Here is a 55,773-nt window from a genome sequence, read left to right as displayed (position 1 = left end):
CGGAACTCCCCGGCTTCCACCATCCCGGAAGGGATGTCGCCGCGCAGGGCGACAATATGGCGGATGCCGTGACTACGGTATTCCTCCAGGATGGCGCGGATGTTCTCGCGTGTGGAGCCGATGCACGACAGGTGGGGCGCTGCGGCGTGCCCTTCGGCACGGATCTCCAGCACGGTGGAGAGGGTACCATCGCGTGTGGTCCCGCCCGCACCAAAGGTGACGGAGAAGAACTGCGGGCGGAACTGGGCCAGCTGCTGGCGCGTGGTGCGCAGCTTGGCAATGCCTTCCGCCGTCTTGGGCGGGAAGAATTCGAAACTGAAGGTGCGTTTGTCGCTCATCCTGGGATCCCTTGCCTGCCCTGCCCGGGCAGTGCCTTTCTTGTTCGCGGGCCGCTTCGGCCAACCCTGTCCGGCTGGCGCAAAAAAACGGACAGAGCCATTCTACGTGCCCTGTCCGCTGCATGACGTCAACAAATATCAATAACGATAGTGTGCCGGCTTATAAGGCCCTTCTTTCGGCACGCTGATGTAGGCGGCCTGCTGATCGGACAGCTCGGTCAGGCGGGCGCCGATGCGCGCCAGGTGCAGACGGGCCACTTTTTCGTCCAGGTGCTTGGGCAGCACGTAGACCTTGTTCTCGTAGTGACTGCCGTTGGCAAAGATCTCGATCTGGGCCAGTACCTGGTTGGTGAAGGAGTTGGACATCACGAAGCTCGGATGGCCGGTGGCGCAGCCCAGGTTCACCAGGCGGCCCTCAGCCAGCAGGATGATGCGCTTGCCATCCGGGAAGATGATGTGGTCGACCTGCGGCTTGATATTCTCCCACTGGTACTGACGCAGGCTGGCGACCTCGATCTCGCTGTCGAAGTGGCCGATGTTGCAGACGATGGCATTGTTGCGCATCTTTTTCATGTGATCGTGCGTAATCACGCCCACGTTGCCGGTGGCGGTGACGAAGATGTCGGCCTGATCGGCCACCTCGTCCATGCGCACCACGCGGTAACCTTCCATTGCAGCCTGCAAGGCGCAGATCGGGTCGATCTCGGTCACCCACACGGTGGCACCGAGTCCACGCAGGCTCTGGGCGCAGCCCTTGCCCACATCGCCATAGCCCAGCACCACGGCCACCTTGCCGGCCACCATCACGTCGGTGGCACGCTTGATGCCGTCCACCAGCGACTCCCGGCAGCCGTAGAGGTTGTCAAACTTGGACTTGGTGACCGAATCGTTGACGTTGAACGCCGGGAACGGCAGCACCCCATCCTTTTCCATCTGGTAGAGACGGTGCACGCCGGTGGTGGTTTCCTCGGTCACGCCCTGGATGTGTACCAGGCGCTTGGAGTACCAGGCCGGATCGATGTCGAGGTGACGCTTGATCGAGGCGAAGAGGGCGGTTTCCTCTTCGTTGGTGGGATGGCCGATCACACCCAAGTCTTTTTCCGCCTTGCTGCCCAGCATCAGCAGCAGGGTAGCATCACCGCCATCGTCCAGGATCATGTTCGCCGGCTGGCCTTCAGGCCACTCGAAGATGCGGTGGCTGAACTCCCAGTACTCATCAAGGCTTTCGCCCTTGAAGGCAAAGACCGGAATGCCGGCAGCGGCAATCGCGGCGGCGGCATGGTCCTGAGTGGAAAAGATGTTGCACGAAGCCCAGCGCACCTCGGCACCCAGCGCCACCAGAGTCTCGATCAGCACACCGGTCTGGATGGTCATGTGCAGGCTGCCGGCAATGCGGGCACCGCGCAGCGGCTGGCTGTGGCGATACTCCTCGCGCAGGGCCATCAGGCCGGGCATCTCGGTTTCGGCAATCGCCAGCTCCTTGCGGCCCCAAGCGGCAAGGTTGATGTCGGCTACGTGGAAGTCGTTGGTGTCAGCCACAGCGTTCATTGAGAACTCCTAAGACGGTGTGGCCGGGAGGGGGGTGTGACAAGGCTCACCCGCCCCGTGCCCGGCACGGGTTGTTCAGGTGAGCGCGGTTGGAACTTGGGCCGAGCCTGGGGACGTATCCTCGCAGCGCTCCTCGGCATCGCAGGGCGCGATTATAACGCTAGTGTGCTGAATTTGCTCGATTTCCTCCACGCTAGCACGTGAGCATGCTAGGCTTTGGCCAACGACGCTACAACACGATCCGCCTGCACGCATAATCCATGTCTTTCCTCTTCACCCCGCTGGCTGCGCTGGCCGGCACCGCCGGTCTTCTGGCGGCCGGCACTTGCTTGCTCTCCCTGCACAACAGCCGGCAGCCAGGCAGCCGCTGGCTAACCTGGCTTATGGCGGCCGTGGCCCTGTGGGGCTTCGGTGCCGCGATGGAGCTTTCGGTTCAGGATGTGGCGGCAAAGGTGGCTTGGTCGAAGTTCGAGTATCTGGGCACGCTGACCACGCCGGTGCTTTTCATGCTGCTGGCCGCAGACTACAACCGGCTGGAGCGGCTTTTCCGTCGGCGCGCGCTGGCCCTGCTGTTTGCGCCCCCAACGGTGTGCTTCCTGCTGGCGCTGACCAACGCGTGGCACGGCCTGATCTAGACCAGTTTCACGCCCAGTCCGGCAGGGCACAACCTGCTGATCTACGGCCACGGCCCGGCATTCTGGCTTGGCGTAGTCGGCTACTCCCACCTTGCCTGCCTGGTGGCCGGGCTGTTCCTGCTGCGCGCCCTGCACATCTTCCCCCGTCAGTACCGGGGTCAGGCCTGGCTGCTTCTGGCTGCGGCGCTGCTGCCTTGGGCGGGCAACTTTTTGTACCTGTCCGGGCTCTCGCCGCTTGCCGGCCTGGACCTGACACCGTTGTGCTTTGCCCTCACCGGGGTAGTGCTGGCCCTCGACCTCTTCTATTTCAAGCTGCTGTGCCTGGTACCAATCGCACGGGCCAAGGCACTGGAAGCCATGGGTGACGGCGTGCTGGTTCTTGATCCGCAGGGCCTGGTGGTGGATGCCAACCCTGCCGCCGGCCAGTTGCTCGGCCAGCCCACCCTCTCGCTGATCGGTCAGCCCCTGCCCTGTCCGGCGCTGCAGGCGGCACTGGAGACCGCCGACGCGGCCCCCTGCGAAGTGGTTGTGTCGGGTACGCGCTTCACCGTGCTGGACGTGCGTCTCCATCGGCTGCACGAGGGCGACCTGACGTTGGGGCGGTTGATGGTGCTGCGCGACATCACCGAAAAGAGGTTGGCCGAAGCGGCCCTGTTCGAAGCCAACTGGGCACTCAAGGCCCGTGTAGAGGAGGTACAAGCGCTGCAGGCCGAGTTGCATGAGCAGGTGGTGCGCGACCCGCTCACCGGCGCCTTCAACCGACGCCATCTGGAAGAGACCGCCGCCACCCGCCTCGCTCAGGGCCGCATGTCGGCCGCCGCGCTGGTGCTGATCGACATCGACCGCTTCAAGGAAGTGAACGACCGCCACGGACACGCCACCGGCGACGCGGTGTTGCAATACCTGACCGCCCTGCTGCAGGACAGCACGCGCACCGACGACATCGTCTGTCGCATCGGAGGCGAGGAATTCGTGGTATTGCTGCCCGGCACACACGCCGAGGAGGCCGTCGAGGCGGTGGAGCGGTGGCGCCAGCGCTTCAGCCAGGTTCCGCCGGAAGCAGGGCTGCCCTTCGAGGCCCTGGGCTTTTCGGCAGGCATCACGCTCTTCCCCCTCCATGGCCAGCATTTGCAGACCCTGCTGGAAGCCGCTGATACTGCGCTTTACGCTGCCAAGCGCGGGGGGTGCAACCGCGTCTGCCTGGCCCCGCTGCCCAATCAGTCAGCCACTGTCCCCGCCCGCTGAAAAGAAAAACGGCCAGCTCGTGCTGGCCATTTTCGAGACACTGCCGGGCTTAGAGGCCGGCGTCGGCGCGCAGGGCTGCGGCCTTGTCGGTACGCTCCCAGCTGAATTCGGGCTCTTCGCGTCCGAAGTGGCCGTAGGCTGCTGTCTTGCCGTAGATCGGGTGTAGCAGGTCCAGCATCTGGATGATGCCCTTGGGCCGCAGGTCGAAATGCTTCTTCACCAATTCCACAATGCGTTCGTTGGGAATATGGTTGGTGCCGAAGGTATCGATCGAGATCGAGGTAGGCTGGGCGACACCGATGGCGTACGACACCTGGATTTGGCACTGCCGCGCCAGGCCTGCGGCCACAATATTCTTGGCCACGTAACGCCCGGCGTAGGCAGCCGAACGGTCCACCTTGGAAGGATCCTTGCCCGAGAAGGCACCCCCACCATGCGGCGCAGCACCGCCGTAGGTATCAACGATGATCTTGCGGCCGGTCAGGCCGCAGTCGCCCATCGGGCCGCCGATGACGAAGCGCCCGGTCGGGTTGATCAGGTATTTGGTTTCCGGAGTCAGCATCTCCAGCGGCAGCACCGGCTTGACGATGTCCTCGATCACCGCTTCGGTCAGGGTCTTGTGGTCGATTTCCGGGCTGTGCTGAGTGGAGAGCACCACGGTGTCGATGCGCTTGGGCATGCCGGTCTCGCTGTCGTACACGCAGGTGATCTGGCTCTTGGCATCCGGACGCAGCCACGGCAGGCGGCCATCCTTGCGCAGCTCCGCTTGGCGCTGTACCAGCCGGTGGGCATAGTAGATCGGGAACGGCATCAGCGTCGGCGTCTCGTCGCAGGCGTAGCCGAACATCAGTCCCTGGTCACCGGCGCCCTGCTCCAGATCGAGGCCCTCGCCTTCGTTCACCCCTTGCGCGATGTCAGGCGACTGGCGGTCGTAGCACACCATGACGGCGCAGCCGCGGTAGTCGAAGCCCAGGTCGGAGGTGTCATAACCGATGCGCTTGATCGTCTCGCGCGCGACCTTGATGTAGTCGACGTTGGCCGAAGTGGTGATCTCGCCGGCCAGCACGACCAGGCCCGTGTTGACCAGCGTTTCGGCGGCCACGCGCGCGTGACGGTCTTCGCGCAGGATCGCGTCAAGGATGGCATCCGATATCTGGTCGGCCACCTTGTCCGGATGACCTTCCGACACCGATTCGGAGGTGAACAGATATTCGCTCATTTGCTATGGATTCCCGAATGAAGACAGGTTCAGTAATGATAAAATAAGCCGCTTTTAACAAGACGGATTCGCTATGTCCGCGCTGGTGCACTGGCTGTTATCGCTTCTGGCGCGTCTGCCGCTCTCGTGGCTGCAGGCGCTGGGCGCACTCTTGGGCCGGCTCATTTATCGTGTCTCGCCGGGCTTTGCGGCAAGACTGCGTGAAAATCTGGCGTCAAGTCAAATTGCCGGAAATTATCAGGTTTACGAGAAGCTCGTCAAACAGGTTGCCGCCGAAACCGGCAAAGGCGCGCTGGAGCTGGCTATCGCATGGTGCGAGACACCCGAGCGTATCGCCCGGCTGGTGCGCCACTGCAGCGGCTGGGAGCATGTGGAAGCGGCGCTGGCCCGCGGTGACGGCATCGTGTTCGTCACACCCCATCTGGGCAGCTACGACATTGCCGGCCGCTACATCAGTCATCGGCTGCCCTTCCCGCTGACTGCGATGTACCGTCCACCCAAGCTGGCCTGGCTGGAGCCGGTGATGCAGGCTGGGCGCTCGCGTGACAAGGGCAAGACCGCCCCGGCCACCGCCGCCGGCGTACGCATCCTGATGAAAGCGCTCAAGGCCGGAGAAGCCACCATCATCCTTCCGGACCAAGTACCCGGGGGGGGCGAAGGCGTCTGGGCGCCCTTCTTCGGCCAACCGGCCTACACGATGACCCTGGTGCCCCGTCTGGCGCAGGTGTCAGGCATCACCACCCTCCTGTTCGTGGGGGAGCGCCTTTCCGGTGGGCGCGGGTTTGCTGTGCACATCCGCCCGTTGCCCGAGCCCTTCACTGGGGACAAGGCGGAGGATGCTGCGCGTCTAAACCGCGCAGTGGAAGGCCTGATCCGCACACTGCCAGCCCAGTATCTCTGGAGTTACAACCGTTACAAGCGTCCGGGCGGCGTACCGGCCCCGGATGCATCGCAAGGAACCGCATGAAACTGGCCTTTGCCCTTCTCTGGCTGATCCGCCTGCTCCCGATGCCCGTGATTGCCCGCCTGGGCGACCTGCTGGGCCTGCTGGCCTACCTCCTGGCGGGTGAACGCCGCCGCGTCGGCCTCATCAACCTGCGCCTGTGCTTTCCTGAATGGAGCGAGGCCAAGCGCCGCCGGGTGCTGCGCCACCATTTCGGCATGATGATGCGGCTGCTGCTCGAATACGGCATCGTCTGGTGGAGCAGCCCGGAGCGTCTACGAAGGCTGGTGCGGGTCAAGAACCTGCATTACCTGACCGAACTACGCGACCGCGGGGAGGACGTCATCCTGTTCTATCCGCATTTCACCGGCTTCGAACTCTGCGCTCTGCGCCTTAATCTAGAGGTACCGCTCGTCAGCGTTTACTCGCACCAGAAGAATCCGGCACTGGACCGGCAGATCTACCGGGGCCGCAACCGCTTCAACCGTGCCTTCATCGTCTCGCGCCAGGAAGGCCTGCGGCCGATTGTGAAAGCCATGCGGGCCGAGCATTCGCCCTTTCTCTACCTGCCAGATCAGGACTTCGGCCCGAGGGACTCACTGTTCGTGGACTTTTTCGGCGTGAAGGCCGCTACCGTTCCAGGACTCTCACGCATCAGTAAACTGGCACGCGCCAAGGTGGTACCCGCCATCGCGCGGCGTGTGGGCAGCACGCTGGAACTCGAGCTCTACCCGGCTTGGGACAACTTCCCCACCGACGACGCCGAAGCGGACACCCGGCGCATGAACGCGTTTCTCGAAGCACGCATCCTCGAAACGCCCGAGCAGTACTTCTGGCTGCACAAGCGCTTCAAGACCCGCCCCCAGAGCGAGGCGCGCTTCTACTAACGCCTGGCTCTTCCGGCTGGAGACCGGCTCTTCAAGGGTGGCCGCCACCGTTCCCAGCGCATCTTTGCCCACGCCAGTGCCTACGCAGCCAGCCCTGCCCACTGGCGTCCCCCAGCTTGGTTTCCCTAGTACCACTGCCCACCGCTGCCGCCAGCGTGCGTTAAGGGCACAGGCCGAGCGGCGGGCAGACGTGCCCGGCACGGCCACGAAGGCGTCGTTGGGCGAGCTTCGGTGTGCAGGCCACGCCCTATCCAGCCATGTCTACTTGTCGCCTCTGCCTTCTTCTCTGGCTTTCCCGGCCCGCACCGTACTGCCGTCAGCAGCAATAGCGCCCTCAAGGCCGGAATCGACCTGGCCCGGGGGCAGGCTTAGGGCTCACCGAAGACTTCGGCCAACCTTGAAGCTGCACGCGGCCACATCATGCGCCATTCAATAGTGCTCAAGTAGAGGGACGAGGCGAGGCTGTCCAGTACCCCCGCTTCCAGTCTCGCCTGGCAGCCATGAAAAAACCCGGCCGTGGCCGGGTCGTGCATCCCTATCGCGTGCGCTTACTACCGCCGCTTCCAGAAATACCGCCCCACGAAACCGGGAAAGGCAAACACCAGGAACAGCGAGAAGGTAGTGACATAAAACTGCCAGTTCTGGGGGTGCACAGGCGTATGGCGCCCTTCCAGGAAACGGGCCAGCAGGCCCACCAGACCAAACAGCACCACCAGCTCCAGCAGGTACCAGCCAAAATGTTTGGCACCGCGGTCAAACATGCCGGCCACGCGCGTGGTCAGGAAAGGCAGATTGGCGGCGATGAAGGCCACCACCAGCAGCAGGGCCACGCTATTGTTCATAACCGGACTCTCAGAGCGCAGCCAGCGAGGTGCGCATCGCTTCCAGGCACAGTTCCAGCAGTCCCTGCGGCAGCACCCCCAAGACCAGCAACGCCAGGCCCGACAGCGACAGTACCAGCTTGGCATCGCCACGCACGACGATCGGGGCAGTGTCCTGCACTTCGTCAAAGTACATGTGCTTGACGACACGCAGGTAGTAGAAGGCCCCGATCAGCGACATCAGTACCGCAAACACCGCCAGCCAGAACATGCCGATATCCACTACCGCCTGGATCACCACCAGCTTGGCATAAAACCCTACCAGCGGTGGAATGCCCGTCATCGAGAACATGGTCAGCAGCATCAGCAAGGCGTACCAGCTGTTGCGACCGTTCAGACCCTTCAGGTCTTCCAGCCGCTCACACTCGAACCCGGCACGCGACAGAGCCAGCAGGATGCCGAAGCCCACCACCGTCATCAGCACGTAGGAGAAAGCATAGAACAGCGCGGCCGAGTAGCCTTGAGCCGTGCCGGCCAGAAGGCCCAGCAGCATGTAACCCATGTGCGAAATGGTGGAGTACGCCAGCATGCGCTTGATGTTGGTCTGCGCAATGGCGGTGATGTTGCCGATGGCCATCGACAGGACTGCCACGATCACCAGCATTCCCTGCCAGTCACCCACCATCGGGCCCATGCCCTGCACCAAGATGCGGATCATGAACACCAGTGCAGCCAGTTTCGGCGCAGCACCTACCATCAGGGTAATGGCAGTCGGCGACCCCTGGTAGACGTCGGGCACCCACATGTGGAAAGGCACGGCACCCAGCTTGAAAGAAAGCCCCGCCACGATGAACACCAGACCGAACACCAGCAGCACGGTGTTGCCGGAGCCACCCTGGATGGCCTTGCCGATCTGGACGATATCCAGCGAGCCGGTGGCACCATACACCATCGACATGCCGTACAGCAGCAGGCCGGAAGACAGTGCGCCCAGCACGAAGAACTTCATCGCCGCCTCGGTGGACGAGGTAGAGTCACGGTTCAGCGCGATCAGGGCATACAGGGCCAGCGACAGCAGTTCCAGACCAATGTACAGGGTCAGGAAATGGCTGGCGGACACCATAACGTTCATCCCCAGCAGCGCGAACAGGCTGAGCGTGAAATATTCGCCCTTGAAGAGGCCGCGATCAGCCATGTACTGCCGGGTGAAGACCAGCACAATCGCAGTGAATCCGTACATGCCCACCTTGACGATGTCGGCCAGCGGGTCGTCCACGAACATGCCCGAGAACGTGGTGGTCACGTACGGGACGGAAGTGGCGATCTGGATCCCGGCACAGACGGCCAGGGTCAGCAGCGTCAGAAGATAGGTGATGCCACGCCGTGCGTCGGACACAAACAGGTCCAGCACGAGGATGACCGACAGTGCCGACAGCAGGAAAATCTCGGGCAGTGCCGGCATGAGGTGAAGATCAGCCCAGTTCATTCGTATATCCCTTGTGCCTTACAGCTTGCTCTGCGCAACGTGCGCGATCAGGTCATTGACCGACAGGTGCATTTTCTGGGTGAAAAGATCCGGCACCAGACCCATGCCCAGCACGGTGAACGCCAGCACGGCCAGGATCAGGAACTCGCGCTTGTTCACGTCGGACAGTTCGGCGACATGCGGGTTGGCGATATCGCCAAAGATCACGCGCTTGTACATCCACAGGGTATAGGCCGCTCCGAAGATCAGCGTGGTGGCGGCAAAGAAGGCTACCCAGAAATTGGTTTGCACAGCACCCATGATCACCATGAATTCACCCACGAAGCCGGAGGTACCTGGCAGACCCGAGTTGGCCATCGCAAACAGCATCATGAAGGCTGCGAAGATCGGCATGCGGTTGGCCACGCCACCGTAGTCAGCGATGTTGCGGCTGTGCAGGCGGTCGTACATCACGCCGATGCACATGAACATGGCGGCCGAGACGAAACCGTGCGATACCATCTGCACCAGCGCCCCCTCCACCGCCACCTGGTTCAGGTTATTGCCGGTGAAGAGGAACAGGCCCAGCGTGACGAAGCCCATGTGGGAAATCGAAGAATACGCTACCAGCTTCTTCATGTCCGACTGCACCAGCGCCACCAGACCAATGTAGACCACGGCCACAAGGGAGAGCACGATGATGGCTGGCGCCAAGTAACGGGCAGCATCCGGCAGGATGGGCAGGGCGAACCGCAGGAAGCCATAGGCCCCGATCTTCAGGGTGATCGCGGCGAGCACCATCGAGCCACCGGTCGGTGCCTCGACGTGGGCATCTGGCAGCCAAGTATGAACCGGCCACATCGGCACCTTCACCGCAAATGACAGGAAGAACGCGATGAACAGCAGGATCTGTACGTTGAGCGGGATCTTCGCCAACGCCTGGAATGCCTGGATATCAAAGGTACGGCCTGCCTGGAAGTACAGGTAGATGAACGCCACCAGCATCAACAGGGAGCCCAGCAGTGTGTACAGGAAGAACTTGATCGACGCGTAAACGCGGCGCGGCCCACCCCACACACCGATGATCAGGTACATCGGTATCAGCATGCCTTCGAAGAACATATAGAACAGGATGGCATCCAGCGCTGCGAAGGCGCCGTTGATCAGGCCGGACATGATCAGGAACGCGGCGAAGTACTGTGCGACACGCTTTTCGATCACCTGCCAACCTGCAATCACCACCATGAGGGTGACGAAGCTGTTCAGCACCACGAACAGCATCGAGATGCCATCCACACCCAGGTGATAGGTGATGCCCAAGGCCTCCACCCAGGGACGCTGTTCTACAAACTGCATGCCGCCGTGCAGCACGTCAAAACTGGTGAAGAGGGGCAGCGATACGACAAAGCCTGCCAAAGCACCCGCCAGCGCCAGCCAGCGGGCAAGCGGCGCGCGCTGGTCGCCGCCCGTCAGCAGCACGATCAGGCCGGCCACGATTGGCGTCCAGATCGCCAGACTCAACAGATTAGTGAACATGGTCTAAACCTACGTTGTTGTTTTCAGTCCCGGCACCCCGCCCTTCATCGGATGATGAGAGGAGCGAACCAGATCGTAACCAGCGCCAGTACACCGATGATCATGGTGGTGGCATAGCTGTAGATGAAGCCGGTCTGCAGCTTGCGGGTTACCCGGGAGAAGGCACCGACCAGCTTGGCCGAACCGTTCACGAACAGCCCGTCGATCAGCAGCATGTCACCGATCTTCCAGAAGAACGTCCCCAGCGCTCGCGAGCCCTTGGCAAACACCGCATAGTAGATCTCGTCGAGGTAGTACTTGTTTTCCAGCAGGCGGTTGACCGGTGCGAAGGTCTGCTTGATCTTCGCAGGGATGTGAGGTGCCTTCATGTAGAAGAACCAGGCCACGACGACACCGGCCAGTGCCAGCCAGAACGGGGCGGTGGTGAAGGCATGCATGCCCATGCCAGCGGCGCTGTGGAACTCGTGTGCCAGCTCTTCCATTACCGGATGGGCCTCGTGGTTCACGAAGATCACGTTCTTGAAGAAGTCGCCGTACAACATCGGCTCGATGGCCAAGTAACCGATCACCACGGACGGGATCGCCAGCAGGATCAGCGGCAAGGTCACGACCCAGGGCGACTCGTGCGGCTTGTCGTTGGGTCCGAGACCATGGTGATGGTCATGGTCGTCATGGCCGTGCGCATCGTGCCCATGCTTGGCTTCCATCCAGCGCTCCTTGCCGTGGAAGACCAGGAAGTACATCCGGAAGGAGTAGAAGGCCGTCACGAACACGCCCACGATCACGGCGAAGGAGGCAAAGCCTGATGCCGGCAGGTGAGAGGCTTGCACCGCCTCGATGATCGAGTCCTTCGAGTAGAAGCCGGAGAAGAACGGAGTGCCGATCAGGGCCAGCGAACCCAGCAGCGAGGTCAGCCAGGTGATCGGCATGTACTTGCGCAGACCGCCCATGTTGCGCATGTCCTGATCATGATGCATTCCCATGATCACAGAACCGGCCCCAAGGAACAGCAACGCCTTGAAGAAGGCGTGGGTCATCAAGTGGAACACGGCAACCGAGTAGGCGGACACGCCCAGAGCCACCGTCATGTAGCCGAGCTGGGACAGTGTGGAGTACGCCACCACACGCTTGATGTCGGTCTGGACGATGCCGAGAAAGCCCATGAACAGCGCAGTGATCGAACCAATCACCAGAATGAAGTTAAGCGCCACGTCGGACATTTCATACAACGGGCTCATGCGCGCCACCATGAAGATGCCAGCAGTCACCATCGTGGCGGCATGAATCAGCGCAGAGATCGGCGTCGGACCTTCCATCGAATCCGGCAGCCAGACGTGCAGCGGGAACTGGGCCGACTTACCCATGGCGCCCACGAACAGCAGCAGGCAGGTCACGGTGATCAGCGACCAGTCGACACCCGGAATGATCTGGATCGTCTTGCCAGCCAGGGCGGGGGCGGCGGCGAACACGGCCTGATAGTCGAGCGAGCCACCGAAGTAGGCCATGACCAGTCCGATGCCGAGCAGGAAGCCGAAGTCACCCACGCGGTTGACGAGAAAGGCCTTCAGGTTGGCGTAGATCGCCGTCGGCCGCTTGAACCAGAAGCCGATCAGCAGATAGGACACCAGACCCACCGCCTCCCAACCGAAGAAGAGCTGGATGAAGTTGTTGCTCATCACCAGCATCAGCATCGAGAAGGTGAACAGCGAAATGTAGCTGAAGAAGCGCTGGTAACCCGGGTCCTCATGCATATAGCCGATGGTGTAGATGTGCACCATCAGCGACACGCTGGTCACCACCACCAGCATCATCGCCGTCAGGCTGTCGACAAGGAAGCCGACTGAATAGTCGATTCCGCCTACGGTCAGCCAGGTATAGACCGGTTCATTGAACACCTCGGCCTGCCCGCTCATGAAGCCATACAGCACCCTGAACGAGAGAACGGCCGAGACAGCCACCCCGAGAATGGTGACGACGTGGGCGGCCCTGCGACCGATCGCCCATCCAAACAAGCCTGCAATGATCGACCCGGCCAAGGGCGCAAGGGCAATCAGCAGGTACAAGCTTTTCATATCCATGCTTATCGAGCTTCTAGTTTGTTGGTTACGGTTGCCTTAGCCTTTGAGGCTACCCAGGTCTTCCACATCAATCGTGTTCAGGTTGCGGAACAGCACGACCAGGATAGCCAAGCCGATGGCGGACTCCGCAGCTGCAACAGTCAGGATGAAGAACACGAAAATCTGCCCTGCCGTATCCGACAGATAGTGCGAGAAGGCGATGAAGTTGAAATTCACCGCCAGCAGCATCAGTTCGATAGCCATGAGCAGGATGATGACGTTTTTCCGATTAAGAAAAATGCCCATCACGCTGATGGCGAACAGGACGGCGGCCAGTACCAGGAAATGGGTCAGTGTGATCACGGTATCTCCCCTTGCCTTCAGGCCTGTTGTTGTTCGGAACTGCCCGCATCCTTCGCAGGCGCCTTCTCCACGTCCATCTTGAGGACGCGTACGCGGTCCTCACGGCGCACGGCGATCTGCACGGCCGGGTCGATGAACTTGGTGTCTTTGCGCTTGCGCATCGTCAGGGCGATGGCCGCAACGATGGCGAGCAGCAGTACGACGGCTGCCAGCTCGAACGGATACAGGTAGGTGGTGTAAATCTGCAGGCCCAGCTGCTTGACGTTGCTGACCCCAGCCACGGCCGGCGCGGCTTGGCCGAAGCTGTCAAGCCCGGCTTCTGGGCTGGCGATGATCAGGATCATTTCCGCCATCATCACGATGCCGACGGTGGCCGCCACCGGGAAATGGCGCCAGAACCCGGCCCGCAGCTTTTCGATGTTGATATCGATCATCATCACCACGAACAGGAATAGCACCATGACCGCACCCACATACACCAGCACCAGGGCGATCGCTAGGAATTCGGCCTCCAGGAGCAGCCAGTGCCCGGCGCTGGTGAAGAACGCCAGCACAAGGAACAAGGCTGCATGCACCGGGTTCTTGGCCGTCACGACCCGGAACGCCGAAACCAGCAGGATGGCCGAAAGAATGTAGAACAGTACGGCTGAAAAGCTCATTTCTTCCCCTTAGCGGTACTTGGCATCGGCAGCCTTGCGGGCGGCGATCTCGGCTTCGTACTTGTCGCCAATCGCCAGCAACATCGGCTTGGTGTAGTAAAGGTCGCCCCGCTTCTCGCCGTGATACTCGAGGATGTGGGTCTCAACGATCGCATCCACCGGACAGGCCTCTTCACAGAAACCGCAGAAGATGCACTTGGTCAGGTCGATATCGTAGCGCGTGGTACGACGGGTGCCGTCATCGCGCACGTCCGATTCGATGGTGATGGCCAGCGCCGGGCATACCGCCTCGCACAGCTTGCAGGCGATGCAGCGCTCTTCGCCGTTGGCGTAGCGACGCTGCGCATGCAGGCCACGGAAGCGGAAGGACATCGGCGTCTTCTCTTCCGGGAACTGAACGGTGATCTTGCGGGCGAAGAAGTGCCGCCCGGTCAGCATCAGTCCCTTGACCAACTCGACCAGTAGGAACGTTTTGAAGAAATTGCGAATCGAATCCATGCTTTATCTCACCCCCTGTCAGTTCCAGAGCGTTGCGGGACTCATCATCCACGCACCGATCACGATCAGCCACACCAGGGTGACAGGAATGAACACCTTCCAACCCAGACGCATGATCTGGTCATAGCGGTACCGCGGGAACGTCGCGCGGAACCACAGGAAGCAGAAGAGGATCATCGACACTTTCAGCGCCAGCCACAGGAAACTGGAGGCGCCGAGGAGGCCCCACGATGCAGGGAACGGCGACAGCCATCCACCCAGAAACATCAGCGAAGTCAGCGTGGAGATCAGGATCATGTTGGCGTATTCGGCGAGGAAGAACACGGCGAACGCAATACCCGAGTATTCCACGTGGAAACCGGCCACGATCTCCGACTCCCCCTCGGCCACGTCGAACGGCGCTCGGTTGGTCTCCGCCACGCCCGACACCAGGTAGACCAGGAACATCGGAAAGAGCGGCAGCCAGTTCCAGGAGAAGAGCGAGCCACCAGCGATGCCACGGGCCTGCTGGTTCACGATTTCAACCAGGTTCAGGCTCCCGGACAGCATCAGGACGCCCACCAGCGCGAAACCCATCGCGATCTCGTAGGAGACGATCTGGGCCGCGGAGCGCATGGCCCCGAGGAAGGAGTACTTCGAGTTGGCAGCCCACCCCGCGACGATCACGCCGTACACGCCCATCGAGGTGATGGCCATGATGAACAGCAGCGAGGCATCGATGTTGGCCAACACCAGACGGTCGGTGAACGGGATCACCGCCCAGGCTGCCATCGCCGGCCCGATCGAAAGGATCGGTGCGATGATGAACAGGCTCTTGTTGGAGGCAGTCGGAAGAATGACCTCCTTCATCAGCAGCTTCACACCGTCGGCCAGTGGCTGCAGCAGCCCCTTGGGGCCGACACGGTTCGGGCCGATGCGGATCTGCATGTAGCCGATCACCTTGCGCTCGGCCAGGGTGAGGTAGGCCACACCGACCATCAGCGGTCCGACGATCGCCACGATCTTGAGCAGGGTCCAGACGGTGAGCCCTGCTTCATAGCCCAGAATGCCTTGCAGGAATTCCATTATGCCCCCCGCTTCAGTTCGATTCGGTCAAACAGACCACCCAGCGCCACCGTGGTGGGATGGGCACACGCCAGGCGGACTACACCGGCAGCCAGACGATTATCCACGGCAACCGGCAGCGTCACCTGACTGTCGCCCTGAACGGCCACCACGGCAGCCCCCTCTTCCAGGCCCAACTGCTGCAGCACACTGCCATGCACGTAGGCACGCGGCGCCGCGGCTTCGGCAGTCAGTTGCAGCGGAGGCGAGCGACGGCAGATGGCATCCGCATGATACATCGGCACCTCACCCGCACGGATGAGACCGGCAGTCGCGGCTACGGAGAAGTCCACGGGCATCGACGACAGCGTGTTGCTAAGGTTGGCCGAAACATCTGTACCCGCCTTTAGGCACTCGCCACGGATCTCCTCGACAGAGTCGTAAGCGAAGCCAGACAGCCCGAGCATATTGCCCAGCACGCGCAGCACCTTCCACGCCGGGCGCGCTTCGCCCAAGGGACGCACGACGCCGTTGAAGCTCTGTACGCGCCCTTCCATGCTGACGAAGGTGCCGGCCGTTTCGGTGAACGGGGCGATCGGCAGCAGAACGTCAGCGTAGTCGAGCAGGCCCTGGCCCTTGTAGGCCGACAAGGCGATCACGGTTTCGGCAGCCTTCATCGCTGCCACGGCCTGCTGGGAATCGTAGCTGTCGAATTCGACTTCGGTGTTGAGCAGGACATAGGCCTTACGCGGGGACGCCAGCATTTCGCGCGCGTTGAGCCCGGCAGTGACTGTCGTGCCCAGCGGGCCACGCTTGGGTAGGGCGCCTGCCAGTTCTGCACCAACGCTGTTGCCCGCTTCGGTGGTCAGACCGAACCGTGCACCCGTCAGACGGCCGATCTCCTGAGCCAGCATCAAAAGCTGACTAAAGTCCGGATGATGCTGGGCAACATTGCCCAGTACGATGGCAGCGGATTCGGCGTTGACGAGGCTGGCCGCAATGCGGGCTGCATCCTCGCTGACGTCAATGGCGGACACATCCAGTGTGGTGGTACTGCCTTCTTTAAGGCCGAGCACTGCCTTGAGCACGCCACCGAGCGCAGCTACCCACGCCTGTGGTGGCAGGACAATCCCGGCATTCACCCGGGTCAGCAGTTCGTCAGCCGCGTAGTGCAGGACGTTGAGCTCGGTACCCTTCTTGACAGCCTGACGCAGGCGGGCCGCCAGCAGCGGCTGCTCCTTGCGCTGGGTGCTGCCCACTAAGAGAACAGACTTAGCCGAGACCAGCTCAAGAATGGTGCTGCCCAGCCATTGCACACCCTGCTGGGCTTCATCGCCACGGAAGTCACTGCGACGCAGGCGATGGTCGATGTTGTTGACACCGAAGGCACGGGCCAGCTTCTGGACGAGGTAAAGCTCTTCCAACGTGGAGTACGGGCTGGCGAGCACGCCGATGGCATCCTTGCCATGGTCGGCCGAAACACCATTCAGGCCCTTCACTACGTATTCCAGCGCAGTCTGCCAGTCAGTTTCATGCCACACACCGCCGTGCTTGATCATCGGCACGCGCAGGCGCTCCTCACTGTTCAGGCCCTCGTAGGAGAAGCGGTCGCGGTCCGACAGCCAGCACTCGTTGATGGCCTCGTTCTCCAGTGGCAGCACACGCATCACCTGGCCGGTGCGTACCTGAACGATCAAGTTGGAACCCAAGCCGTCATGCGGGCTGACCGATTTGCGGCGTGACAGCTCCCACGGGCGCGCACTATAGCGGAACGGTTTGGAGGTGAGCGCGCCCACCGGGCACAGGTCGATCACATTGCCCGAAATTTCCGAGTTTACCGTCTTGCCGAGGAAGGGCAGGATTTCCGAGAACTCGCCGCGGTTGGCCATGCCGATTTCCTGGAAGCCACCGATCTCCTCGGTGAAGCGAACGCAGCGCGTACAGTGGATGCAGCGTGTCATCTCCGCAGCGGAAATCAGGGGCCCCATGTCCTTGCCCACCACCACGCGCTTCTCTTCCTGATAGCGTGAGGCCGAGTTGCCATAGCCCACGGCCAAGTCCTGCAGCTGGCATTCGCCCCCTTGGTCGCAGATCGGACAATCCAGCGGGTGGTTGATCAGCAGGAACTCCATCACCCCCTTCTGGGCGTTGCGGGCCATGTCGGAGTTGGTATGCACCTTCATGCCGTCGGTGACGGGGGTGGCACAGGCCGGCAGCGGCTTGGGTGCCTTTTCTACTTCCACCAGGCACATCCGGCAGTTGGCGGCGATGGACAGTTTCTTGTGGTAGCAAAAATGCGGAATGTAGGTCCCGATCGAATGGGCAGCCTCGATGACCGTGCTGCCCTGCGGGACCGTCAGTTTCTTACCGTCGATTTCGATTTCAAGCATAGCTGTTCGCTACCTGAATTAAGAGAGCAACGCTCTCAGCACCATTTATGTTCCACCAGACACTTGCGGTGTTCGATGTGATACTCGAACTCGTCGCGGAAGTGCTTGGTGAAACTGCGCACGGGGAATACGGCGGCATCAGCCAAGGCACAGATCGTGCGCCCCGCCATGTTGTTGCCTACCGAATTCAGGAGGTCCAGATCTTCCGGCCGGCCTTGGCCGTTCTCGATGCGATGAATCACGCGATACAGCCAGCCGGTACCTTCACGGCACGGTGTGCACTGTCCGCACGATTCCTCGTGGTAGAAGTACGCCAGCCGCTCGAGAGCCTTCACCATACAGACCTGATCGTTCATGACGATGACGGCGCCCGAGCCGAGCATGGAGCCCGCCTTGGAAATGCTGTCGTAGTCCATGGTGAGGTCCATCATGACCTCGCCAGGCAGTACGGGTGCCGACGAGCCACCTGGAATCACCGCCTTGAGGCGCGAGCCATCCTTCATCCCGCCTGCCATTTCAAGTAGTGCGGAGAACGGGGTACCCAGCGGGATCTCGTAGTTGCCCGGGCGGTTGACATGTCCCGAGACCGAGAAGAGCTTGGTGCCACCGTTGTTGGGTTTGCCCGCCTCGAGGAACTTCTGTGCGCCATCACGAATGATGAACGGCACCGAAGCGAAGGATTCGGTGTTGTTGATCGTGGTGGGCTTGCCGTAGAGGCCGAACGAAGCCGGAAACGGCGGCTTGAAGCGCGGCTGGCCCTTCTTGCCTTCCAGCGACTCCAGCAAGGCCGTTTCTTCGCCACAGATGTAAGCGCCGTAGCCGTGGTGCGCGAAGAGATCGAAGCTAAAGCCGGTACCCAGGATGTTCTCACCCAGATAGCCGGCAGCTCGCGCTTCATCCAAGGCGGCTTCGAACAGCTCGTATTCAGCGAAGATTTCGCCGTGAATGTAGTTGTAGCCGACCCGGGTACCCATCGCATATCCGGCGATGATCATGCCTTCGATCAGGGCATGCGGGTTGTAGCGCAGGATGTCCCGATCCTTGAACGTGCCGGGTTCGCCTTCGTCGGTATTGCAGACCACGTACTTGTCGCCCGGGAAGGAGCGGGGCATGAAGCTCCACTTCAAACCGGTCGGGAAGCCTGCGCCCCCACGGCCGCGCAGGCCGGAGTTCTTGACTTCGGCGATCACGTCCTCTTGCGGCATCTGGGCCTGAAGGATGCTGCGCAGGGCCTGGTAGCCGCCGCGCGCCTCGTACGCCGCCAACCGCCAGCAGTCAGGCTGGGTGGTATCCACCCCGTCGAAAATCACACCTTTGACGAAGACTGCCATTATTCCAACTCCGCCAGTTTTTTATCGATGGCTTCAGGGGTCATGAAGCTGCACATGCTGTGGTTGTTCAGCAGGAGAACCGGCGCATCGCCACAGGCTCCCATGCATTCACCCTCAAGCAGGGTGAACTTGCCGTCGGGCGTGGTTTCGCCCAGTCCGATCCCCAGCTTTCGGGAGATGTAATTGGCAGTATCCACGCCACCGCGCAGCGCACAGGGCAGATTGGTGCAGACGGTGATCTTGTATTTGCCCACCGGCTTCATGTCATACATGTTGTAGAAGGTGGCCACTTCGTACGCCGCCACTGGGGGAATGCCCAGGTAGTTGGCTACGAACTCGATTACCTCGGTGGTCAGGCAGCGCTCCTCGGGTACCGTTCCTGTCTGGCGACGCTCTTCCAGCGCGATGCGCAGGGCGGACATCACCGCGGAGCGCGCCTGGTCGGCAGGGTACTTGGCAACCTCGCGGTCGATTAGAGCAAGGGATTCTGCGGTCAGCATCAGCGGTCAATCTCCCCAAACACGATGTCCTGCGTACCAATGATCGCCACAGCGTCGGCGATCATGTGGCCCCGCGCCATTTCATCCAAGGCAGCAAGGTGCGGGAAGCCTGGCGCGCGGATCTTCAGGCGGTACGGCTTGTTGGCCCCATCCGACACCAAGTAGATGCCGAACTCCCCTTTCGGGTGCTCCACAGCGGCATACGCCTCGCCGGGCGGCACGTACATGCCTTCGGAAAAAAGCTTGAAGTGGTGGATCAGCTCTTCCATGTTGGTCTTCATGCTTTCGCGCGACGGCGGAGCGACCTTGTGGTTGTCGGTAATCACCGGGCCCGGATTCTTGCGCAGCCAGTCGATGCACTGCTTGATGATGCGGTTGGACTGGCGCATCTCCTCAATGCGTACCAGGTACCGGTCATAGCAGTCGCCGGTGACACCTACGGGCACGTCGAAATCGACCTGATCGTACACATCGTAGGGCTGCTTCTTGCGCAGGTCCCATGCGATGCCCGAACCACGGAGCATCGGGCCGGTGAAGCCCAGGTTCAGCGCCCGCTCCGGAGAGACCACGCCGATGCCCACGGTCCGCTGCTTCCAGATCCGGTTATCGGTGAGCAGGGTCTCGTACTCGTCCACCTTCGCCGGGAATCGGTTGGTGAAGTCTTCGATGAAGTCCAGCAGCGAGCCTTGGCGGTTCTCGTTCAGACGTGCGATCTCGCGGGCGTTGCGAATCTTGGAGGCTACGTACTGGGGCATCGAATCGGGAAGATCACGGTACACACCGCCCGGACGGAAATAGGCCGCGTGCATGCGGGCGCCGGACACTGCTTCGTAACAGTCCATCAGATCTTCCCGCTCGCGGAAGGCGTACAGGAACATCGTCATCGCACCGATGTCTAGCGCATGCGCGCCGATCCACAGCAGGTGGTTCAGGATGCGCGTGATTTCTGCAAACATGACGCGGATGTACTGGGCACGGATCGGTACGTCCACGCCGGTGAGCTTTTCCACGGCCAGACAGTAAGCGTGCTCGTTGCACATCATCGACACGTAGTCCAGACGGTCCATATAGGGTAGCGTCTGGAGGAAGGTGCGTGTTTCGGCCAACTTCTCGGTGGCACGGTGCAGGAGCCCCACGTGCGGGTCAGCCCGCTGGATCACTTCGCCATCCAGTTCCAGCACCAGACGCAGCACACCATGCGCCGCCGGGTGCTGGGGACCAAAGTTCAGGGTGTAGTTACGGATTTCAGCCACCGTACTTCTCCTCGCGGATGATGCGCGGAACGATCTCGCGCGGCTCGATGGTGACAGGCTGGTAGATGACGCGCTGCTGCGTCGGATCGTACCGCATCTCGACATGCCCGCTGACCGGGAAATCCTTGCGGAAGGGGTGGCCGACGAAGCCGTAGTCGGTCAGCAAACGGCGCAGGTCGGGGTGCCCTTCAAAGACAATACCGTAGAGGTCAAACGCTTCGCGCTCGTACCAGTTAGCGGCATTCCAGATGTCCACCACCGAGGGTAGCAGCGGGAAATCGTCATCAGGAGCGAACACGCGCAGACGTAGACGCCAGTTGTGTTCCAGCGAGAGCAGGTGATAAACGACCGCATAGCGCTGTCCATCCCAGAGCCCTTCGCGGTAGGCGCTGTAGTCGACACCACAGAGGTCGATGCATTGCGTGAAAGCCAGTGCTTCATGGTCGCGCAGCAGCGTGGCCACCTCGAGGAGGTTCTCCGCTTTACAGGTAATGGTCAGTTCGTCCAGCGCCAGCGTGCTCTGGGTCACTTTTTCGCCCAAGGCCAGCTCGATTGCCGCCTGGAGCGCTTCCAGCTTGTGGGAGGCCATCAATCTATTCCTCAGCGAGCAATGGTGTGGGTGCGCTTGATCTTGTTCTGCAGCTGAATCAGGCCGTAGAGCAGTGCCTCAGCCGTCGGCGGACAGCCAGGCACGTACACATCTACCGGCACAATGCGATCACAGCCGCGCACCACCGAATAGGAATAATGGTAATAGCCACCACCGTTGGCACAGGACCCCATGGACAGTACCCAGCGCGGCTCCGGCATCTGGTCGTAGACCTTACGCAGGGCGGGCGCCATCTTGTTGCACAGGGTACCGGCCACGATCATCAGATCACTCTGACGCGGGCTGGGCCGGAAAACGATACCGAAGCGGTCCAGATCGTAACGCGCAGCGCCGGCATGCATCATCTCCACCGCACAGCACGCAAGCCCGAAGGTCATGGGCCAGAGCGAACCGGTACGGGTGTAGTTGATCAGCTTGTCAGCAGTGGTGGTGATGAAGCCTTTTTCCAGAATGCCTTCTACTCCCATTCCAGAGCTCCTTTTTTCCACTCGTATACGAAACCGACGACCAGAATGGCCAGGAATACGAGCATTGCTACAAAACCGAACAGGCCGATTTCCTTGAGCACGACGGCCCACGGAAACAGGAATGCGATTTCAAGGTCGAAGAGAATGAAGAGGATGGCGACCAGGTAGTAGCGCACATCGAACTTCATGCGCGCATCTTCGAAGGCCTCGAAGCCACACTCGTACGGAGAGAGTTTTTCCGGGTCGGGCCGATGAGGTGCCAACAGCCTACCGAGGACGATAGGCCCCAGCCCCACCAACAAACCCACGAGAACGAACATCAGAATGGGAAAGTAGTTTTGAAGCATTTCCCGCACACCCCTAAAAAAAGGAGGCTTGCACCTCCTTGGCTCCAAGTAAAACAGGCCGCCGGAATTCCCGGCGGCCTGTTTTGAATGGTGGTGCCGACAGTGAGACTCGAACTCACACGGCTTTCGCCACTACCCCCTCAAGATAGCGTGTCTACCAATTTCACCATGTCGGCACGTATAAACTGTATTTATTATTCCGGAATACTAGATCCGGATTTGTTTTGCTTGGCAGCATCGCCCGGGACTTGCGATGCAGGCTGAGTTACTGCTTCATTCATCACACCCAAGTCACTCCGCTTAGCCCCACTCATGTAGACCAGCGAGAGACAGGTGGCAAAAAATACGACCGCAGCAATTGCTGTGCTTCGGCTGAGAAAATTCGAGGAACCCGAAGCTCCGAAGAGGCTACCGGAAGACCCGCCACCAAAGGCAGCACCCATGTCCGCACCTTTACCGTGCTGCATCAGAACGAGCACGATAATGGTCACTGCAGAGATCAGGTTTACAACCCAGATGAGCGTCTTAAGAAGTTCCATACTTTAACAATTTTCAAGCAGCCTCGCAAATCTTTCTAAAGGCTGCGTAGTCCAGAGAAGCCCCGCCAACCAAGGCACCATCGACCTCATCCAAGGCCAGGATTTCTCCGGCATTGTCGGGTTTGACGCTTCCCCCGTAGAGGACGCGAATACTATCAGGGGCCTTGAGGGTTTGCAAGCAATAATGGCGGATAAATGCATGGGCCTCGCGGATCTGATCGAGGGTGGCCACGCGTCCGGTGCCAATGGCCCAGACCGGCTCGTAGGCCACCACCAGACGGGACATGTCCAGTCCCTGCAGTATGTCCAGTTGCCCGGCAAGCACCGACTCCCACCCACCCTGTTCCCTCTGTTCGAGCGTCTCGCCGATGCAGTAAACCACAGACAGGCCGGCGGTGCTCGCGGCCTCTACCTTGGCACGCAGCACTGGCCCATCCTCACCGTGATACTGCCGGCGTTCGGAGTGGCCAATGAGGACCGATGTGCAATGAACGTCCGCCAGCATGGCGGCCGACACTTCACCGGTGTAGGCACCATCGGTGACACGGGCGCTGACATCCTGGGCAGCAAGACCGATGGCCGAGCCGGCCAGCAGACGACCGACCTCATCCAGATAGACCATCGGCACGGCCAGACACACTTCAGGACGGTTGATGACGGTATCCGCCCGCATCTGGCCCACCAGCTCGGCCGCAAACGCCCGGCGGCCATGCATTTTCCAGTTTGCCATGACGATCTTGTTCTTCATTAACGCCCCTCCGTTTCAAGTCGACGCGCATTATAGCCAGGCGGACCGCCCCAGGGCCAACGCCGGACAAGAGCCAGTTCACGAACTGTAATATTTCTGAAAGATAGTGCGATTACGATGCGGGCATTCAGTTGACGCCTCTAACTTGGGAGCAAGCATGAAACAGTCCATCCGTATGGCTGCCTCTTTCGTTCTGGCCGGTGCCTTCATGACCGGTACCGCCGTCGCAGCCGACATCACCGGCGCTGGCGCAACCTTCCCGTACCCGCTGTATGCCAAGTGGGCCGAAGCCTACAAGGCCAAGACCGACAACAACATGAACTATCAGTCGATCGGTTCGGGAGGCGGCATCAAGCAGATCCAGTCGAAGACGGTGGACTTCGGGGCCTCCGACATGCCGCTCAAGCCGGAAGAGCTGGAGAAGCAGGGCCTGATGCAGTTTCCGACCGTGATCGGCGGCGTGGTGCCGGTAGTCAACGTTCCCGGCATCGCCCCGGGCCAGCTGAAGCTGACCGGCCCGCTCCTGGCGGACATCTATCTTGGCAAGATCACGCAGTGGAACGATGCGGCCCTCACCAAGCTGAACCCTGGCTTGAAGCTGCCCGAGCAGAAGATCACCGTGGTGCGCCGCTCAGACGGCTCGGGCACCACCTTCGTGTTCACCAACTACCTCTCCAAGGTGTCGCCTGAGTGGAACAGCACCATCGGCTCCAATACCGCTGTGAACTGGAAGACCGGCGTAGGCGGCAAGGGCAACGAGGGTGTAGCCAACTATGTTACCCGCATCAAGGGTGCCATCGGCTACGTCGAGTACGCCTACGCCAAGCAGAACAAGATTGCTCACGCTTCGGTCCAGAACGCGGCAGGCGCCTTTGTCCAGCCTGATGACAGCACCTTCAAGGCAGCTGCCTCGGGTGCAGACTGGAAAAAGACCCCGGGTTTCTACCTGATCCTGACCAACCAGCCGGGCAAGGACAGCTGGCCGATCTCCAGCGCCACCTTCATCCTGATGCACAAAAAGCAGGACAAGCCGGAACGTGCGGTTGAAGCGCTGAAATTCTTCGATTGGGCCTACAACAACGGTGATAGCATTGCCACCCAGCTAGACTATGTGCCGATGCCGGCTGCCACCAAGACTGTCATCCGTGACAGCTGGAAGAGCATGACCGACACCAGCGGCAAGCCGATCTGGAAATAAGCTGCCTGTTGTCATGCTGGTTCGCAGCAGGCTGCCGGACCGGCCCTGACCCGAGCCGGGAGAATCTCTCCCGGCTTTTTGTGTGATGTTGGCCGAAGAAGCACTGTCCCGCGCACGCCTTGTCCGGCTGGCAACGCGACGGACGACCGAGCAAACCATGGATAAATACCAGAATACCTCCTCCCTCCGGCATCAACGGATGCTGGACAGCCTGTTCCGGGGCGTCACCCGCTTTTTCGCCTTTCTGGTGCTGGCGTTACTGGTGGGCATCCTGCTGTCGCTGCTGGTGGGAGCGATGCCGAGCATCCGCCACTTCGGCTTCGGCTTCTTTACCTCGACCGCATGGGACCCTGTTGCGGCCGACTTCGGCGCCGTGGTAGCCATCTACGGCACCCTGGCGACCGCCACCATCGCCCTGTTGATCGGCGTGCCGGTCAGCTTCGGCATCGCCCTCTTCCTGACAGAGCTGTGCCCGGTGTGGCTCAAGCGTCCCTTGGGGATCGCCATCGAGCTTCTGGCCGGCATCCCCTCCATTATCTATGGCATGTGGGGGCTGTTCGTCTTCGCGCCCAAGTTCGGCGACCATGTGCAACCTTGGTTGCTGGAGCACTTGGGAGACATTCCGGGAGTCGGCTTCCTGTTCCAGGGGGCACCGATGGGGATCGGCATTTTCACTGCCGGGCTGATCCTGGCGATCATGGTGATCCCCTTCATCGCCTCGGTGATGCGCGATGTGTTCGAGATCGTTCCGCCCATGCTCAAGGAGTCGGCCTATGGCTTGGGAGCGACCACTTGGGAGGTAGTGCGCAACGTCGTGCTCCCTTACACCAAGACCGGTGTGGTAGGCGGCATCATGCTCGGCCTGGGGCGGGCGTTGGGCGAGACGATGGCAGTGACCTTCGTGATCGGCAACTCCTCCAACTTTGCCATTGGTCTTTTCGAGCCGGGCAACAGCATTGCCTCGACCCTGGCCAACGAATTTGCCGAAGCCAGCGGTGAACTCTACCTTGCCTCGCTGATCGAGCTGGGTCTGATCCTCTTCTTCATCACCTTCGTGGTGCTGGCCTGCTCCAAACTGCTCCTGCTGCGCCTGAAGAAGCAAGAAGGTTTGCAGCACTGAACGGAGATCTCACGTGAACAACGCAATCTACCGCCGCCGGCGCATGGTCAATGCCTTCAACATGGGCGCCTCGATGATGACCATGGCCTTTGGGCTGTTCTGGCTGGCCTGGATCCTCTGGACCCTGTTCGAGATGGGCCTGTCTGGCATTTCCCTGGATGTCTTCACCAAGATCACGCCGCCGCCGGGCAGCGAGGGAGGACTGGCCAACGCCATCTACGGCAGCGTGCTGATGACCTTCTTCGGCACGCTGATCGGCACGCCAATCGGCATCTTGGCCGGAGTATATCTGGCAGAATTCGGCAGCCGGGGCTGGCTAGCTCCCGCCACCCGGTTCATCAACGATATCCTGCTTTCTGCGCCCTCGATCGTGATCGGCCTGTTCATCTACGAGGTTTACGTGGTCACTGTGGGGCACTTCTCCGGCTGGGCCGGCTCATTTGCGCTGTCGCTGCTGGTGATCCCCGTGGTGGTGCGTACCACCGAGAACATGCTGCGCCTGGTACCCAACAGCCTGCGTGAGGCGGCCATTGCCTTGGGCGCCCCACAATGGAAGGTGATCCTGTTCGTGACCCTGCGCTCGGCCAAGGCGGGTGTGCTGACGGGCATCTTACTGGCCGTTGCGCGCATCTCCGGCGAGACCGCACCGCTCCTGTTCACTGCGCTCAACAACCAGTTCATGAGCCTGAACATGAACCAGCCAATGGCCAACCTGCCGATCGTGATCTTCCAGTTCGCGATGAGTCCGTACGAGGACTGGCACCGCCTGGCCTGGGCCGGCTCGCTGCTGATCACGCTGAGCGTGCTCACCCTGAACATCCTCGCCCGCTGGTTTGGCGGTCGGAAAAACCAATCGCACTAAGGCTTGACGGTCATGAATCCGCAAAACACCAAGCTGCAGGTCAAAAACCTGAACTTCTATTACGGCAACTTCCATGCGTTGAAGAACATCAACATGGAGATCGAGCCCAAGAAGGTGACGGCCTTCATCGGCCCTTCGGGCTGCGGGAAATCCACCCTGCTGCGTACCTTCAACCGCATGTTCGAGCTGTACCCGGGCATGCGTGCCGAGGGCGAGATCCTGATGGACGGCAAGAACATCCTCGATCGGGACATCGACATCAACCTGCTGCGCGCCAAGGTGGGCATGGTGTTCCAGAAGCCGACACCGTTCCCGATGTCGATCCACGACAACATCACCTTCGGCGTGCGCCTCTACGAGAAACTGTCGCGCGCAGAAATGGACGACCGGGTGGAATGGGCACTGCGCAAGGCCGCGCTGTGGGACGAGGTGAAGGACAAGCTGCGCCAGTCGGGCAACTCGCTGTCAGGGGGGCAACAACAGCGTCTGTGCATCGCCCGCGCCGTGGCTGCCAAGCCCGAGGTGCTGCTTCTGGACGAGCCGACATCGGCACTGGACCCGATCTCCACCGCACACATCGAGGAACTGATCCACGAATTGAAAGAGGACTACACCATCGCCATCGTCACCCACAACATGCAGCAGGCGGCACGGGTGTCCGATTTCACGGCGTACATGTACCTGGGCGAGATGATCGAGTTCGGCGAGACCGACAGCATTTTCACCACGCCCAAGAAGAAGGCCACCGAGGACTACATCACCGGTAAGTTCGGCTGAGGCCTTCGGCCAACCCTGGCACCCCGGCCCTACGGCCGGGGCTTTCTTTTTTACAGGGCGCGATGAGGCAGGAACAGCTTTTGCCGGGCGTCAAGCAGGCCAGCCGGACCGTGGCAGGTTTTGCGACAAGTCCATGAAAAGTCATGGAACGCCCCTTGACGGCAGGGCACGCCCCCTCAACAATCGCGCCTTCTCTACAAACGTCTAAACGAACATGTTCGAGCTGTTTTCAGGCTTGGAAGCGCCGGTCATCGTGACCCTGCTTCTGTCACTCGGCTTCGTGCTGGCCTTCGAGTTCATCAATGGCTTTCACGACACGGCCAATGCGGTGGCCACCGTCATCTATACCCAGTCGATGAAGCCGCGCCGTGCGGTGTTCATCTCCGGGGTCTTCAACTTTCTGGGCGTGCTCACCGGCGGCTTGGCGGTCGCCTACGCCATCGTCCACCTGCTACCGGTAGACCTGCTGGTCTCCGTCAATACCGCTCGTGGGCTGGCCATGGTATTCGCGCTGCTGACGGCCGCCATTGCCTGGAACTTGGGTACTTGGTACTTCGGCCTGCCGGCCTCCAGCAGCCACACGCTGATCGGCGCGATCCTGGGCGTGGGCGTTGCCAACAGCCTGATCAACCATACCTCGCTGGCGCAGGGCATCAACTGGGGCAAGGCCATCGACGTAGGCCTGTCGCTGCTGATTTCGCCGCTGGTCGGTGGAGTGATCGCCGCCCTGATCGTGTTGCTGCTGCGCCGCTATCGCCCCACCAGCAATGTGCACAAGACGCCGTTCCAGCGCCAACAGATCGAAGGCCGCAAGCACCCCCCTTTCTGGACGCGCTTTATGCTGATCGTGTCGTCGATGGGTGTGAGCTTCGCGCATGGCTCGAACGACGGGCAAAAAGGGGTGGGCCTGCTGATGCTGGTGCTGATCGGCATCGTGCCCGCCAAGTTTGTGCTGGACCTCAACACCACGCCATATCAACTGGAACGTACCCGCGACGCGGCCCTGCACCTGCAGCAATTCTACAACCGCCACCAGGACAGCCTGGAAAAGCTACTGGTGCGCCCCAAGAACACCAAACCCACCGGTGCATACGAATGCCAGCCGCTAGACACTCCTAACACCGTGGAGCGATTGCTGCAGACGCTGCAGGACCAGCGCGACTACCACCGCCTGACTGCGGAGCAGCGCTGGTCGGTTCGCACCGACCTGTTGTGTCTGGATGAGGCCGCCAAGCAGGCTGGCAAGCTCAGCGGACTGACTGAGGCCGACCAGAGCCATCTGAAGAACCTGCGCAAAGACCTGACCACCACCACCGAGTACGCCCCCACTTGGGTGATCCTGTCGATCGCCCTGGCCCTGGGGACCGGCACGATGATCGGCTGGCGGCGTGTGGTCAAGACCGTAGGAGAGAAGATCGGCAAGAAGGACATGACCTACGCACAAGGGGTTTCAGCGCAGGTGACGGCGGGCGTCTCGATCGGTCTGGCGAGTTTCTTCGGGTTCCCGGTATCGACTACCCAAGTACTCTCCAGTGCGGTGGCAGGCACGATGCTAGCCGAACGCGCAGGCCTGCAGATGGCGACCATCCGCAACATTGCACTCGCCTGGCTGTTCACGCTGCCGGTATCGATGCTGATGGCGGGCGGGCTCTACTATCTGGCCACGCACTTCCTGCCCTGAGCCTGACCACACCCCATACAAAGCCGCCCTTTGAGGCGGCTTTTTTGATGACAGATCTGCTAGCAAGGGCCGTCATATTGCACACTGTATCCAAACAGAGCTGAAACGGCAGATAACTTGCGCAGGATCAAAAGAGGAAGCGGGTATATCGGTTGTTCCGACTTTCATTATTTACTAATATAACAACGCTTCATCATGGTTTCTCCTTTGTTGTTGTTGCAAACCCCTTTCCGCCCCGGTGCACCCCGTCGGGGCGGCTTTTTTTTGCCCCGCCCCTAGCGTGTTCAGGCCCTCACCTCCTCCGGCTCAGGCCTTGAGAAAATGCTCGCGCCCGGCTAGCCAACGGTCCAGATGGGCTTCAGCTTCGCGTGGCCACGACTTCAGCATTTCCGGCGCCAGCCCTCGGGCCGACTCCAGCAGCGCCAAGTCCTTTTCCAGATCGGCAAAGCGTAGCATCGGCACCCCACTCTGGCGTGCCCCCAGGAACTCACCTGGCCCACGGATCTGCAGGTCCTGCCGGGCGATCTCGAAACCATCCGTATTCTCGTAGATCACCTTCAGGCGCGCCTTGGCCAGTTCGGACAGCGGTGCTTCGAACATCAGCACGCAGGTGCTGCGCGCCGCGCCGCGCCCTACCCGTCCACGCAGCTGGTGCAACTGGGCCAGCCCCATCCTTTCGGCGTGCTCGATCACCATCAGGCTTGCATTGGGTACATCCACGCCGACTTCGATAACGGTGGTGGCCACCAGCACCTGGATCTCATTGCGGGAAAACGCCGCCATGACCTCGGCTTTTTCCTGTGGTTTCATCCGACCGTGCACCAGTCCCACACGGCGGTGCGGCAGGTCCTCCGACAACTGCAGATGCGTGTCGACGGCTGTCTGCAGCTGCAAGGTCTCCGATTCCTCGATCAGCGGACACACCCAGTAGGCCTGCTGACCCTCGTGGCACGCGCGGTCCACGAAACCCACGACTTCATCGCGCCGCGCATTATTGATCAGCTTGGTGACAACGGGCGTGCGTCCTGGCGGCAGCTCATCGATGACCGAGACGTCAAGGTCGGCATAAAAACTCATCGCCAGGGTGCGCGGGATCGGGGTGGCCGACATCATCAGCTGGTGCGGCGCGCCCCCCTTGCCTTGCAAGGCCAGACGTTGCCCAACACCGAAGCGGTGCTGTTCGTCGACGATGACCAGACCCAGCGTCTCGAATGCGACATCTTCCTGGAAGAGCGCATGCGTGCCCACAGCCAGCCGGGCACTGCCGTCGGCGATATCCGCTAGCATCTCCCCGCGGGCCTTCTTGCGCAGCGAGCCAGACAACCAGGCCACGCGGATGCCTAGCGGCTCCAGCCAGGCTGAGAGCTTGAGGTAATGCTGTTCGGCAAGGATCTCGGTAGGGGCCATCAGTGCCACCTGAAAGCCGGCCTCGATGGCAGCCAGGGCGCTCAGGGCAGCAACGATGGTCTTGCCACTGCCCACGTCGCCTTGGAGCAGCCGGTTCATCGGGTGGGGCTTGGCCATGTCGGTGGTGATTTCCACCAGCACCCGCTGCTGAGCGCCGGTCAGGGCAAAGGGCAGGTTGGCCGAAAGCGCCTGTCGCAGATGACCATCACCCTGGATCACCGGCGCGCGACCCTGCCGACGGGCTCGGTACGCCAGCCGCATCGATAGCTGCTGGGCCAGCAGTTCGTCAAACTTCAGCCGCTGCCATGCAGGCAACATGGGATCGGCCAGCTGCTGGGCGGAGTAGGCCGGAGGCGGACGGTGGAGGAGCTTGACCGCTTCGTCGAACGCCATCAGCCGCAAGGCAGTGCGCACCGCGTCGGGCAGCGTGTCTGGCAGCGGCAGGGTATCGAGTTCGCGATGGATCATGCGCCGCAACACCGGCTGGGTCAGCCCATTGACTGTCGGGTAGATCGGCGTGAGGCTTTCGGCCAAGGGCTCGCCCTCGGCCACCTCACGCAACTTGGGGTGCACCATTTCGTCGCCGAAAAAACCGCGCCGTATTTCCCCCAGCGCGCGCACGCGTCGGCCACGGGCAAGCTGTTTCTGCTGGCTGGGATAAAAATGGATGAAGCGCAATACCAGCGTGCCGGTGCGATCCTCGATCTGGACCACCAGCTGCCGCCGGGGCTTGAACTGGATCTCCTGCGCGATCACCTCGCCCTCCACCAGCACCGGCTGCCCGTAGGGTGCATCGACAATTGGGTAGAGGTGGGTTTCGTCCTCATATCGCAGGGGCAGGTGCAGCACGAGGTCGAAGCGGCGGCGGATGCCCAGCCGCTCCAAACGCTTGAGCGTGGCAGCGGGCGCGGAAACAGGGGCGAATGCAGGGTTTTCGGGAGGGCGCATCCGGCGATTCTAGCCGAAAAACAAAAACGGACAGCATCGCGCTGTCCGTTTGCGTAGCCGCCGCACTGGCGGCTTGTCCGAGGCTTACTGGCGTTCCCACACCTGAGTGCGGCCAAGCAGCGACACCCCCAAGAAACCCCGCACTTCCAGCTTGCGGCCACCGTCGATCAGCTTGGCCTTGGCGCTGTAGACCTTACCCGATTTCGGATCCAGGATCTTGCCGCCTTCCCAGCCTTCACCCTGCTTCTGCAGGCCCCAGAGGATGTTCAGGCCGTTGATCGGCTTGCCCTTGTTGGTACCGTCGCACTTCTCGCATACGGCATCCGGATTGTTGAAAAGCTTGACGATGCGGCCGGAGAGCTCGCCCGAGGGCAGTTCGGAGATCTGCACCAGGGCCTTGGCCTGCTTGGTCTCGTCGTCGATGGTCTTCCAGGTGCCGGCAGCGGACTCTGCCAGGGCGAACGGGCTCAGGGCCGCGCACAGCAGGGTAGTGGCGGCCAGGGTCAGATGTTTGCGCATGTGGTCGTTCCTCGTGTGTTGTGGCTAGCCTGCACTGCCTTGTGGGCTTCAAACGGCAGTTTCGAGTAGCGGCTCTAGCATGCCAACCGTGCGCAGGGTCGTCAAGCTGGCTCAGGCACGAACAGCACACCCTCCCCCACCGGCCACACCTTGCCACCCACTGTCACCACGCCCTCTGCCGAAACATCGAGATAGAGGACGTTGGGGCGACCGATGGCTTCGCCTTGCTCTACCTGCCAGCTCAACGGCGCCAGACCATTCAGGGCACACCAGCCGCCAAGGTTGGCGCAGGCGCTGCCGGTGCCCGGATCTTCCAGCACCGCACCGTGCTGGTCGTAAAAGAGCCGTACGGTCGCGACATTTTCCGCCACATGCCACAGATAGGCGACGCTGCGGCCTTCATAAAGCTGAGCCCGTACCCGGAAAAAAAGCGGCTCGGGCCGGGCCCGAAGCACGGCTGCGCGGCTGGCGGCACGGACCAGCATCTGCTCACTGCCCGCATTCAGCCATACCGGTGGCCCGAGAAGATCCTCTTCAGCCAGGCCCAGCATTTCGGCTGCCGCCGCCTGAGACAGGTTGGCCGAACGCTGGCTTGCCTGCGGCGCGGTGAGGGTGAAACGCTCCGCCTGGTGCACGATGGGGATGGTGCCCGCCTGGGTGACCAGGCTGAACGCGTCCGGCAACCCGTGCAGCCGGTGCAGGACGGCAGCACTGCCGAGGGTCGGGTGGCCGGCAAAGGGGAGTTCGTGCCGTGGAGTGAAAATGCGTAGGGCGGCCGCAGCGGTCGGGTCTGGGAAAACAAAGACGGTTTCCGAAAGATTCATCTGGCAGGCAATAGCCTGCATCGTTGCGGTATCCAGGCCGCTGGCATCGGGGAAAACTGCCAGCGGATTGCCCCCGAACGGGGTTTCGGCAAAGACATTGACCAGGTGGTAACGGTAGCTAGGCATGGGTGTCCTCGGTTGGGCAGCCACGTCATTACGCCACAGAATGCCTGCGACATAAACCGTACAGCGCTCGTTCCAGCGCCCGCATGCCAAGCGGGAATGCCCGCCCGGCTTGACATGCGGCAAGGCTTGTCGATTGGATACTGGATTTTTGGCGCACGGGAAGTTTGCTACACTCGCCGCAGAAAGTGGAGGCACCGGCACGGACAGCCCGTCCAGCAGGGCCGCCAAGGACCTGTTATGTAAGGGTTTTCCCGGGGCACCTGCTTTTCACGCTGCGTTACCGGCTATTGCCGTGGTCATTCACATATCAATAACAACTACAGTTGGGACACTTACCGATGCAAAAAACCTCTCTCCTGCAACGGATCATGTCGGGCAGCATCGTGCTGCAGATCGTGATCGGCATGATCGCGGGCATTGTGCTCGCCACAGCAGCCCCCGAGGCCGCCAAGTCGCTGACCTTCCTGGGCACCCTGTTCGTGAAGGCCCTGAAAGCCGTGGCGCCGCTCCTGGTGTTCGTACTGGTGGCATCGGCCATCGCCAACAAGAAGCAGGGCGTATCCACCAACATGCGCCCGGTACTGACGCTGTATCTGGTGGGCACCTTCCTGGCAGCCTTGACCGGCGTGCTGGCTAGCTTCCTCTTTCCCACGCAGTTGGTACTGGCCACCGCCGCCACCGGCACTACACCGCCGAGCGGCATTGGCCAAGTGCTCAACAGCCTGGTGTTACAGATCGTCGACAACCCGATCAATGCCATCGCCACCGGCAACTACATCGGCATCCTGACCTGGGCGGTCGCACTGGGCATGTCGCTGCACCACGCCTCAGAAGGTACCCGCACCCTGTTGGCCGAAGTGGCGGAAGGCGTGTCGCGCATCGTGCAGGTGGTGATCCGCTTCGCGCCGGTGGGCGTGTTCGGCCTGGTGGCCGAATCGGTGGCCACTACCGGCTTCTCGTCGCTGCTGGGTTACAGCAAGCTGCTGCTGGTGCTGGTGGGTGCGATGCTGTTCATCGCCCTGGTGGTTAATCCGCTGATCGTATTCTTCACCATCCGTCGCAACCCCTTCCCGCTGGTGCTCACCTGCCTGCGTGAAAGCGGCGTCACCGCCTTCTTCACCCGCAGCTCTGCCGCCAACATCCCGGTCAACATGAACCTGTGCAAGAAGCTGGGACTGCACGAGGACACCTATGCGGTTTCCATCCCGCTAGGCGCCACCATCAACATGGCCGGTGCCGCCATCACCATCTCGGTGCTGAGCTTGGCTGCGGTGCATACGCTGAACATCCATGTGGACATGCCCACTGCACTGCTGCTGTCCGTGCTGTCGACCGTGGCCGCATGCGGCGCTTCCGGCGTGGCTGGCGGCTCGCTGCTGCTGATTCCGATGGCGTGCAGCCTGTTCGGCATCAGCAACGACATAGCCATGCAAGTGGTAGCGGTCGGTTTCATCATCGGCGTGGTGCAGGACTCGGCTGAAACCGCCCTCAACAGCTCGACCGATGTGTTGTTCACTGCCGCAGCATGCATCGCAGCCGGGGATGTGGACCCAGCCCCTGAGCTGGCCCAGGAAACGGTCTGACCCCGCCCTCGAACGGCAGGACCAGAAACGGCACCCTCAGGGGTGCCGTTTTTCCTGGGTCAGCGACGCGCCCGCTCGCCCACCTGTGCCAGCCATCGGCTACGCTGGGCAGGGGTACTGCTACGCACCGGCGAGAACAGGGTGAACGACACCGGCGCAATCCCGCAGAAGCCCAGGATGGTACGACGCAGCTGCCGGATCACAGGCGCCCCATAGATCCAACGGTAATACCAGCGTGGCGTGTCCAGGGTCAGATACACCTCGGCCCGCCGCCCGACCAACAGCTTGTCCCACCAGGGCGAGTCCTTGCGATACCGGTAGGCCCATCCGGACAGGAACACTCGGTCGAACATGCCCTTGAGCAGCGCCGGCATGCCGCCCCACCATACGGGCGAGACCAGTACCAGCCGTGCCGCCGCCGCGATGGCGGCTTGTAGCCTGATCAGATCAGGCTCCAGAGGCTGCACCTCACGATAGCCGTGCCGCAGCACCGGATCGAATTCCATCTCCCCCAGCCTGAAGACCTCCACCTGATGACCTGCCACGGTAGCCGCCTGCGCATAGCGCTCGGCCAGCGCCCCGCACAGGCTCTTTTGGTCCGGATGCCCCAGAATCACCACGATACGTTCCATGCTGTAGCCCTCCAATAAATGTCCGGAGCATACGCCACTCGTCCCACCCGGGCATGAAAAAGGCGGCCACACGGGCCGCCTGCTTCATCACTCCGGGGTCGGGCAGCTTAGGCGCCCAGCACCATTACCGCTTCGGCTTCCACTTGCACGCCCTTGGGCAGGCTGGCCACGCCCACCGCCGCGCGGGCAGGATAGGGCTGGGCAAAGTACTGCGCCATGATCTCGTTGAAGGTGGCAAAGTTGGACAGATCGGTCAGGTAGGCGTTGAGCTTGACGATGTCGCCCAGCGAGCCGCCGGCCGCCTCGCATACGGCTTTGAGGTTCTTGAAGACCTGGTGGGTCTCGGCGGCAAAACCGCCCTCCACTACCTGCATGGTGGTCGGGTCCAGCGGAATCTGGCCCGACAGATAGACGGTGTTGCCTGCCTTGACGGCTTGGGAGTAGGCGCCGATGGCGGCCGGGGCCGATTCGGTATGGATGATTTCTTTAGACATGGGTTCAGTCTCCTTCGTTGAGGAACAGGGTAAGCAGATCGTTCAGGAAGCGCTGGCCAGCCAGCGTGGGGCGCAGCATCGTCGGGTGTGGTTCGATCAACCCAGCCTGCTCGGCCCGCTGCAGCGGTGCCTGCAGCACGCTGGGAGGCAGACCGGTGCGCTCGGTGAACAGTGCCAGCGGCACCCCCTCGGTGAGGCGCAGCGCATTCATCATGAATTCGAACGGCAGGTCCTTTCGGCCAACCTTGTGCCGGCTCTGGATGGCGGACCCGGCGGCGATGCCGGCCAGGTAGGCCGCCGGCTGCTTTTCGCGCATCTCGCGCACGATGCCGTCGTGTGCGCTGATCTTGCCATGCGCACCGGCGCCAAGGCCCAGATAGTCGCCAAAGGTCCAGTAGTTCAGGTTGTGCCGCGCACGGTGGCCCGGTCGTGCGAAGGCCGAGGTCTCGTAATGCTCGAAGCCGGCCTCGGCCAGACACGCCTCCAGCGCCTCCTGCATATCGGCCGACAGGTCGTCGTCGGGCAGATTGGCGGGGGTGCGTACCGCAAACAGTGTGTTGGGTTCGATGGTTAGGTGATAAGCCGATAGATGCGTCACCCCCATTCCCAGCGCCACCGACACATCGTCCAGCGCTTCGGCCAACGTCTGACCCGGCAGCGCGTACATCAGATCCACATTGACGTTGTCAAAGTGGGTCAACGCGATCTCGATGGCGCGCCGCGCCTCGTTGCCGTCATGGATGCGCCCCAACGCACGCAGATGATGGGGGGCAAAGCTCTGAACTCCGATGGACAGGCGGTTGATGCCGGCCTCGCGAAACCCGCGAAACTTCTCAAACTCGAAGGTGCCGGGATTGGCCTCCATGGTGATCTCGGCATCGGGGTGCAAGCGGATGCGGGCCCGGATGCCGGCCAGCAGACGATCCATCGCGGCTGGCGAGAACAGGCTGGGCGTGCCCCCGCCCATGAATATCGTGGTCACCGGCCGGCCCCACACCGCCGGCAGCGCCTGCTCCAGGTCGGCCAGTAGGGCGTCCACATAGCCTGCCTCGTCAAAGCCGTTGCGCGCCTCGTGGGAATTGAAATCGCAGTAAGGGCACTTGCGCACGCACCAGGGAAAATGCAGATACAGCGACAGCGGCGGCAGCTGCGTCAGCCCGCTGCCCAGGCCGGCCAGCGATACCGTATGCACGGGTGGCTGGATCACGCCTGCGCCTTCAGCTTGGCCAGGAGCGTCTGCATCGCTTGGCCCCGGTGACTGATGCGGTTCTTTTCCTCGGCGGGCAGATCGGCCACGGTGCACCCATGCGACGGCAGGTAGAAATAGGGATCGTAGCCGAAGCCCCCACTGCCCGAGGGCGTGCTGGCCACTTCGCCGTACCACACCCCGTCGGCCACGATCGGCTGCGGGTCATCCGCGTGACGTACCAGCACCAGCACGCAGGTGTACCACGCGCGACGGCTGGCCTTGCCCTGCAGCTTTTCCACCAGCAGTGCATTGTTGCGCTCGTCGGACTTGGGGTCACCGGCAAACCGTGCCGAACGCACGCCCGGCGCTCCGGCCAGTGCCTCGACACAGATGCCCGAATCATCCGCCAGAGCGGGCAGGCCGGTCATGCGACTGGCGTGACGCGCCTTCTCCAGCGCGTTCTCCAGAAAGGTATAGTGCGGCTCCGGGCATTCAGGGACATTCAGCTGTCCCTGGGGGATCACTTCCACACCCAGCGGCGCCAGCAGTGCGGAAAATTCCTTCAGTTTGCCGGCGTTATTGCTGGCCAGAACGAGTTTGTCGAACATGGATGTCCTTGCAGCGTCCGGAGCAGTGTGCCCCGGGGGTTGTTCATAGCGTCCGAATCAGGCGCGGATACCTTCGAGCGCCGCGAGGAAGAGTCGCTCGTCGGCATTCTCCAGGCAGCGCGCGTCGGAGAGCATCCTGCGCCACTGGCGCGCACCCGGCACACCCTGGAACAGGCCGAGCACATGGCGGGCGATGTTGCGCACCTTGTGCCCTTCGGCCAACTTGGCCTTTACATACGGCAGCAGTTGCTCCACCACCTCGGCCCGCGTGGGCGCGGGCGACGGATCGCCATAGTAGCGCGCATCCCAGTGCGCCATGATGTAGGGGTTGTGATAGGCCTCGCGGCCCACCATCACTCCGTCCACCTGGGCCAAGTGGGCATCGATCTCGTCCAGCGTGCGGATGCCGCCGTTGATCAGGATCTCCAGATCCGGGCGCTCGCGCTTGAGACGGTAGACGTAATCGTACTTCAGCGGTGGAATGTCGCGGTTCTCCTTGGGGGAGAGCCCCTTGAGGATGGCGTTGCGCGCATGCACGATGAAGGTGCGGCATCCGGCCGCGGCAACGGTCTCGACAAAGTCGCGCAGGAAATCGTAGCTGTCGATCTGGTCGATGCCGATGCGGTGCTTGACAGTGACGTCGATCGAGACCGCGTCCCGCATCGCCTTCACGCAGTCGGCCACCAGCGCCGGCTCCGCCATCAGACAGGCACCGAACGCCCCCTTTTGCACCCGCTCGGACGGGCAGCCCACGTTCAGATTGACTTCATCGTAGCCCCAGCTTTCGGCCAACCGCGCACAGCGCGCCAACTCGTCCGGCTCGCTGCCGCCCAGCTGCAGGGCCAGTGGATGCTCGGCTTCGTCAAAGCGCAGATGACGCTCCACGTCGCCGTGCAGCAGCGCGCCAGTGGTCACCATCTCGGTGTAGAGCCAGGTATGGCGGGTGAGCAGGCGGGAAAAGTACCGGAAGTGACGGTCCGTCCAGTCGAGCATCGGCGCAACGCTTAAACGGCGGGGGCTCAATTTTCCTGCAAATCCTTTATCCACGAGGCTTTCCGGCCTTTTCTTCAAAACCTCGTTTGTCACGCTTAACCCCATTTATACCCCGTTTTTCTGGATTCGGCGCAGAATAGAGTGCCGAATTCGGCTCGTTCTGCAGCCATTCCCGCACCGACCCTGGCAACCATCACTAAGTATCGGAAAAAACGGGGAATTGTCTTACCGCCCACCCCTGCGGGTCAAGCCGGCCAGCCGGTTTGAGAAGCCCTTCCAACAATTGGACTTTACCCTTGGTGAGGGCGCCAAAGGGGAAGCCACGGCATCTAGCCAGGTACCACGACCCCATGCTTTTATCCGTAGGGTCCTTAGGCCCCGTGCAGCGATGGGGCGGCCACATCGGGCTCAAGGTTGGCCGAAGCGGCGTACTGTTCCGCCATCCGTCGGGTCTCCTGCGCCAGCTCGTCGCGCAGGCTGGCAGGCTCCAGCACCTCCACCCCGGCACCGAAGCCCAACAGCCACCAGCGCAGCTGTGGCGTGTCGGCCACGGTCGCCGTCAGGGCCAGACAGCCTGGGCCGCCTCCAGGGGTGGGGTCAACCTTCTGGTCCGGACTGAGCGGAGTTTCAAGAAGATGCTCCCCCTTGCCCGCACGAAAATGCAACCGCAGCCGCAAGTGGGCGCCCGAGCCGAAGTCCCACACGCCCCGCTTGGCCTGTTCATCCAGATCGAATCCTTCGGGGGCGATGGCGGACGGCTCCAGAATACGTGCCTGCTCGATACGGTGTAGAGCCAGGATGCGGGTATCCGGATAGTCGAACAGCCGTGCCTGAAGATAGAGCACGCTGCCACGCAGCACCAGCGCCAGCGGATGCACACGATAGAGGGAGGCCTGCTGCTGGCCTTTCTTGCGATAGTGCACTTCCAGCTGCCGTTCCTGCAGCAGCGCCTCGCTGACGGTGCGCTGGATCGTGGCGGGAATCTCCGGAGGGATCAGGGTCTGCGTAGGTTGCACGCTCCGGATCTTGTGCAGCCAGTTGCGCCGGCGCCCTGGGGCCGGCTCAGCATCCAGCCGCTCGCGTGCAGCCTGGAAATAACGTTGCAGGTGATCCATGGCGCTGGCGGGCAGCAAGGGACGCAGGTGCTGCTCCACTAGCACCCAGGCCAGCGCCTCTTCCAGCGAGAGCCCCGGCAGGTCGAAGCACTTGGCCTCCCTGGCCCAGCTCCAGCCATACGGCTTGGAGCGCTCGTCAGCCACAATCGGAAACAGCCGCGACAGGTCCTGCAGGTCGCGCTGCAGCGTGCGGCCACTGACCGACACCCCCAACGCGGCAAGGCCATGCTCGATCTCGCTGGTGGTCACTTTCTGGGGATAACGGGGGATCTGGCGCAGCAGGTGCCAGAGCCGGTAAAAAGCTTCGTGATGAGTGGACATGGTATGGGGTCTTTCGCAAGCGGGTCAGTCATGCCACATTGTCATGGAGGCGGCCACCCAATCGGGCTTGCTTTCGGCCGGGACCGTTCCGCCGGCAACCAGCCTCAGGCCCCACTCCAGCGACCGCCTAGCCACGATTATCCGACCCAGCGGCCTGCACAGGGCTTCGGGCACGAGCAACGTTGCCGAGTCGCAGGCGAGCACCGGGCGGGCCCACCGGTCGGCATGACGCCAAAACCGGGCAATCTGGGCCTCACTCTCACCCCTGCACGCCAGCAGCTTGGCATACCGGTCGCACACCCGCTTCTCTTCCCCAGGCAGCATGAGCTGGATGAACGGCGTAGGCTCCAGCACCAGCAGACCCACACACTGGCGCTGGAGCATCACCGGGAGCGGCTCCTCCAAGTGAACGATACGACACCCCCCATTGGCCAATACCCCATCAACGGCCCCAGCTGCTTTCTGCACCCGGATCATTCTTTCCTCCCCTCCGTCAGCTCGGCCCGCCATAAAACGGCACCGGACACGCGATGGCGGCAAGGATGCGCCGTCCCAGCGACAGAAGCAGTCGCAGCCACACGCACCGAGACACCCCACCTCGTCCTCGACATACCCGAGCGCTATCATGGCGGGCGACCGCCTTCCGGACTTAGTGGGAGGGTTTGACAGGACATCCATAAGGAAAAACCATGCTCGAAACCCCTCGGCTACGACTGCGCCATTTTTCTGAAACCGACCTGGAGCCGGTCTTCGCCGGGCTGTCCGATCCCCGGGTGGTGGCGTATTACGGCCTCAGCTATCGAACGCTCGACGAGTGCCGTGAGCAGATGGCCTGGTACAAAGCGATCGAGGGGGCGCGGACAGGGCTGTGGCTGGCCCTGGAAACCCGGTCGACCGGCTGCTTTGCCGGTGCCATCGGGATGTACGGGCTCGACCCGGAACACCAGTGTGCGGAATTCGGTTACTGGCTGCTTCCGGAGTTTTGGGGGAAGGGAATGATGCACGAGGCCGCCCGGGCGTTCCTGCCCCATGTCTATGCAAGCCTGCCACTGCACCGCCTGCTGGCGCAGGTGGAGCCGCCCAATCACCGTTCGACCCGTCTGCTCAAAAGGCTGGGCTTCCAGTACGAAGGGCTATCGCGGGAATGCGAGCGCAAGGACTCACACTTCATCTCGCTCGAAAATTATTCATTACTGCGCAGCGACCCTGCAGCAAGGGCTGGGTTGTGCCCTTCCACGCTCCAGCTCTGCCCCCCCTGCATCCTCTGGCGCAGGGCATCGCCTCAGGCAGGCCTGTCGTTTGCTCGGACTCCTCCACATCTGCTGCCGGCCGGTGCCCAGCGCAGGGCGGCAGCGTCCGAACCCACGAGGATGCCTGCCTGATGATGTCTGATTTTCGCCCCCATACCCCGGATGCCGCCGGGGACCTGACCACCCCGCGAGGGCTCTACTTTGCCCTGCTACAGCCGGACCCGTCACCGGAGGCACGCTCCGCCGGACAGGCCTACCTGGCCCGTCAGCTGGAAGCGACCGCCAGCCTGCCCTGTGAGCTGCCCGAACAGCCCGAAGCACTGATGACCTGGATGGATCAGCAGGCAGCGCAGGTGGGCGATGCCTACCAGGCTTATTTGGAAGAGCGCAAGGCGGGTGCGCCGCGCCGGTACTTCCAGACCAAGTCGCACGCCCTCTACTTCCTCAAGTCGGTGGCACCGACCAAGGCGGTGGACGGGGCTTGGCTGTACGGCCTGCTACAGCGCTGGAACGACGCTCGCTTCTACCCACTGATCCGGATCTATCTGGAGGAGTTGGGAGACGGCGAACCCGAAAAGAACCATGTACTGCTCTACAAGAAGCTGCTGGCCACGCACGGCTGCGAAGGCTGGGAGCAGCTGGATGACAGTTTCTTCGTGCAGGGCGCGCTGCAGCTGGCGCTGGGGTATGGCGCTGACCAGTACCTGCCGGAGGTGATCGGCTTCAACCTCGGCTACGAGATGCTGCCGCTGCACTTGCTGATCACCGCCTACGAACTGAACGAACTGGGCATCGACCCCTACTACTTCACGTTGCACATCACTGTGGACAACCCCAGTACCGGCCACGCACGCAAGGCGGTCCAAGGCGTGATGGAGGCGCTGCCGCTGCTGGGCGACAGCGATAGCTTCTGGCAACGCCTATGCAACGGCTACCGCCTGAACTCGCTGGGAGCAGGCACCTGCTCGGTAATCGAACACTTCAACCTCGACCAGGAAGTGGTGGCGATGCTGGCCGCTAAGAGCGAAGCCGGCCGCTATGTGCATTCGGATTACTGCAGGATCGGCGGGCACACCGTGAACGAATGGCTCGCCACGCCGGACCGCATCCGTGAGTTTCTCGCCGCGCTGGAAGCACATGGCTGGATCCGACGCAACCAGCCGCCCGAGAACAGCCGTTTCTGGCGGCTGATCGAAGGGGAACGAGCGGAAATGTTCGGCGTGTTCACCGCCTACGAACAGCAACTGCTACATGACTGGATCGCGGGCGAAAGCGTCCTGCATGCCGAAGCCCGGCCTAACGGCGAACGCAGCGGCCTACGCAAGCGGCAGCCCACCTTCCGCGCCAAGCAACGCATGCTCGAGCGTCTGGCTGGACAGCCCAACCGCAGCGCGCATCGCAGCCCGGGGTTGGCCGAAGCCCTGTCTTCGGCCAACCCGGAAGGCATGCCGGGCAGCGACTTCGACAGCGAGGAAGCAGCGCTGGCCAGCCAGCTGAAGGCCCAGCCGGACCGGGAGGCGGTGATGAACACGCTGGTGGCGCAACTGGCACCGGCGCTGCATGCGACCCCGGCCGGGCTAAAGGCCACACAGCTTTTCGCCCGACTGCTGGGCTGAGCCTTCCCCTATAACACAAGAAAAAAGCCGCAGTGGCTTGCGCTGCGGCTTTTCCAGCTTCCATGAGGTTGGCCGAATCAGCCGTAACGCGCTTGGTGCGCCGTTCGCGCGGCCTGGTACTGCGGATCGGCATCCACTTTTTTCCAGGCTTCACGGAAGAGGCGCGCACTCTCGGCCTTCTGGGGGTCCTCCTGCCGAACGAGCTCCGGCCGGCCATGGGCGCCGCTACGTCCCCGGTGTTCCTCCGGAACAGGGCCATCGTATTTGCGACCGCTGCGGTGATTGGCATACCGGCGGGCCCGGGTATAGCCCATCTGCAGGAACTTGCGCGTCATATCCATGCCAACGAAGTCCCCGGCCGCCCGGTAAGACTCAAAACGCTCTAGCAGGGCTAAGACTGAGCAGGCCGCCAGCTCTGGGGTGCGAAATCGCCACAACGGCAGCAGCTCGGACTTGTAAGGTTCCACCAACAGCACACCCTGCTCGCCCCGCCCCACCCGGTAAAGGTCAGGCCGGGCGCGCAGGTCAAGACGGGCGTAGTCCAGCCCGTAGTCAAAGCCGGGGCGACCCACAGCACTCAGTCCCGGTCGCTGACACCACGCAGGTCATCGCCTTCGGCCACGTCGTCTTCGGCCACGTCATCGTCATCACCGATTTCAGGCGCGCCTTCGCGGTTGGCCTCGTCGCGCCCGACCGGTCCGCCATCGGGCATCAGGTCGCTCGCCACCTCCACATCGGCCAGGTCATCCTCGGATCCGACGGAGAGATCTTCCTCGCCGTCGATGGCGGGCCCTTCGATATGGTCAGGCATCAGGTCGCCACCATCCCGGGCGGAGGCGTCCCGACCAACGGCGGCCCGCTCGCCGGTGCCGTAGCGGTCGCTATCACTACTCAGATCGGCATCGCCAATATCCGGGGCCGCTGTCTCCCCGCCGTCCGGGTCGGAGAGCGTGCCGGTGTCGAGGGGGATCGCCAGTTCGGCATGGGTGCCAGGTCCGCCAACCACATCACTGGCCGAATCGGAGCTGTCGCTCGGGCCAAGCGCTTCCACGCCATGGCCGCGGGTGGTGATCGGGCGCTCTTCGCCCGAATAGTCCAGCGTGCTGCTCGAAGACATGTCTTTTCTCCCTGCAAGTCCAGGTGGGGCGCCCCACGGCGCCTCCTCGGGTACTGTTCGGCAAGAAGCATGCCCCGGATGTGAAAAAGCCCGGTATAACCGGGCTTGGGCAGAGGCAAGGTGAGGCTCACCCTCCCAGTGCAGCCTGCTGATGGCCGATCAGCTCGCGGATGCCCTTTTCGGCCAACCCCAGGAGTCCATCAAGCTCGGCACGGCTGAAGGGAGCACCCTCTGCGGTGCCCTGCACTTCAATGAAACGCCCGGCCCCGGTCATCACCACGTTCATGTCGGTTTCACAGCCGGAATCCTCGACATAGTCCAGATCCAGCAGGGGCACACCCTTGACCATGCCCACCGAAACCGCGGCCACGAAATCGCGGATCGGGCTCTCGGCAAGACGGCCACTTGCGAGCAGGGTACCGACCGCATCGTGCAGCGCCACGAAGGCACCGGTAATGCTGGCGGTACGGGTGCCGCCATCGGCCTGGATCACGTCGCAGTCGATGAGAATCTGCCGTTCCCCCAGCCGGGGCAAGTCCACCACTGCGCGCAGGCTGCGGCCGATCAGACGCTGGATTTCCTGGGTGCGACCGGATTGCTTGCCCGAGGCGGCCTCCCTGCGCATGCGGCTGCCGGTGGAGCGGGGCAGCATGCCGTACTCGGCCGTCACCCAGCCTTGACCCTTGCCCTTGAGGAAACCGGGCACGCTCTCTTCCACCGAGGCGGTGCAGATCACCTTGGTATCGCCGAATTCGACGAGCACCGAGCCTTCGGCATGGCGGGTGTAATGACGGGTAAAGCGGATATCGCGCAGCGCATCGGCTGCTCGCAGGTTGGCACGCATGATGGTTCCGGTATCGGCAAAGGCGGCATTATACCCTGCACTGCCCTGCCCACTCAGGGCTTGGGCGGCAGGCTGGCCAGAATCTCGCGGTGCATGGTCTCTACCGTGGGGTCGACGGCAGGGCGCGGCAGCTTGGCAGGCATCCGCGCGGTATCGAGCATACCGGGTAAATGGGCAATGTCCACGGCCGGGTCCAGCAGTGTCACCGCCACGGCGGAAAGGTTGTCGCCCCCGGCACCGGCACGGCGCTCCGCCACGGTCATCAGAGCAGGCATCACCTGCCCGACATGGCGCCGGGCAAACACTTTCTGCAGTTCTTCGTTGCCCACTTGCGACCACAGGCCGTCACTGCACATCATCACCGTAACGCCGGGTGACAGAAATTGGCGCTCGCCGATGTCAATGTCCGGGTCCTGCGTAGCCCCTAGGCAGTTGTAGATCTTGTTGCGTTCCGGATGGACCAGCGCGCCCTCTTCGGTGAGCATGCCCTGATCGATCATCCGCTGCACCTGCGAGTGATCACGCGAGCGCAGGCGTAGACCATTCTGGTCCAGCACATACAGGCGCGAATCACCCACATGACACCAGAACAGCATGTCATCTTGGATCAGCGCCACCACCACGGTGGTGCACGGTATTTCGGGCAGGCGGTGCTGTACCGCATAATCCAGAATGGCTTGGTGCGCGGCACTGATGGCATTGATGAGGAAACGGTTGGGGTGCTGCAGCTTGGGCACTGCCTGCTGATGGAAGAGCTCCCCCAAAAGGTCCACGGTAATCTGTGCCGCCACTTCTCCCTGAAGATGCCCGCCCATGCCGTCGGCCACCACCATGAGCACCGCATCGCGGGTGTGCGTCAGCAGTACCCGGTCCTGGTTGCTCGCCCGCCCTCCGACACGACTTTCTTGAAATACAGCCAGTTTCATCGGCGGCTCCTCACGACGAACGACCGGTCAGGCCCTTGAGCCAGCAGACCAGCCTGTTACCGGTTTCGGGGGCCGGACGTTCTTCCGGTGCACTGAAGGGTGTGGCCATCAGGCGCTTCTGCACCACCATGAGGCTGGCAGGCCGCGCATCGGGCGACAGCGACAGGCACTCGTCCACCAGGGCGATCAGTTCAGGCGAGTAGTCATAACGGAACAGCGTGCTTGCCGGCACCAGCCTGTCTTCCTGGCGACGCAGGTTCGCTGCCTGCGGCGTACCCCCTCCCATACAGGAATAGAGGCACGCACCCACGGCGTAGATGTCTGTCCACGGGCCCAACGGCTGCTCGCGGTCGTATTGCTCGGGGGCTGCATAGCCGGGTGTATACATCGCAGCAAAGCGTTCGTTGCCGCGCAGCAGAGTCTGGCGGGCTGCGCCGAAGTCCAGCAACAGCGGAGCGCCGCCACGGCGCAGATAGATGTTGGCCGGCTTGATATCCAGATGCAGCAGCCGGTGCAGGTGCACTTCGCGCAGGCCAGCCAGCAGTGCGGCAAAGCAGTTGCGCAGCCTGCGCTCCTCCAGCCTGCCACCGGCCAATTCCAGTTCGCGGCCCAGCGAGCGTCCCTCGGCATACTCCATCACCATGTACACCGTCTGGTTGGCGCGGAAGAAGTTGGTCACCCGCACCACGTTGGGGTGCTCAATCTCCGCCAAGACGCGCCCTTCTTCGAAGAAACACTTCAGTCCCAGATTGAAGGCATCCCGGTCCAGTTCATGACGCACGGTAACATCACCGTTCTCGTCGCGACAGGCCAGTTGCCGGGGCAGGTATTCCTTGATGGCAAACTTCTGGTCCTTGTCATCCAGAGCCAGGTACACGACGCTGAATCCGCCGTGTGAGAGCTGCCGCACGATGGTGTATTCGGCCAACCTGTAGCCGGGCGCAAGAGCCGTTTGTTCGCTGGATTGAGTCATGGAGAGGCTGTTGTTATAGTGCATACAGGGCCTGGAATTGACATTGGCAACAATTCAGGCCCGGTACCAATCAAGTGATTCTACCGGGAGCACATCATGATACAAAGTATGACAGGCTTTGCGGCCGTCAGCCGGGAATTTGCGGGCGGCGTCCTGACGCTGGAGCTCCGTGCGGTCAACCACCGCTATTTGGATATCCAGATGCGTCTGCCCGAAGAGCTGCGTGTCATCGAGTCGCAATTGCGCGAAGCGATTGCCGCCAAAGTCAGCCGCGGCAAGCTCGAATGCCGCATCGGGCTCAACCAGTCGGAGGCCACACAGCCCACGCTGGAACTCAACCGTGAATACGTTGCCCGGCTCGTGGGCGTGGCCGCAGAAGTACAGGACTTGGCACCACAGGCCAAGGGGCTGTCGGTAGGCGAACTGCTGCGCTGGCCGGGCGTACTGCAAACCAACACGCTGGCGCCTGAAGAGCTACATCGCCTCTGCTTCGAAAGCCTCAACCGGGGACTGGCAGACTTCAACGCCTCCCGTAGCCGCGAAGGCGAAAAGCTGCGCGACATCCTGAACGAGCGGGTGGCTGGCATGGAACAGATCATCACCTCGGTCAAGCCACGCCTGCCGGAAATTCTCGACAACTACATGAACAAGCTTTCCGCCCGGCTGCGTGAAGCGGTAGACAATGTTGATGACGACCGGCTCAAGCAGGAATTCGCGCTCTTCGCCCAGAAGATAGACGTGGATGAGGAACTGTCCCGTCTTTCCAGCCATCTGAGCGAAGTCAAGCGCATCCTGAAAGCGGGCGGCCAGGCAGGCAAGCGCTTGGACTTCCTGATGCAGGAGCTCAACCGCGAAGCTAACACCTTGGGCTCCAAGTCGGTCTCGACCGAAACCACCCAAGCGTCCGTCGAACTCAAAGTCCTGATCGAACAGATGCGCGAGCAGATCCAAAATATCGAGTAATATTTCATGTCGTGTCACACCGTGGCACCGAACCAACAAAAGCCCCGTCATTCGGGGCTTTATTCATTTCATGTCGTGTCACACCATATCAACAAAGCGCATACTTAGCGTGTACCCAAGAGTGTACCCAAGGCCATTTTTGGCCACCCGTTTGGGTACACCCCCCTATTCGCTGTTTGGATTTTTCGACATCCAAGCCCGGTGCGGGGCTATGGCATCTACTCACTATTCAGGGCGCAACATGGCAAAGCTGACCGACATGCAAATCAAGGCTTGGATCAAGGCCGGCGAGCGTTTCGAGGGGCGCGGCGATGGTGACGGCCTGTGGCTGCGCTACAGGGAGTCGGACAAGGTGCCCGTATGGCGTTTCCGTTACAAGCTGGCAGGTAAACCCCGCACGCTGCAAATTGGCACCTATGCCGAACTATCACTGGCAAAAGCCCGAGAGGTGGCCAAGGCGATGGCCGCCCGCGTGGCGCTTGGCTATGACGTGGCCGGAGAGAAGCAAGAACGCAAGGCCGCCGCACTGGCCAAGATCGAGGACGAGCAAAACGCCGTCACCATGCTGGTGCTGGCCAATGAGTATTACGAGCGGATGATCCTTGGCCGCTGGAAACATCCCGACATCGTTCGCCGCCGCATCGACAAGGACATTGGCCCGGCACTGGGCCACATGAAGGTGGATGACATCAAGCCCCGCCACATTGACGACATGCTGCAAATCATCGTCAAGCGAGGAGCGCCAAGCATTGCCAATGACACGTTGCGATGGGTGCGCCGCATGTTCGATTACGGCATCAAGCGGCACATCATTGAAATCAACCCGGCCAGCGCCTTTGACCTGAACGATGCAGGCGGAAAAGAAGAGGCCCGTGACCGCGCATTGTCACGCGATGAGCTGGCCAAGCTATTTAGCGCCATGAAGCTGGCCAAGGGGTTTAGCGTCGAGAATGACCTATCCATTCGCCTGCTGTTGCTGCTGTGCGTGCGGAAAATGGAGCTGTGCGCGGCCCGTAAAGAGGAGTTCGACCTACAGGACGGGGTGTGGCACCTGCCTGGTGAGCGCACAAAAACGGGCAAGCCCATAGCGATACCGCTGCCGCCCCTGGCGGTGGACTGGCTACAACAGCTGTTTGACCTTGCCGGGCCAAGTGACTGGCTTCTACCAGCCCGCAAAATGCAGCACCGCATGGTTCCCCACATCCATGAGGGCACCATCGGCACGGCGCTTGGCAAGGTTAAGCCCCACATGCCGGACGTTCCGGCCTTCACCGTTCACGATCTGCGACGCACAGCCCGCACCCACCTAGCCGAGCTGGGCATTGATCCAGTCGTGGCCGAACGCTGCCTGAACCACAAGATTCCGGGCGTGGAAGGCATCTACAACCGCCACGACTACTTCACCGAGCGCCGCGACGCCCTGAACAAGTGGGCCGGCCTGCTGGATGCCCTGGACAAGGGCGAGCCGTACAACGTGACGCCGATTACCAAGGGCCGGAAGAAAACGGCCTGACACCAGCTTTGCCGACACCTAGCCCGACGGGGCGAAAAGCGGGAAACCCTGCCCGCCTGGTGTTGGCTACCGAACAGGGATGCACAAAGGGGTGCACAGTTGGAAGCAAGTAAACTGCCAGCCTATATAGGCAATATCGAGGTTCTTTCACTTTGCATGGGCGCAAACTCTTTTGTACAGATTGAGTACAACGATATGTACAACTGGTACAAAACCGAAATAAACCCATCTGCTAGCCATGCCTCATTGCTTAAGTGGTGTAAAGATAATGACGTCGAATGGCCGCTGGCCAGCGCATGGCAAAAAGTATCCCAGCGGAAAAATGCCAGAAAAGATTCTCAGTTGGACTCTGGTGCAAGTGTAGAAAGTACGACCACGGGGGAACTAGCGAACCTTGCCCAGCGCCTGGCCGAAGCCGAACTAAAGGCCGAGCGTCTGGCTCAAGAGCTGGACGTCATCACCACCGAACGTGACAAGCTACGCCATGAGCTGCAAGGCTTAACGGAGGAGCTTATCAGCGCAATGAGAGATGCTGAGCAAAGCAAAGCCGACCTGCAACAAACCAAAACCGACTTGCTACAAGGCAAGAGCAGAACATCCGCGCTGAAACTGGTGGGAGGCATGGCATTGGCCGTTTACAAGATTCCAATCAAAAGCGGTAGATTGACCGGCCTTGCAGAGCTGAGAAGAGACTTGGATAGCGTGGGGGTAGCCATCAGCGAAGATGTTATTCGCAGCCACCTGAATGCCGCCGCCGAAGTTATCTAGCCGCCAAAGCCCCGCCAGTCCTAGTTCAATCCCCGATATCAGGTATCCACAAACCCGATATCGGGCCTCCACCCCAAGCAACAGCGGTTTCATAGCCCTGCCAATCACGGCATGTCATAGGAAACCGCATCATGCAAAACCAAGTCATCACCCTCCCCCAGACTGGCTATGTCCGACTACCCCTGCTGGTAGGTGAAGCCAAAACCGGCAAGCCAGGCGTTCTTCCCTTTTCCGCATCCACGCTGTGGCGACGTGTGCGCCAAGGCACATTCCCTGCGCCGGTAAAACTCTCGGAGCGCGTCACAGCCTGGAAAGCCGAGGACATCCGTCAATGGCTGGATGCGCAAGGCAAGGAGGCCGCGTAATGAGCAAACTCATTCAGGCCGACTTCAACGGTCAGACTATGCACTTCACTGCCGATGCCTGGTTTAACGCGACAGACGCCGCAGAGAAGTACGGCAAGCGCCCAGTTGACTGGCTTAGCCAAGACGGCACTCGGGAGTACATCGCCACGCTGGCCGACATGCTCAAATGTGAGCCAGGCTCACTTTTGAAGACTAAGCGCGGCAACAATGGCGGCACCTGGATGCACCCGAAGCTAGCGGTAGCCTTCTCCCGGTGGCTGGATACACGGCTGGCCATCTGGTGTGACATGCAGATTGACGGTCTCATCCGTGGCCATGCTGGTGTTGGTGACTGGCAATCTGCCCGCATCGAGGCGGCCAGCCGCTTCCGTGGCGTTTGCGACATGCTGAACCTGTCCCGGCAGGCCGATGGCAAGACCACGGCCCGGCACCATTACAGCAACGAGGCACTGCTGATTAATGAAGTGCTGACCGGAAGCCGTGCACCGCTAGTCCGTAATAGCTTGAGCAAGGTTGATCTGCGCTTGCTGGAACTGCTGGAAGCCCAAGACATGGTATTGCTGGGCCGTAGCACGACCTACGAGGAACGCAAGCAAGCCTTGCAGTCATTCGCCCAAGCGCAGCGCCAGCGCCTGGCTATCCCCTTGCGTGTGGCATGAGGTGGCATACCATGACCCTTGCCACCCAACACCAGCCACGACATAATGCCCCTGTCCCGTTCAATAGCGGGGCCGGGTTTGGCGACTCGAGTAACTTGGCGGACAACCGCCACAATGGCGGCTTTTTTACGTCCGTATACCACCCGTGGTACGTCCAGTTTATGGCGGGCCATGGTGGGGATACCTTCGGGTATGCCGGTTCCAAGTTCCGGTTCGCCAACCCCGCCATGTGCCTGCCACCCCCGTTTGGCGACGGATGGCAGGCTATCCAAATTAACTTGGAGGCCACCATGCCTAGCATTACCCGCGCAATCCGCGCACTACTCTCCCGCACTCATTCTGTATCCGTTATTCGCACCGCACCGACACTGAGCGAAGCCCGCCGCATTGCTGCGCACTTGGTGGATGCTGGCGCACGCTGCCGCATTACAGCCGTGGCCCATGGCTTTGACGTGGAGGCTCTGTAATGAACTCCAATCTGCTTGCCACGCTGGTGGAAAACCACCACGCCTTGACCGCTGAAACCCCGCGCCACCCGACGGCTAAATGCTCTGTGCCGAGCCTGAGCGAGCATGACCTGAGCGTGCTGGAAGGCACCATTCAAGTGATGCAAGACGACGTGGCCGCCGCACTGCAAGGGCTTGGCCAACTGGTCAACAACTACCCCCGCGATATTGGCGACGAGGCCGAGTTATTACCCAAGGTCGGCCAACTGTTGCGGGTGCTGGGTGACGTACTGGACGTGGCCAATGGAGCCGCCGTGCCGGTGGCCAATCAGCAATGGCTGCATAGCCAAATCCGCCTTGCCAGCAAGGAGGCCACCCATGCTGACCGCTAACCAACTCCACGCCGCCGAGTATGACGGCCAAGCCGCTGCGCATCGCCTGCTGTTGCTGGTCAATGAGCATTTGCACCCGTCGGCCTACACCAACGAGCAAGAGCGCAAAGAGGCCGCCAGTGCCGTGCTGGAAGCCTTCGCCAGCGTGTTTGCCGGATGCCTGTCCGAAGCCTTGGAGCATCCGGGAAACGATGCCGTGGCCGTGCTGTATCAGCGCATTGCCGAGCGAGCGCCGGAACTGCTGGCAAGCCTGAACCGCTAATTCCCCCTGACTGAATACGCCTGTCATGGCCGCCTGATGGCCATGGGTTGGGCAAACTACGTCCGAAAGGCACGTTATGAATGCTCCCTACCATTCGCCAGAGGCCGCGCTGCTTGGTGCTATGCGTGCGGCTGGTATTGCGCCCGTTGTTAAGGCGGTGTTGAGTTTTGACGGCAAGGTGTGCCGTTTTGATCTTGAAGGCCGCAAGCGCGGCAAAAAGCATGGCTGGTTTGTCGGCCACACCGAAGGACTGGATGCCTGGGGCTGCTTTGGTGATTGGTCTACAGGCTTTCAGCAATCGTGGAGCCTACGCAATCGCCAGACCATGAGCGAGTCCGAACGCATCGACCTTGAGCGCCGCATAACTGAGGCACGTATGGCGGCAGAGGCCGAGCGCCAGCGTCTGGCCACTATCGCCACGGAGAAGGCACAGACCAATTGGGAACGCGGCCACGACATTTCGGCCAACCATCCTTATCTGCTGGCCAAGGGCATCATTCCCTACGGCGCACGCCAGTTGCGTGACATGTTGCTTGTCCCCGCCTGCATTGACGGCAAGATTGTGACCATGCAGTACATCGGCAAAGACGGCACTAAGACCTTCCAGACCGGAGGCCGGACAAAAGGCGCATCGCTGGTGCTGGGCCGACTCAAGGACGCCGCCATTGTGCTGGTGTGTGAGGGCTGGGCGACTGGATGCACCTTGCACCAAGCCACTGGCCTGCCTGTGGTCGTGGCGTTCAATGCCCATAACCTGATAGCCGTGGCCGAACGGCTGGCCGCGAGCCTTCCCGCTGACGTGGCCGTGTTGGTGTGTGGTGACTCTGACGCCAGCCTGACCGGCCAGCAGGCCGCCAGCAAGGCCGCCATGTCCCTGTACCCGCGAGGCCGTGCGATAGTCCCGACGTTTACCGATTCGCAGTTGGAAGCCTACCGCCAGCAGCATGGCGACAAGCTGCCGTCTGACTTCAACGATCTGGCCCAGTTGGCTGGCATTGAGGAGGTATCCGCATCGGTCAATGCAGAGTTATCAAAAATCGACGGGAACAACGGGAACAACGGGAACATGACGCTACAAGCCAATAACGACGGGGGGTTAAGCGAGTCAGAATTGTTCCCGTTGGCTGAAAACTGGAACGGGAACAACGGGAAAAACGACGTAAAAAGCAGCATTCCGTCCGGGTTTCTGCTGGTATCGAATGGAGAACGCCCCGGCGTGTACTGGCTAGACCCTGACGGCGAGAAGCCGCCTCGCTGGGTATGCTCACCGCTGACGGTAGACGCCAAGACCCGCGACGAACGCGGGAGCAATTGGGGGCGCTTGTTGTCGTGGCGTGACGCGGAACGCCGCCTGCACCGCTGGGCCATGCCGTCAGAGCTGACGTGCGGAGATGGCGCAGAACTGGCTAAAGAGCTGGTGCGCGGTGGCTTGGATGTAGACCCGACACGCAAGGCCCGCGAGCTGCTAAACGCTTATCTGGTGCGCAGTACCCCGCCGCAACTTGTCCGCTGCACCAACCGCACAGGCTGGCACGGTGATGCCTTTGTTCTGCATGACGAGGTAATCGGCAAACTGGATGGCGAGGACGTGTTCCTGCAAAGCGAGCGAGACGAAACCCTTGGCATGGTACAAGCCGGAAGCCTGGACGACTGGCGCGAGAACGTGGCCAAGCTGGCGTCAGGTAATAGTCGGCTGGTATTTGCACTGAGCCTTGCCTTCGCGGCACCGCTGGCCGAGCTGGCGAACGAATCAGGCGGTTTTCACATCGTCGGCACTTCCAGTGCGGGCAAATCTACGGCACTCGAGGCGGCAGCGTCGGTATGGGGCCGCCCGGCTGATTATGGGTACAAATGGCGAGCCACTAGCAATGGGCTGGAAGGCTTATGCGCCAGCCGTAACGACTTGCTGGTGATTCTTGATGAGTTGGCACAGGTTGACCCGCGCGAGGCCGGGGAATCGGCCTACCTGATAAGCAACGGCCAAGGCAAAGCGAGAGCCAGCCGCAACGGCTCCATGCGCACCCCGGCACGCTGGCGGGTGCTGCTGTTGTCGGCAGGGGAAATCAGCCTGGGCCAGCACATGCAGGAGGCCGGAAAGCAAACTCGCGCCGGGCAGGAAGTCCGCCTGATCGACATTGCCGCCGATGCCGGGGCCGGGCTTGGAATGTTTGATGTTCTGCATGACGAAGCGTCTGGCGCGGCGCTATCACAGCGCATTAAAGAGTCGGCACGGCGTTATCACGGCACCGCTGGACGCGACTTCCTTCGAAAGCTAACCGAAGAACGGCGCGAGGATGTATCCGACACTATCCGCGACGGGATAGCAACGTTCATTGCCGATGACGTACCGAGTGACGCATCCGGCCAGGTGATACGCGCCGCCAGCCGCTTTGCCCTGGTTGCCGTCGCCGGTGAAATTGCCACCGCTTGGGGACTGACAGGCTGGCAGCAAGGCGAGGCCATGGCGTCTGCCATTCGGCTGTTCAGGGAATGGATAGGCTCGCGCGGAGGGGCTGGCGACGCGGAAACACGCGAAGGACTGGCCGCCGTTCGCGCCTTTCTGGAGACACACGGGGAAAGCCGGTTTACCTCATGGGACGCTGACCCTGCCACCGCTGCACGCACCATTAACCGCGCCGGGTTCCGCCGAATGGAAGATGACGGCCTTTGGTTTTATGTCCTGCCTGCTGCCTTTCAGCGTGAGATGTGCCGAGGCGTCAGCCACTCGCTGGTTGCCAAAGCGATGGCCGGTAAGGGATGGCTCAAGACCCAAGCCAAGGACAGATTCACCTTCAAGGCCCGACTACCGGGAATGGGTGCCAAGCCGTCAAACGTCTACCTGGTTACGCCAGCCGTTTGGGAGGATGAGTAATGAAACTCGACCTTTCCCGGCTCAACGTTCCCGGTGTTACCGTTTGCCAAAACGCCGGGCGGGAACACAATGCAAACGCTGAAACCCTTACGGCACAAGGCTTTGCGGCTGATGTTCCCGTTGTTCCCGTTGTTCCCGTGAAAAATGGCAAGGTTCGTAACGACGCGAGAACACCTAGCGCACCGCCTGGTGTTTCCAAGGTAACGACACCCGCACCGTCCCTGCCTGCCGATCTGCTGGCGCGTGCCAACCTGATCTGCCAACTGGAGCAATGGCCCGAGGCCGACCGATTGGAATGGCTGGACATATTGCGCCGTCAGATTGACCGTGATGGCGTGCCGGTGCCCGAGCTGGTGGCGTGTCTGGATGCCCACCTTGCCGTGCACCATGGCGTGACACCCGAGGCGATACGGGTAGCCGCCTGAGCGGTGGCGATGCAGTACAGCTACAGCGGCCCGCATGGTAAGGGAGGGGGGTATCGAAACCTTGAGATGCCCGCCCCTCTAGACCGCCTGTATTCCCACGTGCGGATTTTTCCCCTCTGGAGGAAATTGTTAAAAGGCTTAACATCCAGCCGGCAGCGGCCTGTAACAGGCGCTTGGCCTTGCCTGGCATGGTTTTGAATGCGTACAGACTGCCCCACCCTACCGAGCCGCCCACCTGGCCGGCAAAAGGCCACCAAACCCGAGCACTCCGTTTTGGCGTGTACCCAGGGGTGTACCCACAACAAAAAAGCGAATAGCACAATCCTTTACTGGCAAGGCTTTCATGCCTATACTCAATAAACAGATCCAACATTGAATAGGCCGAAGCTGCGCAACGCAGCTATATCCTTCACATAAAAAAGCCCCTTTAAAGGGGCTTTTTTATGTGTTCGGAGCGGCTGGTGGTACCGGTACCGGAGCGCTGATTGGATTTTGTGTGAACAAAGCAAAGCGCCCTGACGGAAGTCAGGGCGCTGTAATGG

Annotated in this window: 56 protein-coding genes, 1 tRNA gene, 1 pseudogene and 1 riboswitch (1 of these 59 only partly in view); of the genes and pseudogenes, 22 read left to right on the top strand and 36 right to left on the bottom strand. The window is 61.6% G+C overall.

The genetic code is table 11. From position 1 onward, the window contains the following. Together metF and ahcY are read right to left on the bottom strand one after the other, a co-directional pair. Positions 1-338: the start of a methylenetetrahydrofolate reductase [NAD(P)H] gene (gene metF, locus EV669_RS12310; RefSeq protein WP_054284905.1), read on the bottom strand. It extends 496 nt beyond the left edge of the window; the window shows 338 of its 834 coding nt (coding positions 1-338); its start codon is at positions 336-338; the stop codon falls past the left edge of the window. Positions 339-476: 138 nt separating this feature from the next. Further along, positions 477-1,886, bottom strand: a complete 1,410-nt coding sequence (gene ahcY / locus EV669_RS12305; protein WP_055434514.1) for an adenosylhomocysteinase — start codon at positions 1,884-1,886, stop codon at positions 477-479. A 74-nt stretch (positions 1,887-1,960) separates the two neighbouring features. Beyond that, positions 1,961-2,027: riboswitch (S-adenosyl-L-homocysteine riboswitch) on the bottom strand. Positions 2,028-2,146: 119 nt separating this feature from the next. On the opposite strand from ahcY, the pseudogene EV669_RS14255 reads away from it, so the two are divergent. Together EV669_RS14255 and EV669_RS14250 are read left to right on the top strand one after the other, a co-directional pair. Next, positions 2,147-3,145 (top strand): annotated as a pseudogene (locus EV669_RS14255) (histidine kinase N-terminal 7TM domain-containing protein); the annotation flags it as partial. Further along, positions 3,128-3,766 carry a GGDEF domain-containing protein gene (locus tag EV669_RS14250; protein WP_318271472.1) on the top strand — a complete coding sequence of 213 codons (639 nt, stop codon included), beginning with the start codon at positions 3,128-3,130 and terminating at the stop codon, positions 3,764-3,766. The pseudogene EV669_RS14255 and the gene EV669_RS14250, both read left to right, overlap by 18 nt. 49 nt (positions 3,767-3,815) lie before the next feature. Here EV669_RS14250 and metK read toward each other — a convergent pair whose 3' ends face one another. Next, positions 3,816-4,985, bottom strand: a complete 1,170-nt coding sequence (gene metK / locus EV669_RS12290) for a methionine adenosyltransferase (RefSeq protein WP_132098845.1) — start codon at positions 4,983-4,985, stop codon at positions 3,816-3,818. A gap of 73 nt (positions 4,986-5,058) precedes the next feature. On the opposite strand from metK, the gene EV669_RS12285 reads away from it, so the two are divergent. Then, positions 5,059-5,952, top strand: a complete 894-nt coding sequence (locus EV669_RS12285; protein ID WP_054284909.1) for a lysophospholipid acyltransferase family protein — start codon at positions 5,059-5,061, stop codon at positions 5,950-5,952. After that, a complete protein-coding gene (locus EV669_RS12280; protein WP_132098844.1) occupies positions 5,949-6,815 on the top strand; it encodes a lipid A biosynthesis lauroyl acyltransferase in 867 nt (288 codons plus the stop codon). The genes EV669_RS12285 and EV669_RS12280 overlap by 4 nt, the downstream gene beginning before the upstream one ends. Before the next feature lie 551 nt (positions 6,816-7,366). On the opposite strand, the gene EV669_RS12275 is transcribed toward EV669_RS12280, so the two are convergent. From EV669_RS12275 to tpiA, 18 genes are all read right to left on the bottom strand, one after another. Beyond that, positions 7,367-7,657, bottom strand: coding sequence for a DUF2818 family protein (locus EV669_RS12275; RefSeq protein ID WP_132098843.1), 291 nt, complete (start codon positions 7,655-7,657; stop codon positions 7,367-7,369). A gap of 10 nt (positions 7,658-7,667) precedes the next feature. Then, positions 7,668-9,122 carry an NADH-quinone oxidoreductase subunit NuoN gene (gene nuoN / locus EV669_RS12270; RefSeq protein WP_132098842.1) on the bottom strand — a complete coding sequence of 485 codons (1,455 nt, stop codon included), beginning with the start codon at positions 9,120-9,122 and terminating at the stop codon, positions 7,668-7,670. Between the two features lie 18 nt (positions 9,123-9,140). Continuing rightward, the gene (locus tag EV669_RS12265) at positions 9,141-10,637 is read right to left on the bottom strand and encodes an NADH-quinone oxidoreductase subunit M (RefSeq protein ID WP_054284913.1); all 1,497 of its coding nucleotides are present in this window, start codon (positions 10,635-10,637) and stop codon (positions 9,141-9,143) included. 44 nt (positions 10,638-10,681) lie between these two features. After that, complete coding sequence (gene nuoL, locus EV669_RS12260) at positions 10,682-12,715, bottom strand: NADH-quinone oxidoreductase subunit L (protein WP_054284914.1); 2,034 nt, start codon at positions 12,713-12,715, stop codon at positions 10,682-10,684. Positions 12,716-12,751: 36 nt separating this feature from the next. Then, the gene (gene nuoK / locus EV669_RS12255) at positions 12,752-13,057 is read right to left on the bottom strand and encodes an NADH-quinone oxidoreductase subunit NuoK (RefSeq protein WP_054284915.1); all 306 of its coding nucleotides are present in this window, start codon (positions 13,055-13,057) and stop codon (positions 12,752-12,754) included. A 17-nt stretch (positions 13,058-13,074) separates the two neighbouring features. Further along, positions 13,075-13,716 carry an NADH-quinone oxidoreductase subunit J gene (locus tag EV669_RS12250; RefSeq protein WP_054284916.1) on the bottom strand — a complete coding sequence of 214 codons (642 nt, stop codon included), beginning with the start codon at positions 13,714-13,716 and terminating at the stop codon, positions 13,075-13,077. Positions 13,717-13,725: 9 nt separating this feature from the next. After that, on the bottom strand, positions 13,726-14,214 hold the full coding sequence (gene nuoI / locus EV669_RS12245; protein ID WP_054284917.1) for an NADH-quinone oxidoreductase subunit NuoI: 489 nt from the start codon (positions 14,212-14,214) through the stop codon (positions 13,726-13,728). An 18-nt stretch (positions 14,215-14,232) separates the two neighbouring features. Further along, a complete protein-coding gene (gene nuoH, locus EV669_RS12240) occupies positions 14,233-15,279 on the bottom strand; it encodes an NADH-quinone oxidoreductase subunit NuoH (RefSeq protein WP_200906428.1) in 1,047 nt (348 codons plus the stop codon). Further along, entirely contained in the window at positions 15,279-17,648 is a 2,370-nt protein-coding gene (gene nuoG / locus EV669_RS12235) for an NADH-quinone oxidoreductase subunit NuoG (RefSeq protein ID WP_132098841.1), read from the bottom strand. Before nuoG ends, nuoH begins: the two co-directional genes overlap by 1 nt. Positions 17,649-17,683: 35 nt before the next feature. Then, on the bottom strand, positions 17,684-18,979 hold the full coding sequence (nuoF, locus tag EV669_RS12230; RefSeq protein ID WP_132098840.1) for an NADH-quinone oxidoreductase subunit NuoF: 1,296 nt from the start codon (positions 18,977-18,979) through the stop codon (positions 17,684-17,686). Beyond that, the gene (gene nuoE, locus EV669_RS12225) at positions 18,979-19,479 is read right to left on the bottom strand and encodes an NADH-quinone oxidoreductase subunit NuoE (RefSeq protein ID WP_054284921.1); all 501 of its coding nucleotides are present in this window, start codon (positions 19,477-19,479) and stop codon (positions 18,979-18,981) included. Before nuoE ends, nuoF begins: the two co-directional genes overlap by 1 nt. Continuing rightward, on the bottom strand, positions 19,479-20,732 hold the full coding sequence (locus EV669_RS12220; protein ID WP_054284922.1) for an NADH-quinone oxidoreductase subunit D: 1,254 nt from the start codon (positions 20,730-20,732) through the stop codon (positions 19,479-19,481). The genes nuoE and EV669_RS12220 overlap by 1 nt, the downstream gene beginning before the upstream one ends. Then, positions 20,725-21,321 (bottom strand): NADH-quinone oxidoreductase subunit C, encoded by a 597-nt coding sequence (locus tag EV669_RS12215; RefSeq protein WP_132098839.1) that lies wholly within the window; start codon positions 21,319-21,321, stop codon positions 20,725-20,727. Before EV669_RS12215 ends, EV669_RS12220 begins: the two co-directional genes overlap by 8 nt. 11 nt (positions 21,322-21,332) lie before the next feature. Continuing rightward, on the bottom strand, positions 21,333-21,809 hold the full coding sequence (locus EV669_RS12210) for a NuoB/complex I 20 kDa subunit family protein (protein ID WP_054284924.1): 477 nt from the start codon (positions 21,807-21,809) through the stop codon (positions 21,333-21,335). After that, positions 21,800-22,156 carry an NADH-quinone oxidoreductase subunit A gene (locus EV669_RS12205; protein WP_054284925.1) on the bottom strand — a complete coding sequence of 119 codons (357 nt, stop codon included), beginning with the start codon at positions 22,154-22,156 and terminating at the stop codon, positions 21,800-21,802. The genes EV669_RS12210 and EV669_RS12205 overlap by 10 nt, the downstream gene beginning before the upstream one ends. 91 nt (positions 22,157-22,247) lie before the next feature. Further along, positions 22,248-22,332, bottom strand: a tRNA-Leu gene (locus tag EV669_RS12200). An 18-nt stretch (positions 22,333-22,350) separates the two neighbouring features. After that, positions 22,351-22,695 (bottom strand): preprotein translocase subunit SecG, encoded by a 345-nt coding sequence (gene secG / locus EV669_RS12195; protein ID WP_054284926.1) that lies wholly within the window; start codon positions 22,693-22,695, stop codon positions 22,351-22,353. Positions 22,696-22,708: 13 nt separating this feature from the next. Beyond that, positions 22,709-23,443 carry a triose-phosphate isomerase gene (tpiA, locus tag EV669_RS12190; protein WP_132098838.1) on the bottom strand — a complete coding sequence of 245 codons (735 nt, stop codon included), beginning with the start codon at positions 23,441-23,443 and terminating at the stop codon, positions 22,709-22,711. A gap of 157 nt (positions 23,444-23,600) precedes the next feature. On the opposite strand from tpiA, the gene pstS reads away from it, so the two are divergent. The 5 genes from pstS (at position 23,601) to EV669_RS12165 (ending at position 29,081) form a co-directional block, all read left to right on the top strand. Beyond that, positions 23,601-24,641, top strand: coding sequence for a phosphate ABC transporter substrate-binding protein PstS (pstS, locus tag EV669_RS12185; RefSeq protein ID WP_054284927.1), 1,041 nt, complete (start codon positions 23,601-23,603; stop codon positions 24,639-24,641). Positions 24,642-24,798: 157 nt separating this feature from the next. Beyond that, positions 24,799-25,761 carry a phosphate ABC transporter permease subunit PstC gene (gene pstC, locus EV669_RS12180; protein ID WP_132098837.1) on the top strand — a complete coding sequence of 321 codons (963 nt, stop codon included), beginning with the start codon at positions 24,799-24,801 and terminating at the stop codon, positions 25,759-25,761. Between the two features lie 43 nt (positions 25,762-25,804). Then, a complete protein-coding gene (gene pstA, locus EV669_RS12175; protein ID WP_235445382.1) occupies positions 25,805-26,623 on the top strand; it encodes a phosphate ABC transporter permease PstA in 819 nt (272 codons plus the stop codon). A gap of 12 nt (positions 26,624-26,635) precedes the next feature. Next, a complete protein-coding gene (pstB, locus tag EV669_RS12170; RefSeq protein ID WP_054284929.1) occupies positions 26,636-27,400 on the top strand; it encodes a phosphate ABC transporter ATP-binding protein PstB in 765 nt (254 codons plus the stop codon). Between the two features lie 214 nt (positions 27,401-27,614). Further along, complete coding sequence (locus EV669_RS12165; RefSeq protein WP_055434503.1) at positions 27,615-29,081, top strand: inorganic phosphate transporter; 1,467 nt, start codon at positions 27,615-27,617, stop codon at positions 29,079-29,081. Between the two features lie 306 nt (positions 29,082-29,387). Here the strand turns inward: EV669_RS12165 and recG are convergent, their stop codons facing one another. From recG to EV669_RS12150, 3 genes are all read right to left on the bottom strand, one after another. Next, on the bottom strand, positions 29,388-31,436 hold the full coding sequence (gene recG / locus EV669_RS12160) for an ATP-dependent DNA helicase RecG (RefSeq protein ID WP_132098836.1): 2,049 nt from the start codon (positions 31,434-31,436) through the stop codon (positions 29,388-29,390). 84 nt (positions 31,437-31,520) lie between these two features. Then, positions 31,521-31,955: a DUF2147 domain-containing protein gene (locus EV669_RS12155; protein ID WP_055434501.1), complete on the bottom strand. Its 435-nt coding sequence runs from the start codon at positions 31,953-31,955 to the stop codon at positions 31,521-31,523. A 101-nt stretch (positions 31,956-32,056) separates the two neighbouring features. Continuing rightward, positions 32,057-32,905, bottom strand: coding sequence for a PhzF family phenazine biosynthesis protein (locus EV669_RS12150; protein ID WP_132098835.1), 849 nt, complete (start codon positions 32,903-32,905; stop codon positions 32,057-32,059). A gap of 338 nt (positions 32,906-33,243) precedes the next feature. Between EV669_RS12150 and sstT the strand changes: the two genes are divergently transcribed. Further along, the gene (gene sstT / locus EV669_RS12145) at positions 33,244-34,488 is read left to right on the top strand and encodes a serine/threonine transporter SstT (protein ID WP_132098834.1); all 1,245 of its coding nucleotides are present in this window, start codon (positions 33,244-33,246) and stop codon (positions 34,486-34,488) included. 59 nt (positions 34,489-34,547) lie between these two features. Here sstT and EV669_RS12140 read toward each other — a convergent pair whose 3' ends face one another. From EV669_RS12140 to EV669_RS12110, 7 genes are all read right to left on the bottom strand, one after another. Then, positions 34,548-35,120 carry an NAD(P)H-dependent oxidoreductase gene (locus EV669_RS12140; RefSeq protein WP_132098833.1) on the bottom strand — a complete coding sequence of 191 codons (573 nt, stop codon included), beginning with the start codon at positions 35,118-35,120 and terminating at the stop codon, positions 34,548-34,550. A 107-nt stretch (positions 35,121-35,227) separates the two neighbouring features. Continuing rightward, positions 35,228-35,614: a RidA family protein gene (locus tag EV669_RS12135; RefSeq protein ID WP_054284935.1), complete on the bottom strand. Its 387-nt coding sequence runs from the start codon at positions 35,612-35,614 to the stop codon at positions 35,228-35,230. Positions 35,615-35,618: 4 nt separating this feature from the next. Next, entirely contained in the window at positions 35,619-36,806 is a 1,188-nt protein-coding gene (gene hemW / locus EV669_RS12130) for a radical SAM family heme chaperone HemW (RefSeq protein WP_132098872.1), read from the bottom strand. 11 nt (positions 36,807-36,817) lie between these two features. Then, a complete protein-coding gene (rdgB, locus tag EV669_RS12125; protein WP_132098832.1) occupies positions 36,818-37,411 on the bottom strand; it encodes an RdgB/HAM1 family non-canonical purine NTP pyrophosphatase in 594 nt (197 codons plus the stop codon). A gap of 57 nt (positions 37,412-37,468) precedes the next feature. Continuing rightward, entirely contained in the window at positions 37,469-38,404 is a 936-nt protein-coding gene (gene dusA / locus EV669_RS12120; RefSeq protein ID WP_055434498.1) for a tRNA dihydrouridine(20/20a) synthase DusA, read from the bottom strand. Positions 38,405-38,775: 371 nt separating this feature from the next. After that, the gene (locus EV669_RS12115; protein WP_132098830.1) at positions 38,776-39,840 is read right to left on the bottom strand and encodes a helix-turn-helix transcriptional regulator; all 1,065 of its coding nucleotides are present in this window, start codon (positions 39,838-39,840) and stop codon (positions 38,776-38,778) included. Between the two features lie 24 nt (positions 39,841-39,864). Further along, positions 39,865-40,227: a hypothetical protein gene (locus EV669_RS12110; protein WP_132098829.1), complete on the bottom strand. Its 363-nt coding sequence runs from the start codon at positions 40,225-40,227 to the stop codon at positions 39,865-39,867. A gap of 302 nt (positions 40,228-40,529) precedes the next feature. On the opposite strand from EV669_RS12110, the gene EV669_RS12105 reads away from it, so the two are divergent. Next, positions 40,530-41,222: a GNAT family N-acetyltransferase gene (locus EV669_RS12105; RefSeq protein ID WP_132098828.1), complete on the top strand. Its 693-nt coding sequence runs from the start codon at positions 40,530-40,532 to the stop codon at positions 41,220-41,222. Further along, on the top strand, positions 41,222-42,706 hold the full coding sequence (locus EV669_RS12100) for an iron-containing redox enzyme family protein (protein ID WP_132098827.1): 1,485 nt from the start codon (positions 41,222-41,224) through the stop codon (positions 42,704-42,706). Before EV669_RS12105 ends, EV669_RS12100 begins: the two co-directional genes overlap by 1 nt. Positions 42,707-42,783: 77 nt before the next feature. Here the strand turns inward: EV669_RS12100 and EV669_RS12095 are convergent, their stop codons facing one another. From EV669_RS12095 to EV669_RS12075, 5 genes are all read right to left on the bottom strand, one after another. Next, on the bottom strand, positions 42,784-43,278 hold the full coding sequence (locus EV669_RS12095; protein ID WP_207913896.1) for a DUF4385 domain-containing protein: 495 nt from the start codon (positions 43,276-43,278) through the stop codon (positions 42,784-42,786). A gap of 5 nt (positions 43,279-43,283) precedes the next feature. Continuing rightward, the gene (locus EV669_RS12090) at positions 43,284-43,823 is read right to left on the bottom strand and encodes a hypothetical protein (protein ID WP_132098825.1); all 540 of its coding nucleotides are present in this window, start codon (positions 43,821-43,823) and stop codon (positions 43,284-43,286) included. Positions 43,824-43,950: 127 nt separating this feature from the next. Next, positions 43,951-44,667 carry a ribonuclease PH gene (gene rph, locus EV669_RS12085; RefSeq protein ID WP_132098824.1) on the bottom strand — a complete coding sequence of 239 codons (717 nt, stop codon included), beginning with the start codon at positions 44,665-44,667 and terminating at the stop codon, positions 43,951-43,953. Positions 44,668-44,720: 53 nt separating this feature from the next. After that, positions 44,721-45,593: a PP2C family protein-serine/threonine phosphatase gene (locus EV669_RS12080; protein ID WP_055434492.1), complete on the bottom strand. Its 873-nt coding sequence runs from the start codon at positions 45,591-45,593 to the stop codon at positions 44,721-44,723. Positions 45,594-45,603: 10 nt separating this feature from the next. After that, positions 45,604-46,566 carry a serine/threonine-protein kinase gene (locus EV669_RS12075; protein ID WP_132098823.1) on the bottom strand — a complete coding sequence of 321 codons (963 nt, stop codon included), beginning with the start codon at positions 46,564-46,566 and terminating at the stop codon, positions 45,604-45,606. Between the two features lie 96 nt (positions 46,567-46,662). Here EV669_RS12075 and EV669_RS12070 point away from each other — a divergent pair, with 96 nt between their 5' ends. The 10 genes from EV669_RS12070 (at position 46,663) to EV669_RS12030 (ending at position 55,231) form a co-directional block, all read left to right on the top strand. After that, positions 46,663-47,529, top strand: coding sequence for a YicC/YloC family endoribonuclease (locus tag EV669_RS12070; protein ID WP_132098822.1), 867 nt, complete (start codon positions 46,663-46,665; stop codon positions 47,527-47,529). 241 nt (positions 47,530-47,770) lie between these two features. Next, positions 47,771-49,042, top strand: a complete 1,272-nt coding sequence (locus EV669_RS12065; protein WP_132098821.1) for a tyrosine-type recombinase/integrase — start codon at positions 47,771-47,773, stop codon at positions 49,040-49,042. A 99-nt stretch (positions 49,043-49,141) separates the two neighbouring features. Continuing rightward, positions 49,142-49,810, top strand: a complete 669-nt coding sequence (locus tag EV669_RS12060; protein ID WP_132098820.1) for a hypothetical protein — start codon at positions 49,142-49,144, stop codon at positions 49,808-49,810. Between the two features lie 131 nt (positions 49,811-49,941). Further along, positions 49,942-50,175, top strand: a complete 234-nt coding sequence (locus tag EV669_RS12055) for a helix-turn-helix transcriptional regulator (RefSeq protein ID WP_132098819.1) — start codon at positions 49,942-49,944, stop codon at positions 50,173-50,175. After that, the gene (locus tag EV669_RS12050; protein ID WP_318271455.1) at positions 50,175-50,834 is read left to right on the top strand and encodes a KilA-N domain-containing protein; all 660 of its coding nucleotides are present in this window, start codon (positions 50,175-50,177) and stop codon (positions 50,832-50,834) included. The genes EV669_RS12055 and EV669_RS12050 overlap by 1 nt, the downstream gene beginning before the upstream one ends. Before the next feature lie 290 nt (positions 50,835-51,124). Continuing rightward, positions 51,125-51,301 (top strand): hypothetical protein, encoded by a 177-nt coding sequence (locus tag EV669_RS14080; RefSeq protein WP_165922748.1) that lies wholly within the window; start codon positions 51,125-51,127, stop codon positions 51,299-51,301. Next, a complete protein-coding gene (locus tag EV669_RS12045; RefSeq protein ID WP_132098817.1) occupies positions 51,301-51,672 on the top strand; it encodes a hypothetical protein in 372 nt (123 codons plus the stop codon). Before EV669_RS14080 ends, EV669_RS12045 begins: the two co-directional genes overlap by 1 nt. Further along, complete coding sequence (locus EV669_RS12040) at positions 51,659-51,934, top strand: hypothetical protein (RefSeq protein WP_132098816.1); 276 nt, start codon at positions 51,659-51,661, stop codon at positions 51,932-51,934. Before EV669_RS12045 ends, EV669_RS12040 begins: the two co-directional genes overlap by 14 nt. A gap of 76 nt (positions 51,935-52,010) precedes the next feature. Continuing rightward, positions 52,011-54,806, top strand: coding sequence for a DUF927 domain-containing protein (locus tag EV669_RS12035; protein ID WP_132098815.1), 2,796 nt, complete (start codon positions 52,011-52,013; stop codon positions 54,804-54,806). Continuing rightward, on the top strand, positions 54,806-55,231 hold the full coding sequence (locus tag EV669_RS12030) for a hypothetical protein (protein WP_132098814.1): 426 nt from the start codon (positions 54,806-54,808) through the stop codon (positions 55,229-55,231). The genes EV669_RS12035 and EV669_RS12030 overlap by 1 nt, the downstream gene beginning before the upstream one ends. The last annotated feature ends 542 nt before the right edge of the window (positions 55,232-55,773 follow it).

The organism is Gulbenkiania mobilis (genome assembly GCA_004346645.1).
GTDB lineage: Bacteria > Pseudomonadota > Gammaproteobacteria > Burkholderiales > Chromobacteriaceae > Gulbenkiania > Gulbenkiania mobilis.
This window is presented reverse-complemented; position numbering and strand designations above follow the sequence as displayed.

Excerpts from the sequence above, each read along its gene's own strand:
- EV669_RS12090 (WP_132098825.1), bottom strand. The coding sequence starts at position 43,823 with ATGTCTTCGAGCAGCACGCTGGACTATTCGGGCGAAGAGCGCCCGATC.
- recG (WP_132098836.1), bottom strand. The coding sequence starts at position 31,436 with ATGCGCCCTCCCGAAAACCCTGCATTCGCCCCTGTTTCCGCGCCCGCT.
- EV669_RS12275 (WP_132098843.1), bottom strand. The coding sequence starts at position 7,657 with ATGAACAATAGCGTGGCCCTGCTGCTGGTGGTGGCCTTCATCGCCGCC.
- EV669_RS12210 (WP_054284924.1), bottom strand. The coding sequence starts at position 21,809 with ATGGGAGTAGAAGGCATTCTGGAAAAAGGCTTCATCACCACCACTGCT.
- EV669_RS12035 (WP_132098815.1), top strand. The coding sequence starts at position 52,011 with ATGAATGCTCCCTACCATTCGCCAGAGGCCGCGCTGCTTGGTGCTATG.
- EV669_RS12100 (WP_132098827.1), top strand. The coding sequence starts at position 41,222 with ATGATGTCTGATTTTCGCCCCCATACCCCGGATGCCGCCGGGGACCTG.
- pstC (WP_132098837.1), top strand. The coding sequence starts at position 24,799 with ATGGATAAATACCAGAATACCTCCTCCCTCCGGCATCAACGGATGCTG.
- nuoF (WP_132098840.1), bottom strand. The coding sequence starts at position 18,979 with ATGGCAGTCTTCGTCAAAGGTGTGATTTTCGACGGGGTGGATACCACC.
- EV669_RS14250 (WP_318271472.1), top strand. The coding sequence starts at position 3,128 with ATGGTGCTGCGCGACATCACCGAAAAGAGGTTGGCCGAAGCGGCCCTG.
- EV669_RS12265 (WP_054284913.1), bottom strand. The coding sequence starts at position 10,637 with ATGTTCACTAATCTGTTGAGTCTGGCGATCTGGACGCCAATCGTGGCC.
- metK (WP_132098845.1), bottom strand. The coding sequence starts at position 4,985 with ATGAGCGAATATCTGTTCACCTCCGAATCGGTGTCGGAAGGTCATCCG.
- tpiA (WP_132098838.1), bottom strand. The coding sequence starts at position 23,443 with ATGAAGAACAAGATCGTCATGGCAAACTGGAAAATGCATGGCCGCCGG.
- EV669_RS12155 (WP_055434501.1), bottom strand. The coding sequence starts at position 31,955 with ATGCGCAAACATCTGACCCTGGCCGCCACTACCCTGCTGTGCGCGGCC.
- EV669_RS12280 (WP_132098844.1), top strand. The coding sequence starts at position 5,949 with ATGAAACTGGCCTTTGCCCTTCTCTGGCTGATCCGCCTGCTCCCGATG.
- EV669_RS12285 (WP_054284909.1), top strand. The coding sequence starts at position 5,059 with ATGTCCGCGCTGGTGCACTGGCTGTTATCGCTTCTGGCGCGTCTGCCG.
- EV669_RS12055 (WP_132098819.1), top strand. The coding sequence starts at position 49,942 with ATGCAAAACCAAGTCATCACCCTCCCCCAGACTGGCTATGTCCGACTA.
- rdgB (WP_132098832.1), bottom strand. The coding sequence starts at position 37,411 with ATGTTCGACAAACTCGTTCTGGCCAGCAATAACGCCGGCAAACTGAAG.
- pstB (WP_054284929.1), top strand. The coding sequence starts at position 26,636 with ATGAATCCGCAAAACACCAAGCTGCAGGTCAAAAACCTGAACTTCTAT.
- EV669_RS12080 (WP_055434492.1), bottom strand. The coding sequence starts at position 45,593 with ATGAAACTGGCTGTATTTCAAGAAAGTCGTGTCGGAGGGCGGGCGAGC.
- EV669_RS12105 (WP_132098828.1), top strand. The coding sequence starts at position 40,530 with ATGCTCGAAACCCCTCGGCTACGACTGCGCCATTTTTCTGAAACCGAC.
- sstT (WP_132098834.1), top strand. The coding sequence starts at position 33,244 with ATGCAAAAAACCTCTCTCCTGCAACGGATCATGTCGGGCAGCATCGTG.
- EV669_RS12205 (WP_054284925.1), bottom strand. The coding sequence starts at position 22,156 with ATGCTTCAAAACTACTTTCCCATTCTGATGTTCGTTCTCGTGGGTTTG.
- nuoE (WP_054284921.1), bottom strand. The coding sequence starts at position 19,479 with ATGCTGACCGCAGAATCCCTTGCTCTAATCGACCGCGAGGTTGCCAAG.
- nuoN (WP_132098842.1), bottom strand. The coding sequence starts at position 9,122 with ATGAACTGGGCTGATCTTCACCTCATGCCGGCACTGCCCGAGATTTTC.
- EV669_RS12250 (WP_054284916.1), bottom strand. The coding sequence starts at position 13,716 with ATGAGCTTTTCAGCCGTACTGTTCTACATTCTTTCGGCCATCCTGCTG.
- dusA (WP_055434498.1), bottom strand. The coding sequence starts at position 38,404 with ATGCTCGACTGGACGGACCGTCACTTCCGGTACTTTTCCCGCCTGCTC.
- EV669_RS12050 (WP_318271455.1), top strand. The coding sequence starts at position 50,175 with ATGAGCAAACTCATTCAGGCCGACTTCAACGGTCAGACTATGCACTTC.
- pstA (WP_235445382.1), top strand. The coding sequence starts at position 25,805 with ATGGTCAATGCCTTCAACATGGGCGCCTCGATGATGACCATGGCCTTT.
- EV669_RS14080 (WP_165922748.1), top strand. The coding sequence starts at position 51,125 with ATGCCTAGCATTACCCGCGCAATCCGCGCACTACTCTCCCGCACTCAT.
- EV669_RS12135 (WP_054284935.1), bottom strand. The coding sequence starts at position 35,614 with ATGTCTAAAGAAATCATCCATACCGAATCGGCCCCGGCCGCCATCGGC.
- EV669_RS12040 (WP_132098816.1), top strand. The coding sequence starts at position 51,659 with ATGCTGACCGCTAACCAACTCCACGCCGCCGAGTATGACGGCCAAGCC.
- EV669_RS12215 (WP_132098839.1), bottom strand. The coding sequence starts at position 21,321 with ATGGCCTCCCACAAGCTGGAAGCGCTCCAGGCGGCAATCGAGCTGGCC.
- EV669_RS12150 (WP_132098835.1), bottom strand. The coding sequence starts at position 32,905 with ATGCCTAGCTACCGTTACCACCTGGTCAATGTCTTTGCCGAAACCCCG.
- pstS (WP_054284927.1), top strand. The coding sequence starts at position 23,601 with ATGAAACAGTCCATCCGTATGGCTGCCTCTTTCGTTCTGGCCGGTGCC.
- EV669_RS12030 (WP_132098814.1), top strand. The coding sequence starts at position 54,806 with ATGAAACTCGACCTTTCCCGGCTCAACGTTCCCGGTGTTACCGTTTGC.
- nuoH (WP_200906428.1), bottom strand. The coding sequence starts at position 15,279 with ATGGAATTCCTGCAAGGCATTCTGGGCTATGAAGCAGGGCTCACCGTC.
- nuoL (WP_054284914.1), bottom strand. The coding sequence starts at position 12,715 with ATGGATATGAAAAGCTTGTACCTGCTGATTGCCCTTGCGCCCTTGGCC.
- EV669_RS12140 (WP_132098833.1), bottom strand. The coding sequence starts at position 35,120 with ATGGAACGTATCGTGGTGATTCTGGGGCATCCGGACCAAAAGAGCCTG.
- EV669_RS12070 (WP_132098822.1), top strand. The coding sequence starts at position 46,663 with ATGATACAAAGTATGACAGGCTTTGCGGCCGTCAGCCGGGAATTTGCG.
- EV669_RS12045 (WP_132098817.1), top strand. The coding sequence starts at position 51,301 with ATGAACTCCAATCTGCTTGCCACGCTGGTGGAAAACCACCACGCCTTG.
- EV669_RS12165 (WP_055434503.1), top strand. The coding sequence starts at position 27,615 with ATGTTCGAGCTGTTTTCAGGCTTGGAAGCGCCGGTCATCGTGACCCTG.
- EV669_RS12115 (WP_132098830.1), bottom strand. The coding sequence starts at position 39,840 with ATGTCCACTCATCACGAAGCTTTTTACCGGCTCTGGCACCTGCTGCGC.
- EV669_RS12065 (WP_132098821.1), top strand. The coding sequence starts at position 47,771 with ATGGCAAAGCTGACCGACATGCAAATCAAGGCTTGGATCAAGGCCGGC.
- rph (WP_132098824.1), bottom strand. The coding sequence starts at position 44,667 with ATGCGTGCCAACCTGCGAGCAGCCGATGCGCTGCGCGATATCCGCTTT.
- secG (WP_054284926.1), bottom strand. The coding sequence starts at position 22,695 with ATGGAACTTCTTAAGACGCTCATCTGGGTTGTAAACCTGATCTCTGCA.
- nuoG (WP_132098841.1), bottom strand. The coding sequence starts at position 17,648 with ATGCTTGAAATCGAAATCGACGGTAAGAAACTGACGGTCCCGCAGGGC.
- EV669_RS12075 (WP_132098823.1), bottom strand. The coding sequence starts at position 46,566 with ATGACTCAATCCAGCGAACAAACGGCTCTTGCGCCCGGCTACAGGTTG.
- nuoI (WP_054284917.1), bottom strand. The coding sequence starts at position 14,214 with ATGGATTCGATTCGCAATTTCTTCAAAACGTTCCTACTGGTCGAGTTG.
- ahcY (WP_055434514.1), bottom strand. The coding sequence starts at position 1,886 with ATGAACGCTGTGGCTGACACCAACGACTTCCACGTAGCCGACATCAAC.